Here is a 57,671-nt window from a genome sequence, read left to right on the forward strand (position 1 = left end):
CGCGACGGGAACAACAGGAAGTACGGGAACAACAGGAACCACGGGTATTACTGGCGTGACCGGAGCAGCTGGGGCTACAGGGCTCACAGGTGTATCAGGAGCCACAGGCACAACAGGAATTACGGGTATTGCGGGTGTGACCGGTGCTACAGGAACTACAGGTACAACGGGTGTAACAGGTGCCACCGGAAGTACTGGTTCAACAGGAGTTACAGGTATAACTGGCGCGACCGGAACAACTGGAGAAACAGGAATAACGGGAGCTACAGGACTAACTGGTGTAACTGGGACAACAGGAACTACAGGTGCAACTGGGGTTGCCGGAGTTACGGGAACTACTGGGGTTACAGGCATCACAGGAGCCACCGGCCCGACTGGACCAACTGGGGCTAATGGAATTACGGGGGCAACCGGTGTAACGAGTGCAACCGGAGCTACGGGTGCCACTGGAGCAACAGGCATAACAGGAACTACCGGTGCGACTGGGGCAACGGGGCTGACAGGAGCCACGGGCCCAACCGGCCCCAATTTTGCAACACAAGGGTTCTCGGCATTCCTGGCTACACTTTCGACAGCAACCAGCACTCAGTTAACCAACTGGACGACCACGGCTCCTTATTACGGTAATGCCAACTTCAATGCAACCACAGGAAACTATACCGTCCCGGTAACCGGAAGATACTCCATTGTGGCCACGATCAATTATGCAACGACTGCAGCGATTGCTCTATCTCTGGGTGCTGGGGTTAACCCAGCCTTTCTTGTACAGAGAACATCACCTACGGTAACGACACTTGTCAGTGGTTTGTTGCCCGTCCTAAATGTCGCGATTACGTTACTTACACTGCGGGCAGTGCTGGGAAGTGGTTCGGTGACTTTGGCGGTAGAAGTGGCATTAAATGCGGGAGATGTGATTGGACTGTTCTATGCCGCAAACGGGCTGACGATTACATTGAACCTGGGCAGTGGTGCTACAAATGGCATTGTATGGTCTGTGCATGAGATCACCTAAACACTTCACAACGGATTGCGCCTATGGACAAATTCGTAAAGTTGTAATAAGTTAGTTTGAAGATATTCGAAATATCTTTTGGCAAGTGGACTAACAAGTGAGGTGGATTTCATGATTCCTATTTTGGGACGCATTAACGAATTAAGTCGAAAACAACGCAGTAGCGTCGGTTTGACAAAAGCAGAACAAAGCGAGCAGCAGGAGCTTAGAAAACAATATTTGCAGGCTATTCGAGGTCAGGTACTGACAACCATGCTGGCAGTATCCGTTGTGGACCCACTGGGTCATGATGTGACCCCTGAGAAATTAACCAACGAAAAATTGCAGCGCCGTGAACAAGCCGGCCAATAGCATCCTTTATTAAGACAGACCAAGGTTACATCTTGGTCTGTCTTTTTTTTCTGCAAATGATCCGCTCAGCAGGAACTGTATTAATAATCCAGTTAGGATTTCGTGCGAATTAACAAACATGTTAGATATTTTTAGTGTTGATGACAATAAAGCTACCGCGAACTTCAAATGAACCCCGATAACTCATATAATAACGCTAATATATTTCAGGAACACAAAGAAAAAGCACAATTATCCTCGAAATAACTAACAACAATATCACATCCAATGATCAAAGAAAGAATAGTTCATATATGTATCTCGAAAGGGTTGATGAATCATGAGCCTGGAAGCTTTGAATGAGCGTGTGAAGAATGATCTGGATTTTTTGTCATTTGGCGGCACGAATTGGGTACGTCCAAGAGAACATGCGGATGGTCATGTCTATGATGTCGTCATTGTGGGTGGAGGCCAGAGTGGATTAGGGGCGGCATTTGGACTTCTTCGTGAACGGATCTCCAATATTGTTGTCATTGACGAGAATGCATCGGGGCTTGAAGGACCTTGGGAGACTTATGCGCGTATGGTTACTTTGCGCACACCCAAGCATCTGACTTCCATCGATCTGGGTATCCCCTCGTTAACCTTTCGCTCATGGTGGGAAGCACAGGTAGGGCCCGAAGGTTGGGAAGAGGTAGATAAAATCCCGCGTGGAGACTGGATGAATTATTTACGCTGGTATCGGAAAGTGCTGAATCTGCCTGTGCTTAATGAGGTAGAATTGACGCTGGTTGAGCCTATGGAGAACGGAATACATCGACTTCATGTGAACAAGGCTGGATCTCAGATGGATGTTATACTTGCTCGCAAAGTAGTGTTTGCTACGGGAATACAAGGTGGTGGAGAGTGGCATGTGCCGTCCATGATTGCGGATAGATTACCTCGGGAGCTGTATGCCCATACGTCGGAAGCGATTGATTTTGATCGGTTAAAAGGTAAAAAGGTTGCTGTACTTGGCGGCGGCGCTTCTGCATTCGATAATGCCAGTTATGCTCTTGCCACCGGTGTGGCGGAAGCTCATGTATTTGTACGGCGGGAACAACTGCCTAGTGTTAATCCCATTCGTCAGATGGAACATTCCGGTATGATTGAGCGATACCACGCTCTTCCGGTTGCTGATAAATATGAAGTGATCTCTCATTTCTTTAAATTCAATCAACCGCCCACCAATGATACGTTTAATCGTGCGGCAGCCTGGCCTGGATTCGAACTACATTTGAATTCGCCTTGGCTGAGTGTAGAAGCAACAGACCAAGGCGCGATTGTGCATACCACACAGGGAGCATATGAGTTTGATTTTCTGATTATTAGCACAGGTCTTCTCAGTGATCCGGCACTCCGTCCTGAACTGAAGCTTGTGGAGCCATACATCGCACGTTGGGAGGATTGTTATCAGGCCCCGCAAGAGCATCGTAATGCATTGCTGGACGCACATCCATACTTGAGTTCAGGGTTTGCGATGACCGGAAGAAGTGAGCAAGGTCAGGAGCAGTTGCATGGACTGTTTGTATTCAATTACTCTGCACTAGCCAGCTGTGGTCTGTCCGCATCGGCAATATCGGGGACCAAGAGCGCGGTGCCCAAACTGGTCTCTGCCATAGCAGATCAGTTGTTCCTTGATGATCGGGAGGTTATTTTGCATCAATTCTATGCGTATGAAGAACAGGAATTTACGGCTACGTGGGTGAAAAGTGGTGCCCTCGCTGAGTAATCGCACTCTATAATTTTGTGAACGTGTGGCATCTGATGCTGCACGTTTTTTTGTTTTTCATATGATGAAGGTTACACTTGCCTTTAATTTGTTGTAAAATGTCGGTTGGAACATGTTAAAGGCAGGGATAATAGATGAATGAAATGAACTATGAACAATTTAGAGCCCATTTGAAGAAAGCGTCGCGTAAACGAAATGTACCTTTGATTAAGATCGTAGCATTTCAAGAGAAATACATGAAGATTGAAGAAGTTCAATTTTACGATGTGGAACAAAATCATATGAGTGTTCGGGCCTGCAATACGTTGTGGATGCATCTGGAGAATAAATCTTTCCGTAATATGGTGTCCCAACATTTGCAGTTTTATAGAGATATGGAGAACCTGGGTCGCCATTCCTTTGAGAATCTGATCAAAGAACTATATGATACGTCTGTTCCTGTGCTGCTCGATTACAATCCTGCTCATTATTACACCTCGGGTCAGCTCGCTGAGATTCTGGTCATGGACGAGGAGAGGTTAATTGAACAATTGGAGATGGGCCGCTTCAAGGGTGCTTTTATTAATGAAGATGGCAAATGGCTTAAACCCAAACCGGATGCTATGGTTGTAGAGTCATAAACGTCATGCAGTTCCCATGAACAGAAAAATCCTGCAACGCCGCGCCTCCAGCGCTGGAGGCTGCAGGATTTTTAATGAAGATTTGAAGGGCACGGAATTCCAACTTTAAGAACATGAAGTAAGAAAGGGACAATTGGACAAGAAAATAAGTCGAAAGATGCGGGTTTTTGAAAGTTTTTAAATTATTTTGAATGAAAGTGGTTGTTTTTTGAGTGAATTATGATACTATAGAAGCAGTTGGAGGAATGAATATGCTGACTGAAGAACGATATGCTGCAATTGTAGAGCGCTTACATTTACAGGGAATTGTGAAATTGCAAGAGCTTGTTGATGTGTTGGGTGCTTCTGAATCAACGATTAGGCGTGACTTGATCGATCTGGAGAGTCGTCAGATGCTCAAACGCATCCACGGCGGTGCCGCACTGGTGAATGAAAAAACGCTGGAACCGGGCATGGAAGAAAAAACGTTCAAAAACATCCAACAAAAAACGACGATTGCCCGTTTGGCTGCACAGGAGATCGAAAATGGCGAATGCATTTATCTGGATGCAGGAACGACAACGTTAGCCATGATTCCTTTTATTGAAGCTAAAGACGTAACGGTTGTTACCAATGGACTTTCACATGTTGAGGCTTTGGTAAGCAAGCGTATTCGCAGTTATTTGCTCGGAGGTATGATGAAAATTCATACAAAAGCAGTCATTGGCAGTATCGCATTACAGAACATGGATAATTTCCGTTTTGATAAATGTTTTCTTGGAAGCAACGGAGTTGATCCCGAAATGGGGTATACAACACCGGATCCGGAGGAAGCCTTGATTAAAAGGCGTGCACATCAATTGTCGGGAAAATCTTATGTGCTGGCTGATTCCAGCAAAATAGGGGAAATTACTTTTGCCAAATTGTTTGATTTGGAGGAGGCCGATTTGATTACCGAGCAGATGCCAGAACATTGGCGGCCTGGAATCGCCCAGAAAACTAAAATAATTGAGGGATAACGATGATATATACGATAACACTTAACCCGTCCATTGATTACATCGTGGAAGTGGATGAGCTGAAGCTTGGCGGATTGAATCGAATGAATCGGGATTTGAAGCTCCCTGGCGGCAAAGGCATTAATGTCTCTCGCATACTGAATCAACTTGGAGCAGATAACACGGCTATTGGTTTCCTTGGTGGATTCACGGGACGTTTCATTAATGACAAGTTGCAAGAAGATAACATTCGGACAGACTTTGTTACGATTGCAGACGATACTCGCATTAACATCAAGCTGAAGCATGGAGAAGAGACAGAGATTAATGGTCTTGGACCTGCAATAAGTGCCGAAGAGGCGGAGCAGTTGCTTCACAAATTGTCCTCATTGCAAAAAGGAGATATTGTCATTCTCTCCGGAAGTGTACCTCCTTCACTTGGAACGGATTTTTATGATCGTCTCATTAAAGTGTGCAAGCAAACGGGTGCCGAATTTGTGATTGATACAACTGGCCCTGCGTTAATAGAAGCTCTTGAACATGCACCATTGCTGGTGAAGCCAAATCATCATGAACTGGCCGAACTGTTCGGTGTAACGATTAATACTCGCGAGGAACTGGTGTTATACGGGCGTAAGTTGCTGGAAGCCGGTGCCAAACATGTGTTGATCTCCATGGCAGGCGAGGGTGCATTATTCATTACCAAAGCGGAAGTTCATCATGCGAATGTGCCAAAAGGTACTGTGAAAAACTCGGTTGGTGCCGGTGACTCCATGATTGGCGGATTCGTAGGTACCTATGTACAGAGCGGAAATTTGCTGGAAGCTTTCCGCACAGGGGTTGCATCTGGAAGCGCAACTGCGTTCTCGGATGATCTGGCAACACGTGAATTGATTGATGAATTGCGTAATCAAGTGACCATTACGACAATCTAGTCTAACGGTCTTATAGAAGGTCTTCATTGTAATTGTAATGTAGTGAGGCCTGCCTATGCAGGCCGACTGAACTTAAGGGAGTGTACCAAGATGAGAATAACAGACTTGATGATCCAAGAAACGATGATCATGGACCTGCAAGCCACAACCAAAGATGAGGCTATTGATGAACTAATTGCAAGCCTGAACCGAAGCGGACGAATCAATGATCCGGTCCTGTTCAAGGAAATGATCTATAAAAGAGAAGCTGAATCGAGCACGGGTATCGGTGGCGGAATTGCAATGCCACATGCCAAAACAACAGCGGTGAACGAACCAACAGTTGTATTTGCCAAGAGTAGAAAAGGACTTGATTTTGAAGCGTTGGATGATCAGCCAGCTCATGTGTTCTTCATGATTGCGGCTCCAGAAGGCGCAGGTAATACCCATCTGCGTACGCTTGCAGCTCTTTCCAGGTTGTTGATTGATAGCGATTTCATCTCACAATTGATGAGTACAGATACACCAGCCGAAGTTAGTGCATTGTTTGATGCCAAACAGGCAGAAGCAGCGGAGAAGGAAGCAGCCAAAGAAAAAGCAAAAGCTGAAAAAGAAGCAAATGCCGCCTCCGCTTCTACTACTGGTCAGCAACAGAATACTTCTGGTGTGATTGTAGGTAATGCCAATTCGGAAGATTTTGTTGTTGCGGTTACAGCCTGTCCAACCGGTATAGCTCATACGTTTATGGCTGAAGATGCACTTAAAAAGAAAGCTCAGGAAATGGGCATTAATATTCGCGTAGAGACAAACGGCTCTGAAGGAGCGCAGAATGTTCTCACTGCTGATGAGATCGCTCGTGCTAAAGGGGTTATCGTTGCCGCAGACAAAAATGTGGAGATGGCACGTTTCGATGGCAAACCGGTATTGCAAAGACCGGTGAGTGATGGAATCCGTAAATCCGAAGAGCTGATTCGCAAGGCCGTTAACGGTGATGCACCGATCTATCGCAGCCAAGGCGGAAATGCGAAGGAAGAGGGCGCAAGCACTGGCAAGATTAGTGTAGGTAGCAAAATCTATAAAGATCTGATGAATGGTATCTCGCATATGCTGCCATTCGTTGTAGGTGGCGGTATCCTGCTAGCAATCTCCTTCTTGTTCGAACAGCTTGCTAGCCCTGAGAATCCGATTGTGCAACTGCTTCAAACGATCGGTGGCGGAACAGGTGCGTTCCACTTCCTGATTCCGGTACTTGCCGGATTTATCGCGATGAGTATTGGTGATCGCCCAGCCCTGATGCCTGGTATGGTCGGTGGATTGATGGCGGTTAACTCAAACGCCGGTTTCCTTGGTGGTTTGGCTGCCGGTTTCCTGGCGGGTTATGTAGTTATTGGTCTCCGTAAGTTGTTCAAAGGATTGCCAAAAGCGATTGATGGCTTGAAACCAATCTTGCTGTATCCGGTATTTGGTTTGCTGATCGTAGGTGCCATCAGTTTCTATGTCTTTGATCCAATCTTTGGTTCCCTGAACACCTGGCTTGTAGATGCACTGGGTAATCTGGGTACAGGTAATGCGGTATTGTTGGGCTTGTTGCTTGGTGGTATGATGTCCATCGATATGGGGGGACCGTTCAACAAAGCGGCTTACACATTCGCTATTGGGGTATTCACATCCAGTGGTAACACAGACGGTGCATGGATGGCAGCGGTTATGGCAGGCGGTATGGTACCTCCTCTGGCGATTGCACTTGCAACAACGTTCTTCAAATCCAAATTTACAGAGCAAGAACGCAAATCAGGTTTGACTAACTATGTACTTGGATTCTCTTTCATTACAGAAGGTGCAATTCCATTTGCTGCGGCTGATCCATTGCGTGTATTGACTTCTTGTATTCTGGGTTCCGCTGTTGCTGGCGGATTGACACAACTGTGGCACATTAATGTACCAGCTCCGCATGGCGGGATCTTTGTTGCAGCACTGGCGAACCACGCATTATTGTTCCTGCTTGCTGTTGCGATTGGTTCTGTGATCTCCGGTCTGATTCTGGGCTTGTGGAAGAAGTCACCAAAGCTCGTGAAGTAACAAATATAAGTAACATCTCCTGAGTGAAATTCGCTTGGGGGATGTTTTTTTTATTTCAGCTTTTTCGTTAGGTAGTGGAAAGTTCTCCTTGGATTTGTGTAAAATGCTTATTTAGATTTTACATTCATGTGTGGTAAAATAAATATAATTATATTTTGAAACTATGTTTCGTCTAATGAAACTTATGCAGGAGGAATTGGAATGTCTGATGTAATCAAAAGTCAGGTGCAGAAGCAGTTTGCGAAAAATGCAGGTAAATATGTGACGAGTTCGGGGCATGCCAAAGGTGAGGATCTCGCGTTGCTCGTGGCTTCATCTCAAGCCACTCCGGATATGAACGTGCTGGATATCGCCACTGGAGGAGGGCATGTCGCTAATGCATTGGCTCCACTTGTTCAGCGGGTGACAGCCCTCGATCTAACGGAAGAAATGCTTCAGGTAGCTGAAGCATTTATCCAGGGCAATGGACACCGTAATGTAGATTTTGTTGCCGGGGATGCAGAGAAGCTGCCATTCGATGATGATATCTATGACCTTGTAACCTGCCGAATCGCTGCTCACCATTTTCCGGACGTTTCTTCGTTTGTTCATGAGGCATTACGAGTCATGAAGCCCGGTGGAAGGTTGTTATTCATTGACAACGTGGCACCTGAACGTGATGAGAATGACCAGTTTTACAATGAAGTCGAGAAGTGCCGGGATGCAAGCCATGTTCGAGCATGGCGCAAGACGGAATGGATTCATATGCTGGAGTATGCGGGCTTCCGAATGGAAACGATGGTTTCCTTCCAGAAGCGCTTTAAGTTTGAAGAGTGGTGTAACCGTGCGGCACTGCCGGAACGGGAGAGAAGGGAACTTGAAGCAAGTATGTTGAGTGCACCGTCCATCATCAGAAAATTTTTCAATTTTGAAGTGACAACGAACGGGAAGCTCGAAAGCTTCCAAGGAGAAAGTGTGTATATCCAAGCGACTAAACCGACTCATGTCTGATTAGGTACAGACCATTTAGCTGGCTGAGCAGTTTATGCAACGGTAACAGGATGAATGTCAATAAAATAAAACAAGCAGAGTACCTTGAACAGGTAGTTCTGCTTGTTTTATTTTGCATATTTATAATCAAAGCGATGGTTCAGGGTTTTAGTATAACTTTGGTACATTCGTCTTCATGATCGTTGAAAATGCGGTATGCATCGCTTGCATTCTCCAGTGAAATCCGATGGGAGATGATCTCCGTTGGATCAAATTCACCAGCAGTGATTTTGCGGAACAATTCAGGCATGTAATGTATAACAGGAGCTTGTCCCATTTTAAGATTGATATTGCGTTCAAACAAATTACCTAACGGAAACATGTTGTAGGAAGAGCCATATACACCCGTAAGTTGGAGTGTACCGAATTTGCGGATTGCTTTCATGCCGATTTCAATCGCACTCAGTGAACCGCCATGAAGTTTCAGCTTCTGTCCGATCTCCTCCAGCATGTTCTTTTTACCATCCATACCTACACAGTCGATAACAACGTCGGTTCCGCCTTGTGTAATCTCGCGAATGTGCTCACCCATATCATCGTAATCTTCGAAATTAAAGATCTCTGCATCGTTCAAACGTTTGGCTTTCTCCAGTCGATAGGGCAGGCGATCCACAGCAATAACGCGTTTGGCACCTTTCAGCCAGGCGAACTTCTGCGTCATCAGCCCAATGGGTCCACTACCGAGTACAGTAACCGTATCTCCCGGTTTAACTCCGGCATTCTCCACGCTCCAATATGCGGTTGGAAGAACATCGGACAGGAATAATAAAGCCTCATCTTCCAGTTCACAGGATTCAGGAATCACAAACGGAGTGAAGTTCCCGTAGGGAACACGCAATAATTCTGCCTGACCTCCGGGGTGGTTTCCGTAACGTTCGGTGAATCCAAAATATCCACCTGTATGAATATCCGGATTGCCATTGGAATTATCGCACTGGCTCTCCATGTCATGATTGCAATAGAAGCATTCACCACAAGCGATGTTAAAAGGCAGGACCACACGGTCCCCCTTCTTCACACGTGTCACTTCTGGACCTACTTCTTCTACAATGCCCATCGGTTCATGACCGATAACGTAATCTTTGGCAGCAGGCAAGGCTCCCTGATAAATATGCAGATCCGATCCACATATAGCTGAGGAAGTAATACGAACGATAATGTCATCCTTCTGTTGCAGTTTGGGATCTTCAACCTCTTTGACTTGAATGTCCTTGATTCCCTGAAACGTAACGGCTCTCATCTTTCATATTCCTCCTTATATAGTGGGATTCTCTGACAATTACCCCATTTCAGCTTAAATGATAGATATACATACTAAATTAAACGACAGGCCATTTTACTTTACGCAAGGCATCGAGCAACTCAGACGGCGCATTCAGATTGTCACGGACCAGATCCCGCGGGGTTAACGCCATCCACTGATTCAGCGATACATCCTCGAATCGATCACTTCGGAATATCTCCAAAAACCATAAAGTGTCTGTGCCGGTATTTTGTATATAGTGTCCCATTGCGACAGGAACATATCCGACATCTCCAGCCCGATAGTCAAATGTGCGAGCAATGCCATTGCCTCCAAAGACAGTCATTCTCCCTTGTCCTGTCAGATAGTATTGCCATTCATCTGCATTGGGATGCCAGTGCAGTTCACGCATGGCGCCAGGTCGGATCTCAACGAGTGCGGCTGCAACGGTAGTTGAGATGGGGAAGTTGGTGGAGTCGACAATCCGGACGCTTCCGCCGGGTGTAATGAGTGGTTCCTGGGCCAGCAATCGGTGTTTAAATGTGAGAGGGACGGTGCCGTATGGCGACTGAACTTCCTGGCTCTCGATGGAACCTGGGACAGTATCTTGGAAAATGTAGACCTGTTCCTTCGGCATTGAATGAAAAGCGGATTCGGGCACGCCGAAATTGACAGACAATACCTCTGGTGGGGTATGGGCAAACCAATCGGATATGGATAACGTATTCAGATCGGAGAAGGACCCGTCATCAAACACAAGCAGAAATTCACAACCATCCTCCAGTCCCTGAATGGAATGGGGTAGACCCTTGGGGAAAAACCAGAGATCGCCAGGCCCGACATCCGCAATAAAATTACGTCCGTTCTGATCTACCGAAGTGATTCTTGCCGTTCCCCAGATCATATAGGCCCACTCGGATTGCTGATGCCAGTGCAATTCCCTTACACCTCCCGGTGTCAGGCTCATGTTCACACCTGCCAGTGTAGTGGCAATAGGGAGATCCCGTACGGTGATTTCACGTGACCAACCCCCATGGTTCAATTGCATATGGGTATCGGAAAAAGACATTCTCAGATTGGGCAATAACCCGTTATCGGTTGCCGGAGGTACCAGCATATCGGGGTTTTGTATATCTCTCATGACGTCTCTGGGTCCCAGATCAGGTCCACCAGCGCCATCACTGCGAATGGGTTGCGGGATAATAAATGATTTTTCGTTAGGTTGCTGTCCTTTGGTCATTGAGTGATCCCTCCAGATTCAATAACATGTCACACGCGACATTGTATCGTTATGTTTACACCTATGAATCAGAGCCTGGATAATATGAGGGACAAACGACAAAAAAACGTGACCGCATGCGGTCACGTCTTTATACGGATGTGAGAAAGTCGAACAATCCATGAATCCGGTTATCGAATCAAATGAAGGCAGAATTCCAGATCGGATTGCAGATGCTCTTTCATCAGTCGTTCGGCAGTCTGCCCGTCATGTGCCTTGATCGCTTCACAGATCTGATGATGCTCTTCAATGAGGAAGGGGCGCTGATAATACACAACCGTCTGACGGAATAGATAAATGACGGATTGCATTTTGTCGAAGAGATCAATCATCAATGCGTTATTACTCGCGCGCATGATGATTTCGTGAAACTCTTTATTGGCTTCCATAATCTCTTCTTTGCTTCCGGTATGTCCCACTTGGACGCAATGCTCAAGAGCCGCCACTTCCTGGGCGGATAAGAAGGCAGCTGCAGATTGAGCCGCATGTCCCTCCAGTAACTTCCGTAATTCAAACGTATTTCTTAGATCGGTCTCGGTTAGCTTGACGACCCGTTTGTTCACGACTAATCCTTCCTGTTCCAGGCGGCGGATGGATTCTCGGATCGGAGTCCGGCTGACATTCAGATCGGTCGCCAGCTTCTCTTCCACAAGTTTGGTTCCCGGAGAAAGGGTGCCTTGCAAAATCATGTCCCGCAGAACTTCATAGGCCTGCTGATAAGCTGGACGGGACTTGTCCGTACTTGGTTGCATTGTATTTCACCTCTCCCTTTACTTTAGCGAAAAAGAAGGCAATAAACAACAAGATTAAAAACCGAATTTTAATTTTCGGATACATAAATAATAAAATTGTATACAAAAATTAAAATGTTGTGTACAATAACGAATGTGAACAGGAATGATAGCGATTACAAGAGTGAAAAGCGAAGAATTTAGGCTGGAGGGATTGCAAGATGAAGAAACGAATTGGATTTATTGGACTCGGTATTATGGGACGTCCTATGTCATTGAACCTGATCCGGGCGGGATATGATGTAAGCGTATACGATATTAATCAAACGGCTGTGATGTCATTGGCTGATGCAGGAGCGCGAGGCGCAGCATCTCCGAAAGAGGTGGCTGAGCATAGTGATGTCATCTTCACGATGCTGCCCAACTCAGAGCATGTCCGCACCGTTATAACGGGCGAACAAGGTGTGCTGGCAGGAGCCAATACGGGAAGTATCATTATCGACATGAGCTCAATCTCGCCGGTCGTTTCCAAAGAGCTGGCTCAGCTTGTATCCAAATCAGGCTTGCATATGTTGGATGCGCCCGTAAGTGGTGGGGAACCCAAAGCTATAGATGGTACACTCGCCATCATGGTGGGTGGCAATGAAATGATTTTCGAATCTGTGAAAGAGGTTCTGCAAGTGGTCGGACAGGATGTAACGCGAGTGGGGGATAATGGTTCAGGTGCAACAGCCAAGCTGGCGAATCAGATTATCGTGAACCTGAATATTGCCGCCATGTCCGAAGCGCTTGTATTTGCAGCCAAGGCTGGCATTGATGTAGAGAAGATGTATCAGGCAATCCGTAGTGGCCTTGCTGGAAGTGCGGTACTGGATGCAAAAGTTCCACTCATTCTGGATCGTAACTTTGTCGCTGGGGGACGCATTGATATTAATCTCAAAGACATGACCAATGTGATGGAAACGGCGCATGATATCGGTGTTCCTTTACCGCTCAGCAGTCAGTTGCTGGAGATTTTCCATGCACTGAAGATTGATGGTAAAGCCGCAGATGACCATGGCGGAATCGTTCAGTATTTTGAGAAACTCGCAGGTGTAGAAGTGAATCGGGTCTAATAAAAAATTAAAAAAAGAAAAAAGAATGTTAATAGATATAGATATGAGGTGGAGAGACATGACCTATCAGACGTTATCGGATATCCCCGCAGCTCTTCGGACGGACAACTCTTCTGAAGGAGTGCAAGGACAGATTAGGCAATTGCAGGATGCGAGGGCTCGCAAAATTATCGTGCTGGATGATGACCCAACCGGTGTACAGACGGTTCATGATATTGATGTGTTGACACAGTGGGACAAGCCACTGTTGCAGGAGGCGTTTCGATCCTCTGAATCGTTATTCTATATTCTGACCAATACACGAGGGCTGGATGCAGATACAGCGGAACGTATTAATCGGGAGATTGCCCGCAATGTGCAAGAGGTTGCAGCAGAGGAAGGAACGAGTTTCACCTTTGTGAGTCGTAGTGACTCCATGCTACGTGGTTATTATCCGCTGGAGACGGATGTGCTAGCCGAAGAAGTGGCGCGTGTCAGCGGACGTGCATATGACGGACAACTGATCATTCCGGCCTTTTTCGAGGCAGGACGGGTTACGATAGGCAACACGCATTATATGGTTGAGGGCGAACAGTTGATTCCAGTTCATGAGACGGAATTTGCCAAGGATAAAGTATTTGGGTATGAGCATGGAGATCTGCCATCGTGGGTAGAGGAGAAGACTTCAGGCCGTATTAAGGCTAGTCGCTGTCTTACCATTTCACTGGAGGAAATCCGTCAAGGAGTCGATGTAGTCAAAGTGATTTTGCTGAAAGCCGAAGACAATGTACCGATTATCGTGAATGCGTTCTCTTATGCAGATATGGATGTACTTTCTCTGGCTTTGCTGCAAGCAGAGGATGAGGGGAAAGCTTATATTTTCCGGACGGCGGCCTCCTTTGTCAAATCGTATGCAGGCATCTCGGATCAGGCATTTCTGCCGAAAGAACAGCTGATCGCAAGCGGACAGGAACAACATGGCGGAATCGTTGTTGTTGGTTCCTATGTGCAGAAGACGACTCGTCAACTGGAACAACTGCTTACGTTTCCGGGCATCATCAGTCTGGAGATCGATGTGGAGCGTGTATTAACGCCGGATGGATATACGGAAGAAATTCGACGTGTGATTGGTGAAGCGAACAGACAGCTTGCGGAGGGCAACAATGTTGTTGTATACAGCAGCCGTAAGCTCATCACCGTAGAAGGACATGAGGGCAATTTCAAGATCAGTCAGACGGTATCGTCAGCTTTGGTCGAGATTGTGCAATCCCTTGAAGTCGTACCGAAGTTCATTATTGCCAAAGGTGGCATTACATCCAGTGATGTGGCAACGAAAGGTCTGGCCATACGTAAAGCAAGGGTGCTCGGTCAAGTGGCTGCGGGCATTCCGGTATGGTTGACAGGGGAAGAAGCCAAATTCAGTGGTATCCCTTATATCGTGTTTCCAGGGAATGTTGGCGGGGAACGTGCGCTGTTGGAAACGGTAGAGAAGATCGAAGCTTAAGCTTAATACGAAGGCGCGCGGTGTTCAGGTCGTTTGGGCCAGCGTAATACTGCGTGCTGACACAACATAACAACTTGGGGGAGGCTATTCGGATGTATTCCGTATTCGGTCTTAGTCATGATGCAAGTCTGCTGCTCTACGCACTGATATCCATTCTTGGATTGATTCTGTTAATTGCCAAATTTAAAATGAATCCATTTGTTGCCCTAATCGTGGGCGCTGTCTTTATGGGATTGATCTCGGGTATGCCGTTCACGGATATCGTGAAGTCTTATCAAGAAGGTGTTGCAAGCGTTCTCGGATTCATCGCGATTGTTCTGGGACTTGGAACGATGCTCGGGAAACTCATGGCCGAGTCTGGTGGGGCCGAACGAATAGCCCAGACACTCGTTCGTGTCTTCGGTGAGAAGAATGTACACTGGGCGATGATGGTTGTTGCACTGATCTGTGGTATTCCGGTATTTATCCAGGTTGGGATCGTGCTACTCTTCCCGCTGGTATTTGTTATTGCGAAGCATACAGGGACGTCGCTGATCAAAATCGGACTTTCACTTGTCGCGGGTCTTGCCGTGGTACACAGTCTGATTCCGCCTCATCCGGCGGCGATGCTCGCGGTAGGAATCTTCAATGCCGATGTTGGTAAAACAATATTCCTGGCTCTGATTGTATCCCTTCCAGCCGCAGCAATTGCAGGTCCGCTCTATGGAACATGGATTTCCAAGCGGATCAAAGTCGAGACTTCAAGTGAGCTAATGGAACAGTTCACTGAGACCAAAGATCGGGAACTGCCTGGTTTCGGCATCACCCTCTTTACGATCTTGCTTCCGGTGATTCTGATGTTGCTCGCTACGATTGTGGATCTGATTTTACCAGAGACAAACGGATTCCGTCAGGTCGTTGATTTCATCGGTAGTCCGATTATTGCACTGCTGCTCGCTCTGCTCTTTTCCTTTTATTCTTTTGGATATGCACGTGGTTTCAGCAAACAGCAGATATTGAAATATACAAATGATTGCTTGGGCCCAGTTGCTTCCATTATCTTGCTGATCGGTGCAGGAGGCGGATTCAACCGTATCCTGACAGACAGCGGTGTAGGTGACGCGATAGCGGGTTTTGCCCAAAGTGCGCATCTGTCGCCACTCGTGCTGGCCTTTGTTATTGCCGGATTGATTCGTGCGGCGGTAGGTTCAGCTACGGTGGCTATGACAACAGCGGCGGGCATTGTGGCTCCAATCGCTATGACGATGCCGGGGGTAAGTCCGGAGTTGCTGGTGCTCGCAACGGGAGCAGGTTCGATTATTTTGTCCCATGTGAATGATTCTGGATTCTGGATTGTCAAAGAGTATTTGAATCTGTCTGTGCCGCAGACACTTAAGACATGGACGGTCATGGAGACCATTCTCGGATTTGCCGCCTTTGGCATGGTGTTATTGTTGAGTGTCTTTATCTAACAAGGAAAAAAACCATAAAGCCTATAAACCTAAAAACACGCCGCTAGGGCGTGTTTTTTTGTTATGTTTACTGCTTACGGGCCATCATGATTAAGATGGAGTGATTGTGGTCTTTCCAGACTTCTTTGTACGAAAACGCTGCTCGTAGATCTCGTTTACCCGCTTTAAAACAGCAGGGCCTTGCTCTGTGAAACGAAGCTCTGTCGCTTTATTTTTAACCAGGAACGCACCGGATTCGTGTCTGGCTGGGGATAAGGCCGCATTGTAGAGCAACGAAGCGCCATGGCTTGGATGAGGAAAGAACCATTTCATGATAGGTTTGATATAGAAGGGCAGGCCGGATGTTTTGTTGCCCCTTAGCGTATTATTTCCACCGGGATCTACGCTTAGTAATTGCATGCCATCCGCATTGGGAGACTTGGCAACCTCGCGTGTCCATAGGGATAAGCCGAGCTTCGAGGTGGCATAAGGACCAAACAGCTTTTTGAATTCGGCTGGACGTTCCAGGATGTTCATATCAAATTGTCTGATCATATTGAACGAGGTGGTGGAAGTATTAATAACTGTTTTCATCTGTCCTTTGAGCAATAGCTCAACTAATTCCATGTAGATGATGTAAGGGACTACCGTCTGAAGTTCAAAGTGCAGTTCATGCCCCTGATCAGAGAAACGAAGTTCGGCAGCGCTGCCTCCGGCATTGTTAAACAAGACATCGATCGAATTGGTATCGGATTTAATCTGATCGAGTGCAGTTCTAAGACTGTCGTAGTTGGTCAGATTAGCCTGAACCCAACGGAGCTGGCCTGTACGTAAGGCGTTCTCAATATCGGTATCCTCGGATGGGAAAGCAGAACGGTTGAGACCGATTACCTGCCATCCTTCAGCCAGTAACTTGCGTGTCAGTTCAAGACCAATTCCTGACGTTGACCCTGTGATGAGAGCTGTGCGAAGTTGATTTTGTATATTCATATATACCTCCAGAAGAATGGGATTACAGAACGAATCTGTATGCTGCGCTCATTCTATAACTTGGAGTCGACTCCAAGTCAAGGGGTGTTGGGATTGAACGGATCATGCTTGACTTGGAGTCAGCTCCAAGTTGTAATATGGAGAGAAATGAATGTGGAGGAGGCCCATATGATGAGTGAGAATGAAGTGTTCTCCATTAAAGAAACGTCAGAACAGGCCGGATTATCAGAAGATACAATTCGTTATTATGAGAAGATTGGGCTGCTTCCCCGAGCGGAACGCAAGGCCAATCGCCATCGGGTATATCGCTCGGAGGATATCCATACGATGAAGTTGATCACTTGCCTGAAAAAAACAGGAATGTCTCTGGAGGAAATGAAGCCTTATTTACAAATGTCCATGGATTCCGATCTCGCCGATTTCCCGGATGAACGGGAGATGCTGGTGAATCACCGGAAGAAAGTTGAAGCACAGATTGCTTCGCTACAACAAGTCGTTGATTTTATCGACGAGAAGTTGGAGAAACGAAGTATGTATCCTGATGAATGTCCTATTGCCGGGGAGAACCAGATGTCTGTTTTTGAAAAACAGAACCTATTCTCTTGATGGCGCTGCTGCCTATTTAAATCTGAAAACCCACGTCATGATGACGCGGGTCTTTTTGCTGTTTCTAGTATTTAATATCGAGTGTATGACGAAGTCGTTTGATATTGCTTTTGGGAGGGAGACCATACATGCGGGCATACTCCCGGCTGAATTGAGACGGACTTTCATAGCCAACCTGGAACGCAGCGTCGGAGATATCCGTGTAACCCTTGTATCACCGGGCGTGACGGAATCGGAACTCGCGGATACGATTTCTGATGAAGAAGCACGTGATCTCATGAAAGAGTATCGGCGCATATCGATTCCTGCCTCGGCGATTGCGCAAAGTATCTTGTATGCCATTAGCCAGCCGGCAGAGGTGGACGTAAATGAGATTGTAGTGAGACCGACAGCAAGCATGGCTTAAGTTCGGATCCTCTTTTGGTATATAATAGATTCAATTGATACGAAAAGAGGAATAGTGCAGTGACATTACAACAACTAAAATATGTGATCGAAGTTGCCACGCGCGGTTCCATGAATGAAGCAGCCAAAAGGTTGTTTATCTCGCAACCCAGCCTTTCGAATGCCATTCGGGATCTGGAGCAGGAGTTGCGAATTACTATTTTTGAACGTACCAATAAGGGAATATCTCTGTCTAAAGAAGGCGTTGAGTTTCTGAGTTATGCACGTCAGGTGGTAGAACAAGCTGAATTGCTGGAGAATCGTTATCTGAACGCCAAGCCATCCCCGCAGCACTTCTCTGTATCGACGCAGCATTATGCGTTTGCAGTGAATGCCTTTGTTCGTCTGGTACAGCAGTATGGTCAGGATGAATACGAGTTGGCGCTTCGGGAGACAAAGACCTACGAGATTATTCAGGACGTGAAAAGCCTGCGCAGTGAAATTGGCATCCTGTATTTGAATGAGTTCAATGCCAAGGTGATTAACAAATTGTTAAAAGATGCGGGATTGGTTTTCACGAGTTTGTTCACAGCCAAGCCCCATATCTTTATCAGTGTGAAGAACCCGCTGGCGAAGCAGGAGTCGGTTGCAATCGAGCAACTGCAGGATTATCCGTACTTGTCATTTGATCAGGGAGAGTATAATTCCTTTCACTTTTCCGAAGAGATCCTGAGTACGTTATCTCACCCCAAAAGCATACAGGTCAATGACCGCGCAACATTGTTTAACCTGTTGATTGGTCTGAATGGTTATACGATTTCTACAGGTGTACTTAGCGCTGATCTGAACGGAGACGAGATCATTCCTGTACCGCTGGAATGTGAGGAATCCATTAATGTAGGGTGGATAAGCCACAAGAGCACTTCTCTCTCTAATCTGGGTGTAGCATATGTCCAGGCTCTGCATGAGGCCATAGGGTCTTAGAAATGTTAAATGGTTCATCAAAAGGCCGTTTCCGAATGAGTCGGAACGGTTTTTTGTTGTACTATGATCTTTAAAGTATAGGGTGGTATGTTGTCATCCCGTGTAATAGAATGAAGGTATATGTCGAATGTGTGCAAGAGATCGAAGGGAGAACGGTTAGTGAGAGTTCTGTATCGGAATAAAAGTGAACAGCATGAGCTGACGGTATATGATACCAAAAAGCTTTATGGAGAGAAGGGCCAGTTTCGTGTATTAGAATTCTCCAATGCAGCTGTGCAGGGAGCCATGGATCTGGATGAGCCTAACCGGATGGTGTTGGAGTATCCGAGAGCGATGGTGCATCTAATGGAACGGAATGATCCTGAGTTTGATACCGTATTTGTGGTGGGACATGGTATTGGCACATTGCCAACCTACTTGTCTGATCGTCAGGTAAAGGTGGCTGAGCTTGACGCAGAGGTCGTGGAGTTGAGCCAGACCTTTTTTGGCTATGAGGGAAGCCCTGTGCTCATTGGGGATGGTCGTGAATTATTAGGCCAGGAATCCGCTGCGACATATGATTATATTATTATTGATGCCTTTACGGCAACGGGTACACCGGAGCAGTTTATATCCAGTGATTTTTTTGCCATGGTCAAGGACAAGCTGGACTCGGACGGAGCTGTCATCCTTAATGTGTTTGGGCGTGCGGGCAACGATCGGCTTGTCAATGCGATCTATACGACACTTCAGGCACAGTTTGCCTATTCACGTGCATTCGCATTACCTACAGAAACAGCGGATGAAGTTCAGAATCGCATTTTAATGGGTAGTCATCACCCGATCGAATTTCAGGTTCGTCAGATGGCAGGGTTTGTTGAACAAGAGCCAGAAGAAGGATATATCATTGTCGATTAGGGCGATCCTGAACAGTGATTCTTCCAGGGAAAGTAAAATGTCATTAAATCGTCAATCTTACGATGTAATTGTTAAGATTTCTCAGTCTCTTTATTTGATCTTAACAACTTTCGTATAAGATAGAAGGAATATGCTTTTTCATGAAAATCCGGGGGAAGTAAACGATGATTGCACAGATCAAGAGATCTAGAAGATTACGAAGAAAAATAAAAAACATCAAGAAGATCAGCCTCACGGCTTTACTCGGCGGGTTGGTCACTATTTCAGTTATAATGACATTGACCCTCATGGTCATCTCATCTTATACATCTCAGAAACAGTCACTCATTGATAACACCCTGTCCCTAAACTATGCAAGCGCTGTGCAAATGAGCCAAACGCTGGATTCGCTTTTTTATTCCATGCAGGAGAGCTTGAAATATGCAGCCACATATTTCACGGATATGGATCACTCTAATACAAAAGAGTTGAATTCCACATTGGATTTGGTTCGCAATAGCAGTAATTTTTTCAATTCCGTTTCTTTGGTAGATAAAGCGGGAGTAGTTAGGTCTACCTCACCTTACTCACAGGCTAGCGTAGGCCACCATGTTAGTTCCAATGCTGCAAAAGAAGCGGTTAGCTTGAGGACTTCGTATATCTCCGAAGCGTACCAGACACCCAGAACCAAACGCAGAATTGTATTTGTCAGTGAACCGATCTTTGATTCGGCAGGGGATTACCAAGGAACGATTGGTGGAAATATCTTTTTACAGGAAAATAATATATTGAGTCTGTCTTTTGGCAGTCAGCTCAAAACAAGTAATGGGTCCTACTTTTTTATTGTGGATAAGAAGGGCACTTTGTTATTTCACCCAAACACCAACCGAATTGGTGAAAATGTCAGTAAAAATGAAGTGGTGCAAAAGCTGCTAGTAAACAAGAACGGTAAAGAACAATACAAAAACCTGGCAGGTGTGGATTCGCTTGCAGGTTATTACAAAGTTCCATCAACAGGTTGGGGCGTCGTAATCGTGTCTCCAACCCAAACGGTGTACGATCAGTTGAATCATCATATCCGTATGTTGTTGCTGTACACCTCAGTGCCTTTCCTGATCCTGACCCTTATTGTGGTTCGGGTTGCACGCAAGCTGGCCAGTCCTTTTGCTATGCTGGCTGATTTGGTGAATCAGGTCGATAAGGGACAAGTAGAACTGCCTGTGATGAAACCTCACTGGAATAGAGAGGCAGACCTTCTAACAAGAGCAGTTGTTGGCGCATTAGCGAACTTTAGGAAACAGACAAACCAGCTTGTCTATGATGCCAGAACAGATGTTTTAACAGGCATGAACAATCGCAGAACCTTCGAAGAAGTCATTCAGGAATGGATTCAGGATGAGGCGCCATTCTCCATTATTGTTCTGGATATCGACCGCTTCAAGTCCATTAATGATACATTCGGGCATCATGCTGGGGATGAAGTATTAAAACACATTGCCAATATCATTCAATTGTCTGTTCGACCAGAAGATGTATGCGCCAGGTTTGGTGGAGAGGAATTTGTAGTCTTGTTAAGAAATTCCGAGTCTAACGTCGCTTTTGAGATTGCTGAACGTATCCGAATAACGGTCGAAGAAAGCATATTGCCTATAGATCGTTCCGTCACCATCTCGGCTGGAATTGCTGAATATCCCAAGCACTCCACAACATCCACAGAACTGTTTCACCTGGCGGATAATGCATTGTATCAAGCGAAGGAAGAGGGACGTAACCGTACGGTTACGATCCAATCGGTTATTAAATAAGCAAGCAAAGAAGCTGTTCCCTAAAACTAGGGACAGCTTCTTTTGTGTACTATACCTCTTGTGAGGATCTGGCCAGAACCTCATTTGTATACGTTTCTCCCCAATCTCGCATGCTGAAGATAATCGGCCGTAACGTTTCACCAAATGGTGTGAGGGAATACTCCACTTTAGGTGGGATCTGGGGGTATATTTCACGATGAACAATTCCGCTACTTTCCAACTCTCGAAGTTGCAGGGTGAGCATACGCTGGGTAATGTCAGGAAACAATTTTCGGATCTCGTTAAATCTCAAAGGACCAGAGAATAAATGATACAAAATGGCACCTTTCCATTTGCCTCCGATCACACTGAGGGTAACTTCCACGGAACAGCCGTAGGGCGCGGGACATAGCTTGGTTGCGTCCTTTTTCATTATAAGTACACCTCCACTTTACGGTGATTTTCTATAGTATCTATTTGGGTGGTTATATTACATAACGTACGTATAGTTCATGAAAGAGCATATCACTTATGATGCAGATTATAAACCCTAACTCTAGCCGAAGGCAGATGTGCTGATGTCTAGAATATAAAAAAGAGCCCGGGTTTCAGGCTCTTCGCTGGATGTATAAAATATGATGATGAGCGTATATACGCTACTTCAGTGACGATAGAATGGAGTCACATAGAGCCATCGTTGCAATATTATCCTTGGCGCTGGAATGTGGGACAGTCTGATTCTGGCAACACGCGATGAAGTGCACCATTTCACCAACAAACCCGCGTAGATAAAGGTCACGATAAGCTCCTGACATGGGAGATCCGGAAGGTGTATATACAGTATCTTGTTCCTCGAGAGATTTCCAGGGAAGGCTGGTCGAACTTCGGGATTGATGAACAGTAAGTGTGTTGATCTCTTCAGCTGACGCAAATCCGTTGTCAAAGGTGACGAGTACACTTTCACTTTCCCGTGACCAAGCACTCATGCCGGTAAAATAAGCGCTGCCTACTACGTTATTCTCAAATACAAGGGAAATGCTTTGATTAATGTGTTCCCCATCCTTCACGGTTGTGCCTGTAACTCGTATTACTTCTCCGAATAAGTAACGCATCAGATCGACCATATGAATGGCAGCGAGCTTTATGAACTGTTCCTCATCCTTGCAAAATGGGGTACTGTCTACAGCGAATTTCATCTGGAATGAACGTACCTTACCTAGCGAACCACTATCAATTAGCTCCTTCAGCTTCATGTATATGGGGGCATAACGTTTCATAAAACCAACCATGACAACGACGCCAGCCTGCTCGGCAGCTTCTGCTACAGTGGCGGCTTCCGCTGCGTTCCATCCGAGCGGCTTATCCACGTATACATTCTTGCCAGCCCCAATGCATTCGAGAACAAGAGCGGTCTGATCTACAGGCTGGGCGACCACAACGACACCGTCACAAGTTTCCTGCTGTAACATAAGCTGAGCGTTATCATACGCTTGTCCGTTGCTGCCAAATCGCAGCAGAGCTGCTTCAGAGCGTTCCATACTGCGTGTGGCAATGGCCTGGATCTGCGCTCCGGCTTCAACAACAGAAGGGTAAATATTCGTGGATGCATGAAGCCCTGCACCGATAAAGCACAGATGGGTTGTTTTCAAGGTGGATCTCTCCTTCATTTTTGCATTCGTATGGATGGTATATTTGTTGATTAATGCTACGATAGGGTGTTTGAAGTTGAGAAAAAAGGACATATGTCCTATTCTTGAATGAGTAAAAAAAGAAGTTGCATTTTTATTTTGGAGCATGTATACTCTGAATTACGGTAAAACAAGGAATTGTTTCACCGGAACGCTTTTCATCGATGGATGAGGAGATACATATTATGCGGTCGTGGCGGAATTGGCAGACGCGCACGGTTCAGGTCCGTGTGGGCTAACCCCCGTGGAGGTTCGAGTCCTCTCGACCGCATCTAACAAAAAAAGGTTCGTGAGTTGCTCTAGGGCAATTCACGAACCTTTTTTTATTTTGTGGATCATTCGTGTGAAGCCTACATTTTGCTACCAGCATGCTAATGCTAATGTTGCCGCTGGCGCAGAATGACTGCCGTGATGATCCCGGCAATGGCTCCTGCAATACCAAATAGCGTTACACTGGCAACCACTTCAACCGACTGGAGACGAAACAAAAAAGCGATACCGCTGCCAAAAGTGGTTCCAGCGAGAAATCCGAGCGAAATTCCTAATTCTTTCGTTAATTTCATTGCTTCACCTACTTGGAAATGTGAGATATGGATTTGCAAATATTGGGTACAGGCAGTAAAGTGTGATCAGGAAAATCATCACATTTTATTTCCTTTTTTATCTTGTGGTTTTAACCCGTTAATTATGCATGATATCTCATATGGGAGGGTAAGAGCGAATGAATATGAACGAACGAATTGCAGCATGGAATGAGGAAGCACAGCAGTGTGCTTGCGGTCATCAACACCGAGTGGTGGATATGCTGATACATCTGGAAGCTGGGGCCATTCAGAGGTTACCGGGTTATTTGTCTGAGCAAGGATATCGTCAGGTGACGGTTGTTTATGATCGACATACGTTTCGGGCCGCCGGATCTGATGTGCTGAGTAGTATTCGCGAAGCGGGAATGCATGTGGATGAGATCGCTCTTCCGGAGAATCGCACGGGGGATATCATTGCGGATGAAGCAGCTATTGTGCAGGTTATGTTGGGTGTGAGACTCGAAAGTCAGGCTGTAATTGCGGTGGGTTCAGGTACCATTCATGATCTGGTGAGATTTGTTTGTTCCAAAATGAATAAGCCCTTTCTGTCGATACCGACAGCGGTTTCAGTAGATGGCTTTACCTCTGCGGGTGCACCCTTAATTGTAAGCGGAATCAAACAGACATTTCAGGCTGTTCCGCCTGAAGCCATTTTTGCCGATATGAATATCCTGGAGCAAGCTCCCCAAGTGATGACGGCTGCCGGATTCGGAGATATGCTTGGCAAATATACTTCCCTTGCAGATTGGATTGTTTCTCGTGATCTGGGCGGGGAACCGTTCTGTCCGGTTGCTTATCGGATGACAGAAGAAGCGCTGAATACCTGCATAGATCATGTACAAGCGATTGCGGAGGGGCGAGCAGAGGGAGTAGCTGTATTAATGGACGCACTAATTGTTTCCGGTATCTCCATGCTGATCATTGACCATTCCCGTCCGGCATCCGGAGGTGAGCATCATCTGTCCCATATTTTGGAGATGGATCTGATGCAAGCGGGAGAAAGGCCGGTTCTGCATGGTGCCAAAGTTGGCGTAGCTTGTGCATTGCTTACGGTGAAATATAAAGAACTTGCACAGACATCGGGTGAACCGGTGTTTGGGATATATGACCAATTGCCGGAGGCTACTCAGCTCATCGCATGGTTGGAACAAGTAGGTGGACCTGTGACTACTGAGCAACTTGGTGTAACCCCGGAGATGGTGGAACATGCATTCAACACAGCGCATACGCTTCGTCCTCGATATACCGGATTGAGATATATCAATGAAGTGTTAAACACGAGTTTAGGATGACCTTTTAGAGAGAATGATCATGATGAAATGCATTAACTTCACTTGTAGCGGGCTGTGATGGCTCTCCTTGGGAGCAAAAGACGAAAAAGGGTAGGTTATCTGACATTTCTGCTGGAATAGCCAGAACAGTGCTTCAAGTCCGAGAGAGAAGGCATGCATTTATTTTAAAAAAGGCTCTGGCCTCCCTATGGGGAGATCAGAGCCTTTTGGCTGTTCGCTTATTTAGTTGTTGCGACGATCTTTCAAGATGACATCTGCGAACAAAATAGTTTTCGGGATACGGAAAAATTGCTCCGCTTGTTCCTGAAATGCAGCAGAAGGCAGTGTTCCCTGATGCAGCCATTTGCGGAAAGTGCCGGGATGAACCCCGATCCAGTGGCTGACATCTGTCACCGACAGATCATGGACCATACACAAGCCTGTCAAAATACGGTTACTAACCGGAGAACGGGTCACCGTACGCTTCATGAAGCGAGATGACTCGGGTTGACATATGACAGGGCTATTACGCACAACTTCTTCATTGAAGAGAATATGACGCGGGTAGCCGAGTAATTGGCAAGTCTTGTCCAAATTGGTACTGCCGGGTATCCGTCCTTCATATACCCACGCACTGACACTGCGTGAAGAGATGGAGAGGTCTTCAGCAAGCTGGGACAACTTGATATCATTGGCCATCAGCACGGCAAGAAGAACACGATTGCGGATTTGACAGCGTGTCGGTTTTCGGAATCGTTTAACACGGACGCCTTTTCCCAAGTATTTACGGTTGATCAGAGACCACGCCTGGATGGAATGTTGTTCTGGTTGATTAGGCATATTTCCTCCGATTTTTTTTAACCAAATACTACAATAAACAACGGGGTACTTTCAAGTGCCGGGATTACCGGTTACAAATGCGTCAATGCGTCAATTCACGATAAAGAGGGAACTACGAACTAGACCATGCGCAATTCACATCCTAGTATATTCCTAGATTACAATGTTTCACTAAAAATGAGGGGAGAAATTGGACAGGAATAAAAATAATATAGTTCCAATTACTTATTACTAGGTCTAAAGAACTTTTATCTGTTTTTTGTTGATATGATGCGGTTTATTTCCCTGAATTCCCCAAAAGCATGTGATTTTCGTTCCACTGTTGCGAAGAGGATGTGCACAAATCTGAAATGATAAATCCGCATGTTCAGCATGACATGTGACCTGTCAAATCTCTTACTTTTACATATATTGTATGATACTCAAGTGTAAAGGAGAGGTGAGGAACGTGCATCTATCTGTGAATACCTTTGCTGTCATCTCGGGAGCATTTGTTACGTTTGCTTTTGGCGGATGGGATCAATTGCTGAGCCTGCTCGCGGTCGCGATGGCTGTGGATTATATAACAGGTTTGGCAGCGGCGGTAAGAACAGGTACCGGCTTGAATAGCAACATTGGATTCTGGGGGATTGCTCGCAAAGGGCTCATGCTGACGGTTGTTTTGCTTGCTCATCGAATTGATCTGATCATGGGAACCGATTTTATCAAAGGCGGAGCTATTTATTTCTATCTGGTGAATGAACTCATTTCGATTACCGAGAATTATGCCAAAATCGGTCTTCCATTGCCTGCAAAGCTCAGACAGGCCATTGCAGTGTTGAAGAAACAGGAGGATCAGGAATATCTGACGAATCGTGAATGGTCCAAACCGCAGCAAACCCCGGACGACATCAAGCAGCAGGCTGAAACAGGACAAACTTTGCAGGATGACTCCGCGAAACAGACGGAGGATGGATCGCAAAAGAAATCCGAATCGAAAGGAAACGGTTCGGATTAGTTTTTCTTAATCAAGAGAACGTTTCCAGGTATCCTTTCGTAATAGAGAACGTTATGATATATTTTGGATACATGAAAATTCATTCATTTCTACTATTATATTAAACGAGGTGTTTGCCCAGATGATAAAACATATTGTCCTGTTCAAAATGAAAGATCGCTCAGCAGAAAGTATTGAAGCTGCAGCCCAGGTGCTTCGCAATCTGGAAGGTAAAATTGATGTCCTGGTTTCACTTGAAATCGGGATTGATGTGCTTCGCTCGGAGAGATCGTTCGACATCTCACTCACAGCGGAGTTTGCGTCACTGGAGGATCTCCAGGCGTATCAGGTACACCCGCTTCATCAGGAAGTTATCAAGTACATGAACGAAGTCAGAGAACAGTCAATTGCAGTGGACTACGAAATCTGATCTTTCATTCAAACTACGTTGAGATAAAGGGGACTCTGCATGAGCGATTTAAGAGACGTTATGGAATTTCTATATATTTTTGTTGTGTTTCTAATCGCTTGTCCTGTGATGATATTCTGGCTTAAGCGAAGAGGGAAACGGAACCGATAACTCACTGAACGGGAAGTGAACGAATGTATTATGTGAACAGAGAACAGATTGCCCGCCGGCTTGCTGCTGTACCGGAAGTAGCTGAAGGGCTTCGCGGGGCAGCAGAAGCTTGGGATGGCAGTCTCATGCTGGGTATGGTACAGGAACGTTGTCTTCACCTGGCGATCGAGATTGTTACCGATGTGGGAAGTTATCTGATAGACGGCTTCATCATGAGAGATGCAAGCAGCTATGATGATATTATTCAGATTAATTATGAAGAAAAGGTTTTTGATAATCCGACCTATGAGACATTGCGTCAGCTTGTCACGTTACGCAAGCCACTGGTGCAGGATTATTACACTTGGGAGCGGTCTGAGCTCCATCCACTTAGCGTAGAGTTGCCGAGTATACTTGAACATTTTACTACTCAGGTTAGCGCCTACGTGGAAAAAGAACTTGGTCCTTTCAATACGGCACAAGCCGAGGGACAGCGTAAGGAATGAGGGAAATCGCATGACAAATGAATCAAAAGAATTCAATGAAGTAAATACTGAAAGTAACGAAACAAATGAAACACCTTCCGGATTCCATCCGGTGTATATGGTTGAACTTTTGTTCCGGGAACGTCCAGAGGTGGATCGCCTGCGTTTGCAGGAAGCTATGATCCGTCATACAGGACAAGTCCGACTGGATGTGAAACAAGAGAGCGGAGGGCAAAAGCATGAGATGCTTGTCTTCTATCATCTGGACCACAAGGTATCCTTCCAGGAAGGGGATATCCCTGCTCAGACTTGCATGCTTCCTGTGAATGAAATCGCAGATCGTGCTCGCTTTGGCGGTGCTCTGCAACAAGCATGGCATTGGCCGGATGCAGGACAAGCTGTGGAAGCTGCGCGTTACTCCATTCGGATACATGATATGTTCACGGCTGCGATGCCTCGTAAACAGCGCCTGGAGCTGTTTCAGAAGACTGTACTGGCAATCATGGAGAGTGTGACCTGTGATGCGCTGTATTGGTATGGCAGTGATAAGCTGGTTGAACCGGAAGCATATACGCAAGCTCAGGAACGTGAGGAACATCTGTATGCAGCCATGAACGTTCGAATGTATCAAGCCGGAGGTACAGAGGAACAGCGCGGGTTGGTCATGGATACCGTGGGATTATCTGCGCTGGGTGTACCTGATGTCCAGTGTCACTTCGTCGGTCTTGATCCGGATACGGTGGCTCAGACCTTACTGGGTGCAGCGTATTACATATTTGATCAGGGGGATGTTCTGCAAGATGGACAGACGCTGGGTTCTTCAGGTGGACGTCGCTGGCGTTGTGAACATCAGGCAGCATTGATTGCACCTGGACGATATGTGATTGATTTGGACCCGGGGGATGAGCATGCCGCGGCTGATCTCGAGCCGGCTCGTCAGAACTGAGTTTAAGCCAAGTCATTTGCATCCATTCAAAAAGGGCGTTCAGATTATTTTTAACATCTGGAGTGTCAAGTCAAGCCTGTGCTGCTTATAATGCATCAACAGAGTAGGCATTCGCCCGGATGGCTGAGCGACAGACCGTTGCTTCTAGTCCGGTACTTAAACAATAGTAAAGGGAGAGATGTGACGTGAAGGATTCTAACAAAAGTTTGTTGTGGGGAGCTCTTATTGGCTCCGTGGTTGGTTCAGTAACGGCATTATTGCTGGCACCAAAATCGGGACGTGAACTTCGTCAGGATATTACAGAAGGTGCTCGTCAGGTATCGGAGAAAGGTCAGGAACTGGCTGGTATCGTGGGAGAACAAAGTTCGCAGATCGTATCCAAAGTTAAAGAGACCGCAGATGTTGTGATTCAGGATATTCAATCCTGGCGTAATTGCGCTGAAGGGAAAGAAATTCGCATCTCGGCAGCCATTGTGGATAACGATATCGATAAAATAGTGGATGAACCGGGAATTGACATCGTAGCGAAGCTTCCTGCGGATGAGTCCAAGGACGACAACTAAGCAAAGCTTGATAAGCAGGCTTTCCTCTAATTAGAGGAGAGCCTGCTTTGTTGCGTGTCCACACATAGATGACGTAGCACGTGGATTTAATTTGAACCCTGCGATGAAATCGGGTAAGATGTAGGTACCTTTTTGCCGGAATGTTCATACGGTAGGAAGAAAGCTCTGAGAAACAATCGTTTTGAGAACCAATTCAATGAAGAAGGAAGCGGTGTGTTCGTGCAGCAAGCAATCGCTATATTAGACTCCGGTGTGGGGGGATTGACCGTCGCCAAGGAAGTGATGCGTCAGCTCCCGCGGGAAAAGATCATTTATTTTGGGGATACTGCCCGGACACCGTACGGACCCCGTTCGTCCGAACAAGTAAAACAATTTACGGAACAAATCGTTGATTTCTTGATCCAATTCGATCCGAAGGTTATCGTTATCGCCTGTAACACAGCAACAGCAGCCGCGTTGGAGTATATCCGTGGCAAGGTGAATATGCCTGTCATTGGTGTTATACATCCGGGTGCGCGGGCCGCAATCACAGCGACACGTACAGGACGTATTGGTGTGATTGGTACCACGGGTACAATAGGTAGTGGGGCTTATACATCGGCACTCAAGCAGTTGTCCCCCTATATTGATGTGGTCAGTCAGGCTTGTCCGGCGCTGGTGCCGTTGGTGGAACAAGGTGAATTTCGTTCCGAGCACACGACACATACGGTGGAACAATCATTGGGCGAGATCAAACAACAGCCAATCGATTGTCTTATTCTGGGTTGTACGCATTATCCCTTTCTCATGGACACAATTCAGGAAGTTATGGGACAGGAAGTGAAGTTAATCAGTTCAGCAGATGAAACGGCACGTGAAATCAGTACGATTTTATATGATAAACGAAAGCTGGCCAGTGGGGATGAGACTCCGGTGCATCAATTTTTCTGCACGGGTGACCCGAGAATGTTCCAGAATATCACCCGTCGATGGTTGGGGGAGCAGATCTCCAAGACTCCTGTTGTCTGGCAAGTTACGCAATTATCATAGTTATACTCAAATTATGCATGAATAAGACTTTTAATTAATGTAATTTGGTTGTGGACTATCCCGGAACTGTGAAGTTCCGGGATTTTTTGTCGTCATTATGCATTAACCGAAGATAAACATGATTCTTGTCACATGACGGACAACCTGACCTGCATACATATGTTACAGACACGAAATTGGTCAGAACTGGACAGGAGACCTGTCTTTTCCTGTGGAAAGGAGAACAACATGGATCTGCAGTGGATTATCGTTCAGCGGGGAGATACATTGCCGCGAATTGCGTCAGCACACCATATGACCAAAGAGTTACTTGCTGCACTAAACCCGGAAGTGGCTTCCCAGCCATACTTGCTGGCAGGTCAGATGCTGCGAATTGTCCCCGGGACAGGTCGCAGATACGCTGCACCACCTGGAGAAAGTGTAGGGGAAATTGCAGAGAGATTTGGTCTGGACGAAGAGGTGTTGCGCCAGGCCAATCCCGAAATCACCAATATAACCGACTGGGTTGGTCGCTGTATTCATATTCCGGCTTCGAATGGAAAAACTATTGTAAAGATTCAGGGAGAGTATGGTTATCGAGAATTAATCAGGGATATAGACAAGCTGGAGAATCAATACCCGTTTATTGAAACGGGGTCCATTGGAACAAGTGTCATGGGCAAGTCGCTGCCTTATTTGCGTATTGGGCAAGGGTCGAGACATATCCATGTTAATGCTTCCGTTCATGCGAATGAGTGGTTGACAACAGCAGTTCTGATGAAGTTTATCGAAGAGTATGCCGAGGCGTATAGTTCGCATAGGACATGGCATCAATACCAGACAGAACGCTGGATGCAAGAGACGACACTCTGGGCCGTGCCGATGGTTAATCCGGACGGGGTCGAACTGGTTCAGGAAGGTGTGGTCAATCAGCATCCACATGCACAGCAGTTGTTGGCCTGGAATGCCGACAGATCACATTTCACCCATTGGAAGGCCAACATCAGAGGGGTGGATCTGAATGATCAATTTCCAGCCCATTGGGATGAAGAGGCAGCGAGAAGAGGTATGACCTCACCTGGCCCCAGGGATTATGCGGGGACAGCGCCATTGACAGAACCGGAGGCACAGGCGCTTGCGCAGTGGACGCGGCAACACACATTTGATACGGTTGTATCCCTGCATAGTCAGGGACAGGAGATCTATTGGAACTACCGTGATCTGGAACCCAGAGAGAGTGGACCGCTGTCGCGTAGACTCGCCAAAGCTTCCGGTTACAAGGCGGTGAAGCTCGGTGGCAGTGATGCCGGATACAAGGACTGGTTTATTCAAGATTTCGGTAGACCGGGCTTCACGGTAGAAGTTGGATTGGGTGTTAATCCGCTTCCCGTAGAACAGTTTGATGATATTTGTATAGAAGTGGGAATGTTGCTGGCTGAACTGTTATCCAATGGACAATAAGGCAAGACCCCGAATTACGAAGGTGTGAAACTTAACAGTAGATCATTCGTATAACAGGAACGGACGCTATGAGCGACGTTCCGTTTTTATTATTTTTTATAATGGCATGTTACGTCATTCGTTCTGAATGGTTTTCGAACGGGTAATGATGGATGTGCCGTTTCGGCGACATATATAATTATACGGAGGGATTCAAATGAAGTGGAGAAGACTACTGTCGTTCAAACGATGGACACAAGTTTTCAAAAGGCTCCCCCGGCTGCTCCGGGCTCCGCAGATTCCTTTGGGAGAAAAGCTGTTGTTTATTATTCCAGCGCTGTTGTACTGGGTACTTCCTGACGTAATGCCGTTTATGCCCATCGATGATATCGGGGTCACTTTGATTCTGATGAACTGGTTTGTAAGCCGGGCAGAACGTAAATATCCTGTGCTTCAGGAGGGGGCACCTTCTTAATTTGCGGCCCAATGGATCATATTGACATTGAATTCGCATCAATGTTATTGCGAAGAGCGGTAACTTTCTTTACAATAGATGCTGTAGTTTAAGAATGCTGAAATTGTTGAAACCTGCAATTACAATATAGGAGATGAAGAGAATGAACTGCAAAATTACGCGTAATGCTGCTAAAGTATTGAAGCTTGAATTGGACAAGCCGGAGAACGAAGGAAAAAAACTGCGCGTTGTCATCACCCATGCACATGGTGACCATGCTCACTACGGCCTGGATATCGACACACCAAAAGAAAATGATACAGTTGTATCTACCGATAAAGAGATTGATGTCATTCTCGCGAATGATCAGCCTTTGTTAAACGGTGTTAAAATTGACTACCTCTACTTCCCGGAAGAGGGATTTGTTATTACGAATCCGTCCCAGGGTAATCACGGCGACCACTAAGGGCGCGAAGAAGGGGAACTCATGGCTAACGATATCCGCGTATGCGAAAAGTGTAATCATGTCCGACTGAAATCGATTGTGCCCAAGTTGCAGAAAATGGCTCCAGACACGGAGATCAAGATTGGGTGCAAATCCTATTGCGGTCCTTGCGCGAAACGTGCGTTTGTCTTTATCAACGGTCGGTACATCAGTGCGCCGACAGAAGAAGAAGTGCTCGTCAAAGTCGCAAAGTTCGTGAAGTAATAGGATGTAACAAGGTGAGTGGAGAAAACTGTCCGCACATCAGAAAGGAGGGGCTGCGTGCCTCTCCTTTTTTGCGTTTGGGTAGCAGTGAAAGGATGTGTTACTCCATAGCACCTTTGACCATTTCATAAATTTCGAAGGCATCTTCTCTAATTTCAATAGCAATGACCGTAGTATCCTTTTTCAGAAAATGTACATGCCCCATTCGTTCTTCCTCCAATTCGACCCAACCTGTATCCGCTAACTTCTGAAAATAATCCATTGGCGGGTAAAGTCCTTGCTCACCCCCAATATGTTTCAATTCATACATCACGCCTTCTTTAATGTTTCGATTGCCTGAATCAGTTATGATTTTAATGAGCTTTGCATTGCTTGGGACAGGGATGTCTGGGTTCATGGATGACGCTGTATATCCTTCTATCTCGTATGTTGCAGGAGCGCAGCCCTGTACCCAAATGAGCAAGGGCAACATGCAAAGTGTCAGTAATATTTTCTTCAAATAAATTCCTCCCGACTCACATGATTATCTAATAAACGTAGCGTGATCAACTAAAGTTACGATAAAAACACAAAAGAAGAATAAGGAAGGCTTGTGTTATCCATCCTAAAGGGGTAACAGGAACATGATAATCCCAAGGAGGAATACTCATGCCGAAGCGTTATGATTCCAGTTTGCAAGCCGATACCACCGTATCTCAGGCGCAAAATGCGGTGAACAAGCTTCATTATGCTGTATCTCAGGCCATGTCTCATCCGACGGCACAGACCATTGTACAGGCGGAACGACGTCTGGCACACACGGAGCAGGCGATGCGACAAGCAGAGCTTTCACTCGGAGGGCAAGGTGTTGAGTTGGCAGAGGAAATGTTCATCGAGGAGAAGAGAAGATTGAATTCAATCCAGAGTCAGCACGGTCAAGGGGATTTATAACGTTCCTGTCACATCAGAACCCGCAGGGCAGCAATGCTTTGCGGGTTTTTCATATCTTTTGCAAAGACCCTCGATCCATGGGTTTACTCCGACAGTATGTCGAATGGTCGCTTAAAATTCTGTGAGAAGGTTAATAGAACAAGAGCAGGCAAAATTCCATACGGGAGGTACAGAATGACAAAACATATTACAGATTGTACGATTCTGAACAACGGAGTAACGATGCCATGGCTAGGATTTGGAACATATAAAGCAAAAGGTAAGGAAGTACAACAGGCGGTTGAGACCGCTTTGGAGGTTGGATATCGTAGTATTGATACCGCGTCCATCTATGGCAATGAGGAAGAAGTGGGACAAGCTATTGCAAGCAGTGGTGTTGCCCGTAACGAACTGTTTGTGACGACCAAGCTCTGGAATGAGGATCAGGGGTTTGATTCAACGTTGAGAGCATTTGAAGCCAGTCAGAAGGCACTTGGACTGAATGTGATTGATCTTTATTTAATTCACTGGCCTGGCAGAGATCAGTACAAGGAGACGTGGAGAGCATTCGAACGTCTATATAGCGAAGGAAGCATCCGTGCGATTGGTGTGAGTAATTTTCAAGTACATCATTTGCAAGATATCATAGATGAGGGTGGAACGGTACCTGCGGTTAATCAGGTAGAGCTGCATCCGGGTCTGATCCAGCAGGAACTGCAGGATTTCTGTGGGGCTCAGGGAATTCAACTGGAGGCATGGAGTCCTATTATGAAAGGCAAGCTGAACCAAGAGTCCACCCTCAAAGCGCTGGCCCAGAAATATGGGAAAACGCCTGCTCAGATCATTCTGCGCTGGGACATTCAGAATCAGATTGTGACGATTCCGAAGTCGGTTACCCCGGAGCGTATTCGTGAGAATGCGGACATCTTTAACTTTGAATTGACACCGGATGAGTTGAGACAGATTGATGCACTGGATTCCGATAAGCGGACGGGTCCACATCCGGATCAACTGTTCTGGGATTAAGTGGGTAGACGCTAATTGAATATAAGTGTTTGATGAACTACTTGTGGTTGTTCCGGTTACGGAATCGTTCTTTTGATCGCTGTTGTCTCCAAATTTTTTTGATTCCTCTTTTCAGAGGATAAAATTTGGATACAAAGGCGCACGCTTCGCTTCTTCAGAATCGATTCCGTCCCCTCCACAGTAACTGTCCATCAAACACAAAAATATACAATGAGCTAGAATGGTGTGTAGTATATAAAAAAAGCAGCCGGATCGGGAAATATCCCTGATCCGGCTGCTTTTTGTGTGTGAATTGGCTTAATTTTTTTTCGGGACTTCGCATCCGTCATCTGTGCAGATGCCACTGCCGTCTGTTTCTGTTGTGTTGGATTCAACCATGGTGAATGGGGAACGCTCGTCCCATGCTTTTTGAATGGCATCCAGGAACACCTCGTCAGGCTGAGCGCCCGATACGGCGAACTTGCGGTCGAATACAAAGAATGGTACACCGCGGATGCCAAGTTGCTCTCCTTCTGCTTGGTCAGCACGGACATTGTCGGTGAATTGATCACTGGACAGCACTGCCGTAGCTGCATCTCGATCCAAGCCGACTTCTTCTGCTAACTGAGCCAACACTTCAGTGTCGCCGGAGTGTTTACCTTCAATAAACACAGCTTGGAAGATTCGTTCACTCAGTTCAAGCGCTTTGCCTTGTGTATCTGCCCAGTGTGTCAAGCGGTGAGCTGAGAAGGAGTTTGTAGGGATCATGGCATCGATATTGTATTCCAGTCCTGCCGTACGAGCATTGGCATTCATCTGGGCATTCATACCTTTGGCTTGTTCCACGCTCATATTATATTTGGCAGCCAAATATTCCGAATTGGTTTTGCCTGGGTTCAATGCAGCGTTTGGATCAAGCTCGAAGCTTTTGAATTGCAGCTTCACTTCATCACGGTGTGGGAACTGTTCCAGTACATTCTCCAGGCGGCGTTTACCGATATAACAGAAAGGGCACAGAAAATCAGACCATATCTCAATATTCATTTTATTAAAACCTCCATCATCCTTTTAGTTGAAACTAATATGGTTACAATTATAAAGCCACTTTCTATAATTCGCAAGGAGATTACTTTTTATCCCGATATGCCTTGGACCAATGGTAAGGTTGAATCTCATCCAGTCTCTTGAAGACCAGTTGACCAGAAGGATCGTATACGGCAGCTTTGACTTCTTCGCCCCAGTAAAATAATCGTTCCTGGCATACGCCGCAAGGTGTAAGAACCTTGAATTCTGAATGCTCGTCATTACGAGCGATACAGAGAGAGTGGGTGACGCGTTCGTTCAATTTGTGGGCTTCCAGATAAGCTCCTGTTTCCATACACAGATGCGTGGCATCGTTGATGACCTCTGGAGCTACGCTAATCAGCAGGGAGCCAGCTTCGGTATAGACGGCACCCGCACCGCCCCATCCCTGAGGATAACGTTGCTTCACAAATTTTGCGGCTGCATCGAACAATTGCTGTTCAATATTGAGTGGTTCAGTGTGTGATGTCATGTAATGCAAGTTCTCCTTTTTAAATCCAATTCAATTCATTTCGTGTATTTGTTTAGCTTGTCAGTACGATATCGCTCATTGTGATGTTGCTGCTCCACTGTCTTCCTCTCGAAAGTGCTGAATCAAATCATAAGTAATGACCGTGTCCGAGACATGCAATCGTTTGGTTGCTTCATCATGACCGGGGCGGCAAGCATTGATGTCCGTTTTGTCGCGTGTAGACAGGTCGTAACAAGCACCGCTCTCATAGATATAATCATCCGATGGAATATAGAATACAGAACCATCCGAGAATGTGCCATTACGTAGCACAACCGTACGCCCAGACCCGTCATATACGTCGTTACCCATATGATAATAGGACTGGTCGGATAAGCCTAGCAAATGCAGTACGGAAGGCGTGATGTCCAGTTGTCCCGAAGGTTCGTTGATGGTTCCGGCAGCTGCTCCATCCGGTAAATGCACGAGCAGGGGGACCTCGTTCATGATCTGTGCCATATCCAGTTCGTTCAGTGAACGTCCCAGGAACTGTTCGTATTGTGATTGTTCCTTAATCGAGTTGTCGTGATCCCCGTAGAACATAAAGATGGTATTTTCCCATAAGCCCCGATTTTTCAGATCCTCGACCATCTTACCCAGTGCCGAATCCACGTAATGAACGGACTGCAGATAGTTACCAAACATGGTTCCCTGGAACTCGCCTACATCCAGTTGCTGTTTCTCTTTTGGCAAGGCATACGGATGGTGACTGGTAAGAGTGATTAGGAAGGAATAGAATGGTTCGGTCACCTCACTACTCATTTTCTCAACGGATTGCCGGAAAAAGGATTCATCAGACAGGGACCAGCCAAGCGGGTCATCCTGTGCAAAATCATTTTTACTATAAAACTTGTCGTACTTCATGTTCTGATACATCGTATACCGATTCCAGAAGCCACTCTCATAAGCGTGAAATACGTTGGTGCTGTAACCGTTATCCTTCAGGATGGAAGGAAGGGAATCATACGTATGGTCTGCATAACGTACAAACGCTGATCCAACCGGAAGTGGATGTAGGGAAATGTTTGCACCAAAATCGGCATCTGACGTTCTGCCCTGACCGGTCTGGTGGTAAAAGTGACTATAATACTGACTTTCCTTCATCAGTTCATTAAAATGCGGTGTGATCTCCTGACCGCCAATGCTCTGACCAATCATGAAGTTCATAAAAGCCTCACCCTGAACAATGATGACATTGCTGTCTTTATATTTGCCAAACAAGGCATCATTCTGCGGGGCAGTTCCTTGCCTTTCGGCGAAAAACGCCTTTGCTTGTTCAACATCAGCGGGATCAGCCTGCGGCCCGGAGCCGATGTGGTCTTTGGCATAGTTGTACAGATCATAACCGTGAAAAGCGAGCAGTCCGGTCACATTATACATGGATACATTCCACCAGTTGTTATCAAACAGGCCTTTGGCCCATGTTTTGCTGTAGAAATAAATCGGGCCGACCGCGAGGCCAAGTCCCAGCACAAGGGCAATGCTGCCAGCCGTGAGACGGCGGCGCAACCGTGCCTTGCCATCGTTGTACGAATAACTCCCATAGCCATGAACAGACGGACTGGTGTGCTTCGAACGGTAACGTCTGTTGAATAGTACGATAGCTGCGAATGGAATGACGACAAGCCAATCGGCAAAGAGCCATAGATCGCTTGTGTAGATCAATGTAGCGATGCTGTCACCCAATGCGTCAACTTGTCTCGCCTGCAACAATACCGGGATGGTCAAGAAATCCTGGAAATAGCGATAATACACCATATCGGCGTAGATTAGTGCGGTAAGCAGCAGGTTAAGCACCACGAGAGACACGATCATTCCTCTACGTGGCAGCAACCAGGTCCAGAAGGACAAGAGTAGTAAAGATCCAATAGCAATGACTTTATCCAGCAGTCCCATCGTAATGTTATAAGCGTGAAGATTGTGATGGAGCCACATGAGTTTGAGCAGCATGAGCACAAGAAAAATAAGATATAACGTTAATGGATGATTTAGAAGCCCGCGTGGCATGGAGCTGCGCGTAGGCCGAGTGACAACCATATGTATGTCCCCCTTGCTTTTGTTGTTTTGTAATCGGAATGTAAAATAGGGCTCCATCCATTATAGCGTGGCCTCATGTGTTTTCAACTATGCCTCAGGGAGAATTGATTTCTGCGGAAGCGAAGACCGAAGTCGGTGAATTCATATGACCAGAAAAGCGCACAAAAAAAGCGCCCCGGCCATGGATGGCAGGAGCACTTTAGATTCGTTACAATTATGAAGATTGTGGTGTTTTATTTCGTGGGGGCAGTGGGCCCAAATACTGATAGTACTGGGTTTCAATTCGTCCGTTGAACAACTTGCGACGTTTGTCTGCCTTATGACCGAAATACTCCTCGAAAGCTTTGGTTGATGTGATTGCAAAAAAGGACCATGTTGGCATGTCGAGGTAACTGCGCCCTAATGAGCGGAGCAACTTCTGAACTTCTTTTTCTTCACTCAAACGTTCACCATATGGGGGATTGGTAATGATGACACCATATTCACCCTGTGGTCTAGCGCGATGAGCGGGCAGGACGCTGACTTCAATATCTTTGGCGAACCCAGCACTTTTGATCGCTGCCATAGCAACTTCAATCGCTTCAGGATCAATATCGCTACCTGAAATCTGTAACGGGACATCGTCACGTACAGCATCAAATGCTTCTTCGCGCGCCTGTTCCCACAATTCTTCAGGAATGACAGCCCAGTCCTCAGAGTTGAAGGTCCGACGAAGTCCTGGTGCAATGTTCCAGCCGATCATAGCGGCTTCGATCAGCATTGTGCCTGATCCACAGCATGGGTCATAGAATGGACGGGATACATTCCAGCGACTGAGCTGAATAAGAGCTGCAGCAAGTGTTTCTTTGAGTGGCGCTTCGGTAACGAGTTTACGATAACCCCGTTTATGCAGACCTGGTCCCGTCGTATCTAAAGTAAGCAGGGCGCGATCGTTTAGCAGAATGACCTCAATCACATAACGAGACCCATCCTCTGGGAACCACTCTGTGTCATAAGTCAGCTTCAGTTTCTCTACGATTGCTTTTTTCACGATCCCTTGTGATGCAGGCACACTGCTTAACTGGGATTTTTGAGAACGACCCTCTACAGGGAATTCGCCATCGGCTGGAATCCACTCTTCCCAAGGCAACGCTTTGGTGCCTTCAAACAATTCGTCGAAAGTCGTGGCAGGGAATTCACCCATTTTCACCAATACGCGATCCGAACTTCTCAGCCACAGGTTACAACGGCAAATATCAATATAATCTCCTGTGAAGAAAACCCGGCCATTGTCGATCGTAACATCTTCATACCCCAGTTGCTTCAGTTCCCGGGCAACAACAGCCTCGAGTCCCATCGCCGAGGTTGCAATCAATTGCAATTGAGCCATGTGATTCATTTCAACTCCATTTCAAGCTGGAGAAGGGAGATCCTTCTCTCTGCTGTATAGTAACGGTGCGGCCTTGCCGCTTTCCGTGAAAAAACTTACAATGAGAAATGCGGTGAACGTATGCACGCCTCTTCGAAGTGATGCATCAGTCAACCGCCTGTGTTGATAACAAACATTTATTATAGAACATTGGCATCCATATGGAAAGCAGTCCAAGTGTCCAAGGAGGATTTTAGTGGTGAATCTGACCCCTGATGAATATGTAAATCAATTATTTCAAGAGGATGAGCTTTTGCTGAAAGTGAAAGAGGCCATCCGTTCGAACGGTATGCCGGAAGTTTCGGTTGCGGCGGCATATGGACGATTGCTCACGTTTCTAGCGAAGACATCCAAAGCAGAAGCTGCGCTCGAAATCGGCGTGCTGGGCGGTTACAGTGGGATCTGCATTGCGCGTGGTTTGCGTGAGAATGGAACCCTGACTTCGCTGGAACTGAAAGAGGAATATGCGGCAATGGCGCGTGGTCATCTGGAGGAAGGCGGTTTTGGCGAAAAGGTAGAGTACCGTATTGGCCCGGCGGCAGACAGCCTGGAGCAATTGGAGCAGGAAGGTCGCACATTTGATTTCTTCTTTATTGATGCAGATAAGGAGAATTATCCGGTATATCTCGATTATGCCATCAAGCTGGCTCGGCCAGGTGCTGTTATTGTTGGTGATAACTGTTTCCTGCGTGGTCGTACACTGAATCCGGACAAGCAGGGCCCGGCCGTGCTTGCTGTTCGTCGTTTCAATGAACAGATGGCAAGTGACCCGCGCCTGGTGACGACCATGTTGCCGGATTACGATGGGCTGGTACTTGCCTGGGTGAAGTAAAAGTGGATATTTCCTAAAGATAATACTCCGATGAAACACGATCTCACGCTTTTATGCTTGTGAGGTGGATCGTGATTCATCGGAGTTTTCTGAAAACACACAAAGAAGAGACGACACACCTTGAATCACAGGGAGTATCGTCTCTTTCTTTGTATTTACAGATATCGTTGTAGTAGTTCTATTTATACTTCAGGTGTTCCGTACGTTTCAAACCATTTTTTGATGGTGTCAAAATCATCACTGAAGGACAGGCCCAGCATCAATAATACACGAGCTTGTTGTGGACTCAGGTTGTCGCCTGCAATGATACCTTTGCCGCCGCCGTACACACTTCCTGAACCCGTCCGAGTGGTGGTCACAAAGATGACACCTTCTTCAATGGCTTTGGTACGAGCTTGTCCCATAGCTCTGGAGATACCGCCAGCTCCGGTACCGGAAGTCACGATTCCTTTGGCACCGCTGCTCACGAATCCTTCAATGGCTCCGCCGCCAGCTTCTTGATACGAGATCGCAATTTCTACTTTGGCCAGATCTGCCTTTGTGATTTTACTTAGATCAAATACAGGCTTTGCTGTGCCTTCAGGTTTCAAGGCACGTGCAGGAGCACGGTAGATTCGAATGTTCTCTTCATCAATATATCCTACAGCGCCGAGCATCGGCGTTTCAAACGTATCTGTCCGATAATCATTTGTCTTGGTTACACCGCGAGCAAGCTGGATTGTGTCATTCAACATGAGTACTGTGCCAAATGAAGTGGTACGACCACTGCCTGCAAGTTTGATGGCGTTGTACAGATTGGCTTGAGCGTCAGAACCGATGACGGTCCATGGACGCATGGAGCCTGTGATCACGACAGGTTTGTCACTCTGAACCGTCATATCGAGGAAATAAGCGATTTCTTCCATTGTATCTGTACCCGTGGTAACGACAACACTGTCATACGTTGCCAGAGCTTTGTCTACCGTCTGCGACAAGTCATAGAGGTCAGTCATGCTATAGGAACCTGAACCTGAGTTTCCGAATTGGAGCGTGCTAACATCAGCGATCTTCTGTTTATCCGGTAAGGCGTCTACCATCTCTCCAATCGGAAGTGTACCTGCCTTGTAATTCTGGAAGCTGGTGGCGTCCTCGGATTGACCGGCAATCGTTCCGCCAGTTCCGATCACCAATACATTAGGAAGTGCAGATTGTTTGGAAGAGTCAGGTATTGCAGGGATGGAAGTATTGCGAGCTGGGGTAGTGGTTGCTGTCTGAACAGCACCTGTTGTGCCTTTCACCTCTACCGTAGCTGCGTGCGCGGCGTAGGTCCCGATGGGGGACAACGAGATGGTCAATGCTGTTAAAGCTGCGGTACTCCATACGGCCCAGGGACGAAGATTGGATGTTTTACTCATGAATAGCACTCTCCTTCAAGTAAGTGTGATGTTAAGTTTGTTAAGAAGAATATGTATACCATTTCAAATTGATTGTATTTCATGTTAAGTAATATGACAAACTTAGATAATGGTAGAGTAATCGATTACATTCGTAGATAATGAGAGTAAAATGATTATTTATGAGGAATTACGAAAGAATATTCATTCTGCTAGAGATATATAAGAGCTGGTTTTAGAAGTTTTGAAGAGAGAAACGTCTTTATAATGTTAGTTAATATTACATAATGAGTCTTTTGTCCTGATAAAATGAAGCATTTTAATAAAAGAATGTCGAATTGGGACTCATATCAGAAGTAGGTAACAGAATGAGAGGATGATAGTAACGCATATTAGGTAATGGGGCTCAATTACGGTCTAAAGAGTGGTTTCGTTATAGAGTTATGTTTATAATAGGGGTGATCAACATATGTAAATAAATATATAATATTGATTGGAGGAGAAACGATGAAACAGGCACCGAGAAAGTATGCAAATTACATTCCGATTCGGGAACTGGAGACTTTGGAAGAGAGGTTATCTCCCTTCAAGGTGTATGCAGAACTTCGTGATAACACTCCAGTCCGCTATGATGAGCATCGAGAATGTTGGGATGTTTTTGGTTATGAAGATGTGAAGTACGTTCTGAAAAATCCGAAACTATTCTCTTCTGCACGTGATCGTGCCAATACGAGCATGTTGACGACAGACCCTCCCAAACACAAACAGCTGCGTGATCTGGTGAATCAGGCGTTTACACCCAAGGCAATTGAAGCATTGGCTCCGCGTATTCAGGAAATCACAGATGAGTTAATTGCTCCACACCTGTCAGAAGGACATATGGAACTTATTGATGACCTTGCAACACCACTGCCCGTCATTGTCATTGCGGAATTGATCGGAGTCCCTGCGGCGGATCGTCAAAAGTTCAAAGACTGGTCTGATGTGTTGGTGAAAGGCGCGCGTGACGATAGTGATCAGGCTTTCCAGGAGTTATTGGAGGAGAAAAAAAGAAATATGCAGGAGTTGCATATCTATTTCACTGGCATTATGGAAGAACGTCGGTTGCAGCCAAAGGATGATCTGATCTCATTACTGCTTGCTGCGGAGATTGATGGTCAGAAATTGACTTCAGATGAAGTGGTAGGCTTCTGTATTCTCTTGCTTGCTGCCGGTAATGAAACAACAACCAACCTGATTACCAATGCGGTTCGTATTCTGTCTGAACAGCCCGAGCTACAACAGGAGTTGCGCGAACATCCTGAGCGGATTACTTCTGCGATTGAAGAGACGCTGAGATATTATCCGCCAATTGTCGCGATTGGGCGGGTCGCCAAGGAAACTGTAAAGTTGAATGGTCAGATGATTCAAGCTGGAGAGCAGGTAATTTCCTGGGTTGGAGCAGCCAATCGGGACAGTACCCAATTTGAACACCCGGAAGATTTCATCTCTGATCGCAAGCCGAACAGGCATATGGGCTTTGGTTTTGGCATTCATTTTTGTCTAGGGGCACCACTCGCTCGTTTGGAGGCAAGGGTAGTTCTTCATACATTGCTTCAGCACATGGGAAACATTCAACTTGTGTCTGGAACGGCTCTGCAACCGATACAAAGTGCTTTTGTATTTGGTGTGAAACATTATCCGATAGAATTCAATCTAATAAATAAATGATGAATGGCGCATGAATGACAAAAGCCGCTCTCAGGCCAATTAGGCGCTGGAAGCGGCTTTTTCAAATGAAAAATTAAGATGGACTATTTAAGAAATGGATAGGGAATCAGGATTCCTGAATAGAAGCAGGTTTGTTATACAATTTGAATCGGACCCAAACCATATTAAGCAGCAGCAGTCCGCCAGAGACGATAAACAGACCTTCGATCCCGATGAATCCTGCCATAAATCCTCCAATGATCGCTCCAAGCATGTTGCCCAGCGCCAGAGTACTCGTATTAAAACTGAATGCACGGCTGATCATGCTATCGGATGTATAGGAACGGATCAGGGCATTAACGCTCGGAAGCAAGCCACCCATGAACACACCCATCATGAAACGAACAAGAATGAGCTGCCACACGGTCTGAACAAATGCCTGCGGAATAAGCATGAGTCCTGTTCCTATGAGAGAGAACGTCAGCACCTTGTGAGGACCAATCCGGTCACTCAGCTTCCCGAGAATCGGAGACATGGCCATATTGGATAGTCCCGTAACTGCACCGACAAGTCCTGCCCAGAAGGCCACATTTACATCCGAAGCATGCAATTTTTGCACATACAGCGGCAAGAGTGACATGGGGCTGATCATTGCAAACTGCAACAGAAACGTTACAGCGAACAGTGCGGGCAGTTGAGGTGACTTGTTCAATTCCTTCAGACCGGACAATACGGATTGTGCCGGCAGTTTGGCTGCTTCTTGACGGTCGAACTTCTCTCTCACCAGGAACATGGCGAGCATGGAAGCAACAAAGATCAGTCCACCTGTAATGTAGAAAATGGGGCGGAAGCCTACCGCATCCGCTAACAAGCCACCAATGAGTGGACCCAGGATGGTGCCGGCAACCTGCCCGGACTGACTGATTCCCATGGCAAAACCCATGCGGTCTTTCGGTGTGGTACCCGATATCAACGCAACAGCTGCAGGATTGAAACCGGAGATGGTACCATTAAGCAAACGCAATAAGAGAAGCTGCCAAGGATTCTGTGCCAGACCCATAAGGGCAATTACGATGGCCATCCCGAATCCCGACCGCAGCAGCATAACTTTACGGCCATACTTGTCCGATAACTTGCCCCAGAGCGGTTGGAACAAAAATGAGGTGAGGAAATTGGCTGCAAAAATAAAGCCCGCCCAAATGCCAATTTCATGTTCGCCAACAACACCCAGATCTCTTGCGAGATAAAGAGACAAAAATGGGGTAATCATGGTCATGCCCGAATTGACCAAAAATTGTCCGAACCAAAGCACAATGAGGTTTACTTTCCACGTTTTCAAAGTGCTTTCACTTCCTTTCAAAGATATTTCTGTAATTCTCAAAAAAACACCATTCTTTCATTATAACATAATTGGCATATGAGGGATGGGTGTAAGGAATGTCATAGTATTGTCACGTAGAACGCATCTGCATGTGGTTGTTACGGCTGTTTAAAAAGGGCATAATGGTAATTATGAGTCCAAAAACTATTGGAGGCTTCTTACATGAGCTATAATGATCGACTGATTCGGGCAAGTTTCAAACAACAGGTAGACCGTGTCCCGGTATGGTACATGCGTCAAGCTGGACGTTACGATCCTGAATATCGCAAAATTAAAGAAAAGTACTCCTTGCTAGAAATCTGCAAACAACCCGAGCTGGCGGCTGAAGTTACACTCATGCCGGTACGCAAACTTGGTGTAGATGCGGCTATTTTGTATTCCGACATTATGAATCCGGTTGCCTCTCTGGGCATTGATTTTGACATTGTAAAAAATATTGGTCCAGTTATCGATAATCCTATTCGGTCCGCTGCAGATGTGGATCGGCTGCGTCCCATCGACGTAGAAGGAGATCTGTCACATATTCTGGAAACCATTCGAATTCTGGATAAGGAGCTTGATGTGCCTCTTATTACGTTTGCGGGCGCACCATTCACGATTGCGAGTTATCTGATTGAAGGACGACCTTCGAAAGGGTATATCCGCACCAAAACGATGATGTACAGCGAGCCTGAGGTGTGGCACAAGCTGATGCAGAAGCTTGGTGATATGGTTATTACATATGTCCGTGCGCATATTGCGAATGGCGGTAAGGCATTCCAGTTGTTTGACAGCTGGGTTGGAGCACTTTCTCCCAAAGACTTCAGAACATATGTGTTGCCTACGATTACCCGTATCTTTACCGAATTATCGGATTTGAATGTACCGAAGATTTATTTCCCTGGTGTTGCATCCGGTGAGTTGTTGCCAGCACTGCATAATTTGCAAGCCGATGTGATTGGACTGGACTGGAGAGTATCCATTTCGGAAGGGCGTCAACGTCTTGGCGGCAAATTTGCAGTACAGGGTAACCTGGACCCATATTTGCTGACTGCCCCGATGGAACTGATTAAAGAGCAAGCCAAAGTGATTATTGACGAAGGAATCAAGGAGCCGGGTTATATATTCAACCTCGGACACGGATTATTTCCTGAAGCATCGCTAGAAAAGCTCAGAGAACTAACGGCGTATATTCATGAATATTCTGCCGAAGCAATGAAGAGTGGGGTGACGGTAACCAATGACTAATACTGTAGGTGTACTGGTGATGTCGTATGGCACACCGGAAAATATGGAGAGTGTTGAAGCGTATTACACACATATCCGCAGAGGACGTCCGCCTGAACCAGAGCAATTGAAAGAACTGACGGATCGTTATGAAGCCATTGTTGGCGGTGTTTTCCCACTTCGGGAGAACACAGACAATCAGGTCAAGGCCCTTCAAGAGACATTAAACCGCGATGAGCGTGGCACTGAGGTGGAATTCCGTTGTTATCAAGGACTGAAGCATGCCTATCCGTTTATTGAGGATGGCGTGGAGCAGATGGCGAAGGATGGAATTCAGACAGCGATTGGTATTGTACTGGCTCCTCATTTTTCCACGATGAGTGTAGGCAGTTATATCAAACGTGCGCGTGAAAAAGCAGAAGAGCTGGGCGTTCATATGTCCTTTATTGAGAGTTATCATCTGCATCCGAAGTTAATTCAGGCGTTGTCCACACGTGTCAGTGCCAAGTTGGATGCGTTCGAAGAAGCTGGAGCAAAACGCGGAGATGTGAAGGTGTTGTTTAGTGCGCACAGTCTGCCGGCGCGTATTGTGGAGATGGGTGATCCATACCCGCAACAATTGCTGGAGACTTCGGAAGTGATTGCATCACGTGTAGGCATAACCAATTGGCAATTTACGTGGCAGAGTGCCGGACGAACAGCTGAGCCTTGGCTTGGACCGGATATTCTGGATACGTTACAGGAGCTTTCTCGTGAACAGGTAGAGGATGTGCTTGTGGCACCAATCGGGTTTGTCTCGGATCATCTCGAAGTGCTCTATGATCTTGATATTGAGGCCAGATCGATTGCCAAAGAGATCGATATGCGCCTGATGCGTATTGATTCTCTCAATAGCGATCCTCTATACATGGAGACGTTAAGCGACGTTATTATAAGCCAATGGCAGCAAGGGTCGGATGAGTAATGGGTGATAAGAAACGCCGTGTTGTTGTTGTCGGCGGTGGCCTTACCGGCCTCAGCGCGGCATTTTATATCCGCAAGCATTACCGGGAAGCAGGAGTTGAGCCCGTGATTACTTTGGTCGAGAAAAGCTCGTCCATGGGAGGCATGATTGAGACACTGCACCGGGATGGATTTGTGATTGAAAAAGGGCCCGATTCTTTCCTGGCTCGCAAAACAGCAATGATTGATCTTGCCAAAGAATTGGAGATTGATCATGAATTGGTCAGTCAGAATCCGGAGTCGAAGAAAACGTATATCATGCAGCGTGGCAAGCTCCATCCTATGCCAGCAGGACTTGTTCTCGGTATTCCGACAGAACTAAGACCATTCTTGAGAAGTGGTCTGGTCTCTCCGGCAGGCAAACTGCGGGCGTTGATGGATTTTGTCATCCCGCCGCGTCGTACAACAGAGGATGAATCGCTCGGTTATATGATTGAACGTCGTCTTGGAGCAGAAGTGCTGGAGAACTTGACGGAACCACTGCTCGCAGGAATCTATGCAGGTGATATGCGGCGATTGAGCCTCCAGGCTACTTTCCCGCAGTTCGGAGAAGTAGAGCGCGATTACGGCAGCTTGATCCGGGGCATGATGACGGGTCGCAAACCGGCTGAGACGCATACCGGAACAAAACGAAGTGCCTTTCTGAACTTTCGCCAGGGGTTGCAGAGCCTTGTTCACGCCCTAGTACATGAACTGCAGGATGTGGACCAACGTCTGAACACTGCGGTGAAGTCGCTACAACGCCTTGATGGAGCGCAGACCAGATACCGTGTTGAACTTGGTAATGGCGAAATGCTTGAAGCCGATGATGTAGTGGTTACTGTGCCAACATATGTTGCGTCGGAGCTGCTGAAGCCTCACGTCGATACAGCGGCACTGGATGCGATTAACTATGTGTCTGTAGCCAATGTGGTGCTCGCTTTTGAGAAAAAAGAGGTGGAGCATGTATTCGACGGATCGGGTTTCCTCGTTCCGCGGAAAGAGGGCCGTAATATTACGGCTTGCACGTGGACATCGACGAAATGGCTGCATACGAGCCCGGATGATAAGGTGCTGCTTCGCTGTTATGTTGGTCGCTCCGGTGACGAACAGAACGTAGAGCTTCCGGATGAAGCGCTGACGAATCTCGTTCTCAAGGATCTGAGAGAGACGATGGGTATTGAAGCAGTGCCGATCTTCTCCGAGATTACAAGGCTACGTAAATCCATGCCACAGTATCCGGTGGGACACCTCCAACATATTGCCGCCCTCCGTGAGGAGCTTGGCAGCAAATTACCGGGTGTGTACATTGCAGGTGCAGGTTATGAGGGCGTAGGTTTGCCTGATTGCATCAGACAAGCGAAGGAAATGTCTGTTCAGGCTACACAAGAGCTTGCAGCAGATTAAGTACAGCAAGAGAGCTGTCTCAAACGTAGAATTATCTACTGGAGAGATGGCTTTTTTTTATGTGAAGATCTGGAAGCTAACTGAGTTCATACCCTTTCAATCGATACAGTTCCAAGGAATGATGGAAATCCAGAATATGCCTGATATAATGGTATGTATGGCTGTGAAGAAGAAGAGGAGTTGCTTATGTATCCCCCAAGATCAGAGCGAAGTGTAAAGAAGAAAAAAGGTAGTAAACGCACCCGCAATACAATCACAATCATCTGGACAGTTAATATTGTATTGATCATTGCAATTGGTCTGGTGGGCATTTTTTATGTCATTAATACACGTCAGCAACAGGCAGACCAGCCGGTGAAACAAGAAATCGTCGATCAGGATCAGCCTTCCATTGGAGACGATGCCAAAGGCGGCGATCAAGTAACTTCTCCAGACTCGGAATCCGATGAGACTTCGGAAGAAGAACCCGAAGCTACGGATGAAGAGACAACAGCGGATGCAGATAAGACATCTGGAGTAGCGACACCTGACACTTCAGGCAATACCAATAGTGAGAAAGCAGAATCCGGAACGAAAAAACCTACGGCAGATTCGACACCGTCCGGCACCAAGGGAAATGCAGGTGTGGATCAGCAATCAGGGACGTCGAAACCTTCCAATTCAGCGAAGGATGTCACGATTAACTTTGTTGGTGATATTCAATTTTCGGGCAAAGTTGCTGAACTGCTGGATAAAAACGGTTATGATTATCCCTTTGCCAAACTCGGCAGAGTATTCAAGGATGATGATCTTACCATCGGTAATCTGGAGACACCAATAACTCATGGTGGTACCAGTGCAGCCGATAAAACCTATGTCTACAAATCATCGCCCAAAGCATTGGCGGCAATGGCCTCTGCGGGTTTTGATGCTGTCAATTTGGCTAACAATCATATTTTGGATCAGGGCGTAGAGGGCTTGGTGGATACGTTAACTTATCTCAAGGAATATGGCATAGCTCACACCGGGGCAGGTATGAACAGGGATGAGGCCTATGCACCAGCATATCTGGAACGCAAAGGCATGAAAATTGCATTGCTTGGGTTCTCCCGAGTTGTACCGGAAACGAGTTGGAAGGCGGAAGGCAATCGGGCTGGCGTGGCTGAAGCCTATGATTCCACAGGAGCAGTCAAAGCGATCCAGGAGGCCCGTAAGAAGGCAGATCTGGTGATCGTGGTTGCACATTGGGGAGAAGAACGTGTAAGTACTCCGAATAGTGACCAGACCCGATTGGCTCATGAGTTTGTAGATGCTGGCGCTGATCTGGTCATAGGTGGTCATCCTCATGTGTTACAAGGGTTGGAGTACTATAAGGGGAAGTGGATTGCATACAGTACGGGAAATTTCATTTTCTCCAGATCAACAACCGAAGAGACTTGGAAAACGGCGGTATTTCAGGCTCGCTGTAGTCAAGATGCAGCTTGCAGCATGAAAGTTATCCCTTATGAGGCCGGGCTAGGTCAGGCCATTCCAATGATTGATGAGGCGAACAAACTGCTGTTGGAACAGATGGCAAAGCTCTCCCCGGGTATTCGATATGATGGGAATGGAGTCGCTTCGCCTAATTAAAAACCTTTTTGAGGAGGGAATCGAATGAACAACCTTTGTGTAGCACACCGTGGATTTTCTTCTATTGCACCAGAGAATACGATGGCTGCATTCCTGATGGCCATGGAGCGGCCTGAAGTTCAGTGGATGGAGCTGGATGTGCAGTTGTCGCGTGATGGTGTACCAGTGGTCATTCATGATTTTACAGTGGATCGCACGACGAATGGCAAGGGTCTGGTTCGGGAAACTGATTGGGCTGATCTGCAACGTCTGGATGCCGGAGCATGGAAAAACAAGTCTTACAAAGGCGAACGGATTCCGGCGCTAAGTGAATTGTTAGATCGCTCGTGCGGCAGAGTACGTTTGAACATTGAACTGAAAACGCAGGGAGACATGTACCCGGGTCTGCCTGCGGCTGTTATACATGAAGTGAGAAAAAGACATATGCAAAATGATGTTGTGATCACCTCATTTGAACCAGCCGCTCTGATCGAAGTGAAGAAACTTGCACCGGAGATCCAGACGGGGCTAATTATCGATGCACGACCAGGTGATCTGTTAACCGCGTTGCGGCAGATGAATTGTACATTCCTATCGATTGGATACACCAATGTAGACAAATCCTTAATGAACGAGATGCGGAGTGCAGGTATTCGGGTGATGGCTTGGACAGTGGATGACAAGACCATTATGAAGAAACTGGCGGCAGTTGATCCAGAACTCATGTTATGTACGAACCGTCCTGACGTATGGGAGCTGGCATTTCAGGAGACGAGCAGCCGATTTTTCAGACCTTAACTTTACTATATGCACTAATGAATCCGATAAAGGTGGTAATATACCCATGTTGACTAACATTCGCAATGTATACTGTGTAGGACGCAATTATAAACTTCATGCGGAAGAATTGGGTAACGCGGTTCCGGATGAGCCAATGATCTTTATGAAACCTTCCCATGCAGTCGTGCCCTTGAATGGTGAAACCCTTGGATTGCCTGCTACCAAGGGTGAAGTTCACTATGAAGCTGAATTGGTCGTGCAAATCGGCCGGAGTTATGAGCCAGGTATGGCGGTAGATGAGCTGGTGGATGCGTATGCATTTGGTATTGATTTTACGTTACGTGACGTACAGACCGTGATTAAGAAAAAAGGCCACCCGTGGACAGCGGCCAAAGGGTTCAAAAATTCCGCTCCGGTTACTGCATTTCAGGCATTCCCGGGTGCGGCAGCATTACTGGAGAAAGACTTTACATTGACCAAAAATGGTGAGGAAGTCCAGCGTGGTAATATTCGTAACATGATCTTTAGTTTACAGGATATTGTGGATTATGTAGGTCATCATTACGGCTTGGGGCCGGGCGATGTCATTTTTACAGGAACACCGGAAGGTGTTGGACCAACACAAGCAGGAGATGTGCTCGAACTGGCATGGGACGGCGAATCCTTGGGTGCCTGCACGATTGGGGCAGTGCAATAAGGATTACACATCATACCTGCTTGAAATGAATAGGTTACAAGAAAGGGGCGTGTATACGCTCCTTTTTGTCGTGCTATCGTGGATATATGTTTATACCTTCATCGTACGGATACGCTACTAATTTACGCCAAGCTGTATGCTGTATTTGCGCTCTGTGTGACCAACTCTTCCAGTTCAGCTTGTTGTGCAGCATGTTGCTCCGAGCTGATACTTCCATTTGCGAGCCGTTCATCCAACTGCTCTCTGAGCTGTCTTACTTGTATAGCAATGACCTCATCCAAATTCCCGTTATTTTCTTCCGTAATTGTCCTCAGTGATTTGCTGCTGTACAGTTCCTGATACAGATCCGCTTCTGAAACCTGATTCAGAGCGTCGAGCAGCTCATCACTGTTTCCCTCACGAGTGTCCAAGTCAACGATGGACCATTTAGCAGTAGGTATGGGAGAGATGGCGGATTGGCCCCATGCTGTTCCGGCGAAGGACATGGTGACAATCATTGTGCCTATAATAATGACTCTTTTCATATTCATATGGATAATCCTCATTTCTGTAGTTGAGTACGAACTGAATCGTAGCTTGTCGTTGATGTAGTTGTAGATGTTTCGATCTGAGAATAGTGTAAACGGGAAACCTGAAGTGAAACTTAAAACAGGATAAGTAATTTCAACCTAGCGGAGAACGACCGCAACAAGAAAAGATCACTAATAAAATTCACACTTGACAGGTTGGGTTAGTTGGTTATATGATAATCTCAATTATTTTAATACTCATTAAATGAACAGTGAACTAATTTGAACTGAAAACTGCAGTGAGCTGATTGGACCACCAAAGGCTCCCGGGACTACTCCTCTAAGGAATGTCCTCGGGGGCCTTTTTTCGTATCTTTATTGAAGCTTCAAACGATCAGGGAGGTTATGAAATGAGTGATAGAGACTGGGAAGCGTTGGAGCGGACGGATTGGTTATTTCGCAAAATGGTCAGACGATTTGTCAAAGAGCGGGATCGCATCTCTGTAGAAGGTATCAGCCTGCCAGGCATGCTTATCCTGCACAAAATCATTCGTGAGGGAGAACAGCGGCTTGGAGATCTGGCAGAACAGTTGGACTTTACATCCGGTGCCATTACTGCTCTAACCGATAAGTTGGAGAAAAAGGGACTCACCATCCGCAGACGAAAGGAAGACGATCGCCGGACGGTTTTACTGGACATCACATCCAGCGGGCGGGAGATGTATGCGAGAAACAGCAACATCGGTGCCCGATGTATCACGCTTCTGTTTGAGGGTTTTACGAGTGAGGAACTGGAGCAGCAAAGTCAATTCTACGAGCGGGTAGTAGCGAATCTGGAGGGATTCTCGGACACGGTGCTGGAATTGGCGGAGAGCAACGGGATACAAGAACATAATCGGTCCTCCACAAGTGACCTTGAGCAGAAGCAGCGGGACAATGCCGGGAAGAGGAACTATCTCAGTTATTGAGGTTGGGTCAATGTAACGACATTTGATATACCACAAACATTCTAGGGAGAGATGAGCAATGGGACACTCAACAATATATCCAACTGGAGCGACGTTATACAATCCGGATAAGGCTTGGGGCGGTTATACCGTTTATCAGGCAGGTGAAGAAGGCGTAGTATTGATCGATATGAATGGCAAGGAGGTTCACCTGTGGAAAGGATTGTTAGGTTTTCCGGCCAAAATATTACCTGGCGGCTACGTGCTGGGCAGCACGGGTCGGAGAGATCCGAAGTTCGGTATTCAGGACAATGTCGATCTGGTCCAAGTGGATTGGGACGGCAACATTGTATGGAAATACAATAGCTACGAACACATCGAAGATCCGGGGTATGAGCCGCTATGGTATGCCCGCCAGCATCATGATTATCAGCGTGAGGGGAATCCGGTAGGTTATTATGCACCTGGCCTTGCGCCAAAGACGAAGAGTGGTAAAACACTTATTCTGGCACACAAAAATGTGAGTAACCCGCAAATTTCAGATAAGCCATTGCTTGATGATGCCATTATCGAAGTCGATTGGGAGGGGAAGGTACTCTGGGAGTGGCTGCCAAACGAACATTTTGAAGAATTAGGTTTTGATGAAGCTGCTCGAAATGTCCTGTTCCGTGATCCGAATACACGTTCTTTCGGTCATCTGGGTGGTGGTGTTGGTGACTGGTTACATATTAATTCTGCTTCTTATGTCGGACCCAACCGTTTCTATGAAGAAGGAGACGAACGGTTCCACCCCGACAATATTATCTGGGATGCCAGAGAGGCCAACATAATCGCCATTACAGACAGACAGAGTGGAAAGATCGTGTGGAGATTAGGGCCAGACTATACTTCACATGAAGCGAAACACATCGGCACAATTATCGGGCAGCATCATGCACATATCATTCCCCAAGGTCTACCGGGTGAAGGGAATTTGCTCGTATTCGACAATGGCGGCTGGGCAGGTTACGGCCTCCCAAATCCGGCTTCTCCATTTGGATTGAAACATGCGATTCGGGATCACTCGCGTGTACTGGAGATTAACCCGGTCACTCTGGAGATTGTCTGGCAGTATACCTCGGCAGAAGCAGGTTTCTCGGTTCCGACGGATTCTTATAAATTTTATAGCCCATACATCAGTTCCGCCCAGCGTTTACCTAACGGAAACACCCTAATAACAGAAGGTTCCAATGGCAGATTGTTCGAAGTGACAGCGGAGCATGAGCTGGTCTGGGAGTATGTCTCCCCGTACACAGATGGGCGGAATACCAATATGGTCTATCGCTCATATCGAGTTCCTTATCAGTGGGTTCCACAGTTGGAGAAACCGCAGGAAGTTGCGATCGAAGCCATTGATGTCTCCACCTACAGGGTCCCGGGAGCAGCACCCAAAGGTTCTGCATCCATCGTGAGCGTAGAGACAACTCTTCCATTTGTGGAGGGTGCAGCCTGTGTGGCAACGTCGGATGAAGGCAAGTCAGGCGGCTAGGCGTCAAGAATCATGACTAGATCGAATGGGGTGTATATTGTGAGAAAACCATCCATAGTAACCGGCGTATTGATATTATTCCTGGCAACGGCACTCCTATTATCCGGATGCAGTTCAAACGCAGCAGGATCTGGAGCAAAAGACGCTACCGGTAAAAATACCGATAATGTAAAAATTCGAATCGCAGATACAAGTACCAACCCAACGTTCAGGGTAGCCATTGCCAAAGGTTTTTTTGAAAACAGGGGCATTGATGCAGAGAGTATTACGTTTGGCTCACCGGCTGAAGGTGTAAATGCACTATTTATCAAACAGGTAGATATTGCGTACGGGGCGGACTTCCCTGTATTAAATGCTTTGTCTAAAGGGGAATATTCAGTCATCGCTTCTGCAGGCCAGACTACGGATGAAGCGGCAGCCGCCTGGAAGCTGTATGCAAAGGAGGATATTCAGAGTGGAGCGGATTTGAAGGGCAAGAAAGTGAGTTTCATTCGAGGCACATTTATTCCATATCTATGGGATGAATATTTGAAAGATCAGGGGGTGGCGCTGAGTGATGTGACGCAAATTGGTCAGGGGGCTTTTGATGAGGCCTACATCGCACTGAAACAGGGAGACCTTGATGCCGCTTGGGTCATAGGTTCCGCGTTAACCGATAAATTCGATGCACTCGAAGGAGTACACCAGCTGACGGATATGTCTCAGACGCCTATACGCCTTGGTATGGGACTGGTATCAAGTAATGAATTCATCCAGGCAAATCCTGAAAAGATCAGTGACTTCCTTGCGGCGCTGGATGAAGCTTCCACGTATGCTCAAGCGCATCCTGAAGAGGTTGCAGATCTGATGTATCAAGAGACCAAACAGCCTAAAGATGCCACATTAAAAGACCTTCCGATCAATCCATGGGAAGTTGGATTTACGCAGGCTGCTTATGATAGTTTGGCAGGTCAGAAGCAATATATGGTGGACACCGGAATCATCGAACAGGATTTTGATCTCAACACCAAACTCGATCTGACTTCTCTCCAGCAGGCTCTGCCGGATAAAGTGACATATAGTAAATAATTCTTATTGAAATGGGAGGTGTCCGTTATGTCCTTACCTGCAACTCAGCATACCATTCATATTGAACAGCTACGGAAAACGTATCATGCCCCGACCAATGGGGATGTGCATTATATCATTAAGGATGTCGATCTGGTTATCAAGGGAGGAGAGTTCTTTGTCCTGCTTGGTCCCAGTGGGTGTGGGAAGTCAACGCTGCTGAACATGATCGCGGGTTTTATCTCCAAGTCGGGTGGACAGCTCAAGGTAGACAACAAGGAGATCGACAGACCGGGCAGGGATCGGGCAATGGTATTCCAGCAGGCGGATTCGTCTCTCTTTCCATGGTTAACTGTGAGGGAAAATGTTGAATTCGGACTTCGAATGTCCAAGGTGCCTAAGACAAAACGACGTGAGATCTCTGATCGATACATCCAGCTTGTGGGACTGAGTGCTCATGAGGGGAAATTTCCGAAAGAACTCTCGGGTGGCATGAAGCAGCGGGTTCAATTGGCCCGGGTACTTGCGAATGACTCGGCGATCTTGCTGATGGATGAGCCATTCGGTGCGCTGGACGCCATGACGAGACGCACCATGCAGAAAGAACTGGTGAATATCTGGAAAGAAACACATAAAACCGTTATCTTTGTCACACACGATATTCAGGAGGCGTTATTGCTTGGTGAGCGCATAGGCATTATGTCTGTAGGTCCATCTTCGAATATAACGGATATTTACCACAACAACTTACCTTACCCGAGGAACATCGCCTCGTCTGAGTTCAACACCCTGTATGACCGAATTCAAGGCCACTTTGAAGAATAACTGAGGTGATATGTAAGATGAAATGGTTGGAGAAAAAATGGGTGTCTATCCCGCTTCTATGGGTAACGGTCATCTTAATCTGGCAGCTCGGTGCCCTCATCTATGGGCCTGACGTAATCCCTGGTCCGTGGCACACGATCCTGGGAGCACGTGAACTGATTGCTGACGGTACGCTGATGGAGTATATCGGAATCAGCTTCACTCGTGTACTGGCGGGCTGGGTACTCGGAAGCATCATTGCTATTCCGATAGGGCTAATTATTGGTAAAGTTCATCTCATCCGGCTGTTCGCGGAACCGTTCCTTAACTTTATACGTTTTATCCCGCCGATCGCCTTTATTACCTTATTTCTGGTGTGGTTCGGAATTGGAGAGCAATCCAAGATCGCGCTTATTATGTACGCAACTTTCTTCATTGTTGTATTGAATACACTGACAGGTGTGCTCTCCGTTGAAGAAGATAAAATCCGGTCGGCCCGCAGTATGGGAGCCAATGAACGGCAGATTCTGCTGCATGTGATTGTTCCGGCGACAACCCCGTATATCTTTACAGGTGTGCGACTGGCGATGGGAACCTCGTATATGGCCATAATCGGTGCTGAGATGATTGCCTCGAATGAGGGGGTGGGTTACTTAATCTGGAATTCCAGACTCTTTTTCCGAACAGATTGGATCTTTGTCGGACTGATTTCCCTGGGTTTTATGGGATTCCTGACGGATCGATTGTTCAACTGGTTTGGTCGCAGAGTACTCTACCGATATGGGGTCAT

At 46.6% G+C, this 57,671-nt stretch carries 56 protein-coding genes, 1 tRNA gene and 3 pseudogenes (2 of these 60 only partly in view); 43 read left to right on the top strand and 17 right to left on the bottom strand.

Features of this window, described 5'->3' with window-relative positions; translation table 11 throughout:
• The 8 genes from MHI55_RS10650 to MHI55_RS10685 all read left to right on the top strand — a co-directional run.
• Window positions 1-1,012 carry the 3' end of a hypothetical protein gene (locus MHI55_RS10650; RefSeq protein ID WP_340389936.1) on the top strand. The gene continues 7,361 nt to the left of window position 1, outside the view, so the window shows 1,012 of its 8,373 coding nt (coding positions 7,362-8,373); its start codon lies beyond the left edge, outside the window; it ends in the stop codon at window positions 1,010-1,012.
• Between the two features lie 111 nt (window positions 1,013-1,123).
• Window positions 1,124-1,363 (top strand): DUF896 domain-containing protein, encoded by a 240-nt coding sequence (locus MHI55_RS10655; RefSeq protein WP_017689452.1) that lies wholly within the window; start codon window positions 1,124-1,126, stop codon window positions 1,361-1,363.
• Between the two features lie 319 nt (window positions 1,364-1,682).
• The gene (locus MHI55_RS10660; protein WP_340389938.1) at window positions 1,683-3,113 is read left to right on the top strand and encodes an NAD(P)-binding domain-containing protein; all 1,431 of its coding nucleotides are present in this window, start codon (window positions 1,683-1,685) and stop codon (window positions 3,111-3,113) included.
• A gap of 134 nt (window positions 3,114-3,247) precedes the next feature.
• On the top strand, window positions 3,248-3,733 hold the full coding sequence (locus MHI55_RS10665) for a hypothetical protein (RefSeq protein ID WP_036609765.1): 486 nt from the start codon (window positions 3,248-3,250) through the stop codon (window positions 3,731-3,733).
• A gap of 251 nt (window positions 3,734-3,984) precedes the next feature.
• The gene (locus tag MHI55_RS10670; RefSeq protein ID WP_101313376.1) at window positions 3,985-4,731 is read left to right on the top strand and encodes a DeoR/GlpR family DNA-binding transcription regulator; all 747 of its coding nucleotides are present in this window, start codon (window positions 3,985-3,987) and stop codon (window positions 4,729-4,731) included.
• 2 nt (window positions 4,732-4,733) lie between these two features.
• Window positions 4,734-5,645 carry a 1-phosphofructokinase gene (gene pfkB, locus MHI55_RS10675; protein ID WP_101313377.1) on the top strand — a complete coding sequence of 304 codons (912 nt, stop codon included), beginning with the start codon at window positions 4,734-4,736 and terminating at the stop codon, window positions 5,643-5,645.
• 90 nt (window positions 5,646-5,735) lie between these two features.
• Window positions 5,736-7,703, top strand: coding sequence for a PTS fructose transporter subunit IIABC (locus MHI55_RS10680; RefSeq protein WP_101313378.1), 1,968 nt, complete (start codon window positions 5,736-5,738; stop codon window positions 7,701-7,703).
• 201 nt (window positions 7,704-7,904) lie between these two features.
• The gene (locus MHI55_RS10685) at window positions 7,905-8,693 is read left to right on the top strand and encodes a class I SAM-dependent methyltransferase (protein WP_101313379.1); all 789 of its coding nucleotides are present in this window, start codon (window positions 7,905-7,907) and stop codon (window positions 8,691-8,693) included.
• A 139-nt stretch (window positions 8,694-8,832) separates the two neighbouring features.
• On the opposite strand, the gene MHI55_RS10690 is transcribed toward MHI55_RS10685, so the two are convergent.
• The 3 genes from MHI55_RS10690 to MHI55_RS10700 all read right to left on the bottom strand — a co-directional run bounded on the left by MHI55_RS10690 (window position 8,833) and on the right by MHI55_RS10700 (window position 12,006).
• Window positions 8,833-9,972 (bottom strand): zinc-dependent alcohol dehydrogenase, encoded by a 1,140-nt coding sequence (locus tag MHI55_RS10690; RefSeq protein ID WP_340389940.1) that lies wholly within the window; start codon window positions 9,970-9,972, stop codon window positions 8,833-8,835.
• 79 nt (window positions 9,973-10,051) lie between these two features.
• Entirely contained in the window at window positions 10,052-11,215 is a 1,164-nt protein-coding gene (locus tag MHI55_RS10695; RefSeq protein WP_340389942.1) for an oxalate decarboxylase family bicupin, read from the bottom strand.
• Between the two features lie 170 nt (window positions 11,216-11,385).
• The gene (locus MHI55_RS10700; protein ID WP_036670058.1) at window positions 11,386-12,006 is read right to left on the bottom strand and encodes a GntR family transcriptional regulator; all 621 of its coding nucleotides are present in this window, start codon (window positions 12,004-12,006) and stop codon (window positions 11,386-11,388) included.
• 200 nt (window positions 12,007-12,206) lie between these two features.
• On the opposite strand from MHI55_RS10700, the gene garR reads away from it, so the two are divergent.
• From garR to MHI55_RS10715, 3 genes are all read left to right on the top strand, one after another.
• Window positions 12,207-13,100: a 2-hydroxy-3-oxopropionate reductase gene (garR, locus tag MHI55_RS10705; RefSeq protein WP_036670060.1), complete on the top strand. Its 894-nt coding sequence runs from the start codon at window positions 12,207-12,209 to the stop codon at window positions 13,098-13,100.
• A 58-nt stretch (window positions 13,101-13,158) separates the two neighbouring features.
• Window positions 13,159-14,583 carry a four-carbon acid sugar kinase family protein gene (locus tag MHI55_RS10710; protein ID WP_340389944.1) on the top strand — a complete coding sequence of 475 codons (1,425 nt, stop codon included), beginning with the start codon at window positions 13,159-13,161 and terminating at the stop codon, window positions 14,581-14,583.
• Window positions 14,584-14,675: 92 nt separating this feature from the next.
• Complete coding sequence (locus tag MHI55_RS10715) at window positions 14,676-16,034, top strand: GntP family permease (RefSeq protein WP_036609749.1); 1,359 nt, start codon at window positions 14,676-14,678, stop codon at window positions 16,032-16,034.
• A 90-nt stretch (window positions 16,035-16,124) separates the two neighbouring features.
• Here MHI55_RS10715 and MHI55_RS10720 read toward each other — a convergent pair whose 3' ends face one another.
• Window positions 16,125-17,003 (bottom strand): SDR family NAD(P)-dependent oxidoreductase, encoded by an 879-nt coding sequence (locus tag MHI55_RS10720; RefSeq protein WP_340389946.1) that lies wholly within the window; start codon window positions 17,001-17,003, stop codon window positions 16,125-16,127.
• A gap of 171 nt (window positions 17,004-17,174) precedes the next feature.
• On the opposite strand from MHI55_RS10720, the gene MHI55_RS10725 reads away from it, so the two are divergent.
• The gene (locus tag MHI55_RS10725) at window positions 17,175-17,609 is read left to right on the top strand and encodes a MerR family transcriptional regulator (RefSeq protein WP_340390588.1); all 435 of its coding nucleotides are present in this window, start codon (window positions 17,175-17,177) and stop codon (window positions 17,607-17,609) included.
• 64 nt (window positions 17,610-17,673) lie between these two features.
• On the opposite strand, the pseudogene MHI55_RS10730 reads toward MHI55_RS10725, so the two are convergent.
• Window positions 17,674-17,811: pseudogene (locus MHI55_RS10730) on the bottom strand (AraC family transcriptional regulator); the annotation flags it as partial.
• Here MHI55_RS10730 and MHI55_RS10735 point away from each other — a divergent pair.
• From MHI55_RS10735 to MHI55_RS10750, 4 genes and pseudogenes are all read left to right on the top strand, one after another.
• Window positions 17,797-18,015, top strand: a pseudogene (locus tag MHI55_RS10735) (oxidoreductase); the annotation flags it as partial. The pseudogenes MHI55_RS10730 and MHI55_RS10735 overlap by 15 nt on opposite strands.
• A gap of 59 nt (window positions 18,016-18,074) precedes the next feature.
• Window positions 18,075-18,977, top strand: coding sequence for a LysR family transcriptional regulator (locus MHI55_RS10740; RefSeq protein ID WP_017689438.1), 903 nt, complete (start codon window positions 18,075-18,077; stop codon window positions 18,975-18,977).
• A gap of 159 nt (window positions 18,978-19,136) precedes the next feature.
• Window positions 19,137-19,874, top strand: coding sequence for a fused MFS/spermidine synthase (locus MHI55_RS10745; protein WP_340389948.1), 738 nt, complete (start codon window positions 19,137-19,139; stop codon window positions 19,872-19,874).
• A gap of 272 nt (window positions 19,875-20,146) precedes the next feature.
• Window positions 20,147-21,658 (top strand): sensor domain-containing diguanylate cyclase, encoded by a 1,512-nt coding sequence (locus MHI55_RS10750; protein WP_340389950.1) that lies wholly within the window; start codon window positions 20,147-20,149, stop codon window positions 21,656-21,658.
• Between the two features lie 49 nt (window positions 21,659-21,707).
• Here the strand turns inward: MHI55_RS10750 and MHI55_RS10755 are convergent, their stop codons facing one another.
• Together MHI55_RS10755 and MHI55_RS10760 are read right to left on the bottom strand one after the other, a co-directional pair.
• Complete coding sequence (locus MHI55_RS10755) at window positions 21,708-22,070, bottom strand: helix-turn-helix domain-containing protein (RefSeq protein WP_036609739.1); 363 nt, start codon at window positions 22,068-22,070, stop codon at window positions 21,708-21,710.
• Window positions 22,071-22,293: 223 nt separating this feature from the next.
• On the bottom strand, window positions 22,294-23,286 hold the full coding sequence (locus tag MHI55_RS10760) for a Gfo/Idh/MocA family oxidoreductase (protein WP_340389952.1): 993 nt from the start codon (window positions 23,284-23,286) through the stop codon (window positions 22,294-22,296).
• A 226-nt stretch (window positions 23,287-23,512) separates the two neighbouring features.
• On the opposite strand from MHI55_RS10760, the gene MHI55_RS10765 reads away from it, so the two are divergent.
• Window positions 23,513-23,596, top strand: a tRNA-Leu gene (locus MHI55_RS10765).
• 106 nt (window positions 23,597-23,702) lie between these two features.
• Here the strand turns inward: MHI55_RS10765 and MHI55_RS10770 are convergent.
• Window positions 23,703-23,888 (bottom strand): hypothetical protein, encoded by a 186-nt coding sequence (locus tag MHI55_RS10770; RefSeq protein WP_036609735.1) that lies wholly within the window; start codon window positions 23,886-23,888, stop codon window positions 23,703-23,705.
• A gap of 158 nt (window positions 23,889-24,046) precedes the next feature.
• Here MHI55_RS10770 and MHI55_RS10775 point away from each other — a divergent pair, with 158 nt between their 5' ends.
• Window positions 24,047-25,201, top strand: a complete 1,155-nt coding sequence (locus MHI55_RS10775) for a sn-glycerol-1-phosphate dehydrogenase (protein WP_340389954.1) — start codon at window positions 24,047-24,049, stop codon at window positions 25,199-25,201.
• A 222-nt stretch (window positions 25,202-25,423) separates the two neighbouring features.
• On the opposite strand, the gene MHI55_RS10780 is transcribed toward MHI55_RS10775, so the two are convergent.
• Window positions 25,424-26,020 (bottom strand): helix-turn-helix transcriptional regulator, encoded by a 597-nt coding sequence (locus MHI55_RS10780; RefSeq protein ID WP_017689431.1) that lies wholly within the window; start codon window positions 26,018-26,020, stop codon window positions 25,424-25,426.
• 448 nt (window positions 26,021-26,468) lie between these two features.
• Between MHI55_RS10780 and MHI55_RS10785 the strand changes: the two are divergent.
• The 10 genes and pseudogenes from MHI55_RS10785 to MHI55_RS10830 form a co-directional block, all read left to right on the top strand.
• A pseudogene (locus MHI55_RS10785) lies at window positions 26,469-26,852 on the top strand (phage holin family protein); the annotation flags it as partial.
• Window positions 26,853-27,138: 286 nt separating this feature from the next.
• On the top strand, window positions 27,139-27,426 hold the full coding sequence (locus tag MHI55_RS10790) for a Dabb family protein (RefSeq protein WP_017689429.1): 288 nt from the start codon (window positions 27,139-27,141) through the stop codon (window positions 27,424-27,426).
• A gap of 173 nt (window positions 27,427-27,599) precedes the next feature.
• Window positions 27,600-28,061, top strand: a complete 462-nt coding sequence (locus MHI55_RS10795; protein ID WP_340389957.1) for a HepT-like ribonuclease domain-containing protein — start codon at window positions 27,600-27,602, stop codon at window positions 28,059-28,061.
• A 10-nt stretch (window positions 28,062-28,071) separates the two neighbouring features.
• Window positions 28,072-28,986 carry a DUF4261 domain-containing protein gene (locus MHI55_RS10800; RefSeq protein ID WP_076249925.1) on the top strand — a complete coding sequence of 305 codons (915 nt, stop codon included), beginning with the start codon at window positions 28,072-28,074 and terminating at the stop codon, window positions 28,984-28,986.
• A gap of 185 nt (window positions 28,987-29,171) precedes the next feature.
• Window positions 29,172-29,549: a YtxH domain-containing protein gene (locus MHI55_RS10805; protein ID WP_340389959.1), complete on the top strand. Its 378-nt coding sequence runs from the start codon at window positions 29,172-29,174 to the stop codon at window positions 29,547-29,549.
• Between the two features lie 219 nt (window positions 29,550-29,768).
• Window positions 29,769-30,578, top strand: a complete 810-nt coding sequence (gene racE / locus MHI55_RS10810; RefSeq protein WP_076249991.1) for a glutamate racemase — start codon at window positions 29,769-29,771, stop codon at window positions 30,576-30,578.
• A gap of 234 nt (window positions 30,579-30,812) precedes the next feature.
• Window positions 30,813-32,018, top strand: coding sequence for a M14 family metallopeptidase (locus MHI55_RS10815; RefSeq protein WP_340390589.1), 1,206 nt, complete (start codon window positions 30,813-30,815; stop codon window positions 32,016-32,018).
• Window positions 32,019-32,214: 196 nt separating this feature from the next.
• Entirely contained in the window at window positions 32,215-32,472 is a 258-nt protein-coding gene (locus MHI55_RS10820; protein WP_017689423.1) for a hypothetical protein, read from the top strand.
• A 142-nt stretch (window positions 32,473-32,614) separates the two neighbouring features.
• Window positions 32,615-32,917, top strand: a complete 303-nt coding sequence (locus tag MHI55_RS10825) for a heme biosynthesis protein HemY (protein WP_036609727.1) — start codon at window positions 32,615-32,617, stop codon at window positions 32,915-32,917.
• A 21-nt stretch (window positions 32,918-32,938) separates the two neighbouring features.
• Window positions 32,939-33,160 (top strand): DUF1450 domain-containing protein, encoded by a 222-nt coding sequence (locus MHI55_RS10830; RefSeq protein WP_091032287.1) that lies wholly within the window; start codon window positions 32,939-32,941, stop codon window positions 33,158-33,160.
• Between the two features lie 100 nt (window positions 33,161-33,260).
• On the opposite strand, the gene MHI55_RS10835 is transcribed toward MHI55_RS10830, so the two are convergent.
• Window positions 33,261-33,659, bottom strand: coding sequence for a hypothetical protein (locus MHI55_RS10835; protein WP_340389961.1), 399 nt, complete (start codon window positions 33,657-33,659; stop codon window positions 33,261-33,263).
• Window positions 33,660-33,808: 149 nt separating this feature from the next.
• On the opposite strand from MHI55_RS10835, the gene MHI55_RS10840 reads away from it, so the two are divergent.
• The gene (locus MHI55_RS10840) at window positions 33,809-34,090 is read left to right on the top strand and encodes a hypothetical protein (protein WP_036609724.1); all 282 of its coding nucleotides are present in this window, start codon (window positions 33,809-33,811) and stop codon (window positions 34,088-34,090) included.
• 174 nt (window positions 34,091-34,264) lie between these two features.
• Entirely contained in the window at window positions 34,265-35,095 is an 831-nt protein-coding gene (locus MHI55_RS10845; protein WP_036609722.1) for an aldo/keto reductase, read from the top strand.
• A gap of 297 nt (window positions 35,096-35,392) precedes the next feature.
• Here the strand turns inward: MHI55_RS10845 and MHI55_RS10850 are convergent, their stop codons facing one another.
• From MHI55_RS10850 to MHI55_RS10865, 4 genes are all read right to left on the bottom strand, one after another.
• Entirely contained in the window at window positions 35,393-36,118 is a 726-nt protein-coding gene (locus MHI55_RS10850) for a DsbA family oxidoreductase (RefSeq protein WP_340019935.1), read from the bottom strand.
• 82 nt (window positions 36,119-36,200) lie between these two features.
• On the bottom strand, window positions 36,201-36,629 hold the full coding sequence (locus MHI55_RS10855; RefSeq protein ID WP_340389963.1) for a cytidine deaminase: 429 nt from the start codon (window positions 36,627-36,629) through the stop codon (window positions 36,201-36,203).
• 75 nt (window positions 36,630-36,704) lie between these two features.
• Window positions 36,705-38,705, bottom strand: coding sequence for an LTA synthase family protein (locus MHI55_RS10860; protein ID WP_340389965.1), 2,001 nt, complete (start codon window positions 38,703-38,705; stop codon window positions 36,705-36,707).
• A gap of 214 nt (window positions 38,706-38,919) precedes the next feature.
• Window positions 38,920-40,074, bottom strand: coding sequence for a class I SAM-dependent RNA methyltransferase (locus MHI55_RS10865; protein WP_036609715.1), 1,155 nt, complete (start codon window positions 40,072-40,074; stop codon window positions 38,920-38,922).
• A gap of 238 nt (window positions 40,075-40,312) precedes the next feature.
• Between MHI55_RS10865 and MHI55_RS10870 the strand changes: the two genes are divergently transcribed.
• Window positions 40,313-40,945: an O-methyltransferase gene (locus tag MHI55_RS10870; RefSeq protein ID WP_036670998.1), complete on the top strand. Its 633-nt coding sequence runs from the start codon at window positions 40,313-40,315 to the stop codon at window positions 40,943-40,945.
• A gap of 182 nt (window positions 40,946-41,127) precedes the next feature.
• Here MHI55_RS10870 and MHI55_RS10875 read toward each other — a convergent pair whose 3' ends face one another.
• A complete protein-coding gene (locus MHI55_RS10875; protein ID WP_047842361.1) occupies window positions 41,128-42,339 on the bottom strand; it encodes an asparaginase in 1,212 nt (403 codons plus the stop codon).
• A gap of 486 nt (window positions 42,340-42,825) precedes the next feature.
• Between MHI55_RS10875 and MHI55_RS10880 the strand changes: the two genes are divergently transcribed.
• The gene (locus MHI55_RS10880) at window positions 42,826-44,028 is read left to right on the top strand and encodes a cytochrome P450 (RefSeq protein WP_340389967.1); all 1,203 of its coding nucleotides are present in this window, start codon (window positions 42,826-42,828) and stop codon (window positions 44,026-44,028) included.
• A 106-nt stretch (window positions 44,029-44,134) separates the two neighbouring features.
• Here MHI55_RS10880 and MHI55_RS10885 read toward each other — a convergent pair whose 3' ends face one another.
• Window positions 44,135-45,346, bottom strand: coding sequence for an MFS transporter (locus MHI55_RS10885; protein ID WP_076249916.1), 1,212 nt, complete (start codon window positions 45,344-45,346; stop codon window positions 44,135-44,137).
• A 204-nt stretch (window positions 45,347-45,550) separates the two neighbouring features.
• On the opposite strand from MHI55_RS10885, the gene hemE reads away from it, so the two are divergent.
• From hemE to MHI55_RS10915, 6 genes are all read left to right on the top strand, one after another.
• Window positions 45,551-46,615, top strand: coding sequence for a uroporphyrinogen decarboxylase (gene hemE / locus MHI55_RS10890; RefSeq protein WP_036609707.1), 1,065 nt, complete (start codon window positions 45,551-45,553; stop codon window positions 46,613-46,615).
• Complete coding sequence (gene hemH, locus MHI55_RS10895; protein WP_340389969.1) at window positions 46,608-47,558, top strand: ferrochelatase; 951 nt, start codon at window positions 46,608-46,610, stop codon at window positions 47,556-47,558. Before hemE ends, hemH begins: the two co-directional genes overlap by 8 nt.
• Window positions 47,558-48,982, top strand: a complete 1,425-nt coding sequence (gene hemY, locus MHI55_RS10900; protein WP_047842365.1) for a protoporphyrinogen oxidase — start codon at window positions 47,558-47,560, stop codon at window positions 48,980-48,982. The genes hemH and hemY overlap by 1 nt, the downstream gene beginning before the upstream one ends.
• A gap of 186 nt (window positions 48,983-49,168) precedes the next feature.
• Window positions 49,169-50,590 carry a CapA family protein gene (locus MHI55_RS10905; protein WP_340389971.1) on the top strand — a complete coding sequence of 474 codons (1,422 nt, stop codon included), beginning with the start codon at window positions 49,169-49,171 and terminating at the stop codon, window positions 50,588-50,590.
• 24 nt (window positions 50,591-50,614) lie between these two features.
• Entirely contained in the window at window positions 50,615-51,367 is a 753-nt protein-coding gene (locus MHI55_RS10910; RefSeq protein WP_047842367.1) for a glycerophosphodiester phosphodiesterase family protein, read from the top strand.
• 46 nt (window positions 51,368-51,413) lie between these two features.
• A complete protein-coding gene (locus MHI55_RS10915; RefSeq protein WP_076249914.1) occupies window positions 51,414-52,046 on the top strand; it encodes a fumarylacetoacetate hydrolase family protein in 633 nt (210 codons plus the stop codon).
• Between the two features lie 122 nt (window positions 52,047-52,168).
• Here MHI55_RS10915 and MHI55_RS10920 read toward each other — a convergent pair whose 3' ends face one another.
• A complete protein-coding gene (locus MHI55_RS10920; protein WP_340389973.1) occupies window positions 52,169-52,576 on the bottom strand; it encodes a hypothetical protein in 408 nt (135 codons plus the stop codon).
• 389 nt (window positions 52,577-52,965) lie between these two features.
• Here MHI55_RS10920 and MHI55_RS10925 point away from each other — a divergent pair, with 389 nt between their 5' ends.
• The 5 genes in view from MHI55_RS10925 to MHI55_RS10945 are tightly spaced (at most 58 nt apart) and all read left to right on the top strand, a layout consistent with a single transcriptional unit that may run on beyond the window.
• Window positions 52,966-53,523 (top strand): MarR family transcriptional regulator, encoded by a 558-nt coding sequence (locus MHI55_RS10925; RefSeq protein WP_036670114.1) that lies wholly within the window; start codon window positions 52,966-52,968, stop codon window positions 53,521-53,523.
• A gap of 58 nt (window positions 53,524-53,581) precedes the next feature.
• Window positions 53,582-55,030 (top strand): aryl-sulfate sulfotransferase, encoded by a 1,449-nt coding sequence (locus MHI55_RS10930; RefSeq protein ID WP_340389975.1) that lies wholly within the window; start codon window positions 53,582-53,584, stop codon window positions 55,028-55,030.
• Window positions 55,031-55,042: 12 nt separating this feature from the next.
• Window positions 55,043-56,098, top strand: coding sequence for an ABC transporter substrate-binding protein (locus MHI55_RS10935; RefSeq protein WP_340389977.1), 1,056 nt, complete (start codon window positions 55,043-55,045; stop codon window positions 56,096-56,098).
• A 27-nt stretch (window positions 56,099-56,125) separates the two neighbouring features.
• Window positions 56,126-56,902 (top strand): ABC transporter ATP-binding protein, encoded by a 777-nt coding sequence (locus tag MHI55_RS10940; protein WP_340389979.1) that lies wholly within the window; start codon window positions 56,126-56,128, stop codon window positions 56,900-56,902.
• A 17-nt stretch (window positions 56,903-56,919) separates the two neighbouring features.
• Window positions 56,920-57,671, top strand: the 5' portion of a protein-coding gene (locus MHI55_RS10945; protein WP_340389981.1) for an ABC transporter permease. The gene runs 22 nt beyond the window's last position; 752 of the gene's 774 nt are visible here — the first part of the coding sequence; it begins with the start codon at window positions 56,920-56,922; the stop codon falls past the right edge of the window.

This window comes from Paenibacillus sp. FSL E2-0151 (genome assembly GCF_037993015.1).
Lineage (GTDB): Bacteria > Bacillota > Bacilli > Paenibacillales > Paenibacillaceae > Paenibacillus > Paenibacillus amylolyticus.

Coding starts and splice junctions, on each gene's coding strand:
- MHI55_RS10690 (WP_340389940.1), bottom strand. CDS start 9,972: ATGAGAGCCGTTACGTTTCAGGGAATCAAGGACATTCAAGTCAAAGAG.
- MHI55_RS10825 (WP_036609727.1), top strand. CDS start 32,615: ATGAACTGCAAAATTACGCGTAATGCTGCTAAAGTATTGAAGCTTGAA.
- MHI55_RS10655 (WP_017689452.1), top strand. CDS start 1,124: ATGATTCCTATTTTGGGACGCATTAACGAATTAAGTCGAAAACAACGC.
- MHI55_RS10930 (WP_340389975.1), top strand. CDS start 53,582: ATGGGACACTCAACAATATATCCAACTGGAGCGACGTTATACAATCCG.
- MHI55_RS10725 (WP_340390588.1), top strand. CDS start 17,175: ATGAGTGAGAATGAAGTGTTCTCCATTAAAGAAACGTCAGAACAGGCC.
- MHI55_RS10925 (WP_036670114.1), top strand. CDS start 52,966: ATGAGTGATAGAGACTGGGAAGCGTTGGAGCGGACGGATTGGTTATTT.
- MHI55_RS10710 (WP_340389944.1), top strand. CDS start 13,159: ATGACCTATCAGACGTTATCGGATATCCCCGCAGCTCTTCGGACGGAC.
- MHI55_RS10790 (WP_017689429.1), top strand. CDS start 27,139: ATGATAAAACATATTGTCCTGTTCAAAATGAAAGATCGCTCAGCAGAA.
- MHI55_RS10660 (WP_340389938.1), top strand. CDS start 1,683: ATGAGCCTGGAAGCTTTGAATGAGCGTGTGAAGAATGATCTGGATTTT.
- MHI55_RS10770 (WP_036609735.1), bottom strand. CDS start 23,888: ATGAAATTAACGAAAGAATTAGGAATTTCGCTCGGATTTCTCGCTGGA.
- MHI55_RS10855 (WP_340389963.1), bottom strand. CDS start 36,629: ATGACATCACACACTGAACCACTCAATATTGAACAGCAATTGTTCGAT.
- MHI55_RS10830 (WP_091032287.1), top strand. CDS start 32,939: ATGGCTAACGATATCCGCGTATGCGAAAAGTGTAATCATGTCCGACTG.
- MHI55_RS10905 (WP_340389971.1), top strand. CDS start 49,169: ATGTATCCCCCAAGATCAGAGCGAAGTGTAAAGAAGAAAAAAGGTAGT.
- MHI55_RS10820 (WP_017689423.1), top strand. CDS start 32,215: ATGAAGTGGAGAAGACTACTGTCGTTCAAACGATGGACACAAGTTTTC.
- MHI55_RS10840 (WP_036609724.1), top strand. CDS start 33,809: ATGCCGAAGCGTTATGATTCCAGTTTGCAAGCCGATACCACCGTATCT.
- MHI55_RS10940 (WP_340389979.1), top strand. CDS start 56,126: ATGTCCTTACCTGCAACTCAGCATACCATTCATATTGAACAGCTACGG.
- hemH (WP_340389969.1), top strand. CDS start 46,608: ATGACTAATACTGTAGGTGTACTGGTGATGTCGTATGGCACACCGGAA.
- MHI55_RS10715 (WP_036609749.1), top strand. CDS start 14,676: ATGTATTCCGTATTCGGTCTTAGTCATGATGCAAGTCTGCTGCTCTAC.
- MHI55_RS10685 (WP_101313379.1), top strand. CDS start 7,905: ATGTCTGATGTAATCAAAAGTCAGGTGCAGAAGCAGTTTGCGAAAAAT.
- MHI55_RS10880 (WP_340389967.1), top strand. CDS start 42,826: ATGAAACAGGCACCGAGAAAGTATGCAAATTACATTCCGATTCGGGAA.
- MHI55_RS10755 (WP_036609739.1), bottom strand. CDS start 22,070: ATGAAAAAGGACGCAACCAAGCTATGTCCCGCGCCCTACGGCTGTTCC.
- MHI55_RS10800 (WP_076249925.1), top strand. CDS start 28,072: ATGACAAATGAATCAAAAGAATTCAATGAAGTAAATACTGAAAGTAAC.
- pfkB (WP_101313377.1), top strand. CDS start 4,734: ATGATATATACGATAACACTTAACCCGTCCATTGATTACATCGTGGAA.
- MHI55_RS10695 (WP_340389942.1), bottom strand. CDS start 11,215: ATGACCAAAGGACAGCAACCTAACGAAAAATCATTTATTATCCCGCAA.
- MHI55_RS10720 (WP_340389946.1), bottom strand. CDS start 17,003: ATGAATATACAAAATCAACTTCGCACAGCTCTCATCACAGGGTCAACG.
- hemE (WP_036609707.1), top strand. CDS start 45,551: ATGAGCTATAATGATCGACTGATTCGGGCAAGTTTCAAACAACAGGTA.
- MHI55_RS10665 (WP_036609765.1), top strand. CDS start 3,248: ATGAATGAAATGAACTATGAACAATTTAGAGCCCATTTGAAGAAAGCG.
- MHI55_RS10910 (WP_047842367.1), top strand. CDS start 50,615: ATGAACAACCTTTGTGTAGCACACCGTGGATTTTCTTCTATTGCACCA.
- MHI55_RS10700 (WP_036670058.1), bottom strand. CDS start 12,006: ATGCAACCAAGTACGGACAAGTCCCGTCCAGCTTATCAGCAGGCCTAT.
- MHI55_RS10850 (WP_340019935.1), bottom strand. CDS start 36,118: ATGAATATTGAGATATGGTCTGATTTTCTGTGCCCTTTCTGTTATATC.
- MHI55_RS10680 (WP_101313378.1), top strand. CDS start 5,736: ATGAGAATAACAGACTTGATGATCCAAGAAACGATGATCATGGACCTG.
- MHI55_RS10750 (WP_340389950.1), top strand. CDS start 20,147: ATGACATTGACCCTCATGGTCATCTCATCTTATACATCTCAGAAACAG.
- MHI55_RS10780 (WP_017689431.1), bottom strand. CDS start 26,020: ATGCCTAATCAACCAGAACAACATTCCATCCAGGCGTGGTCTCTGATC.
- MHI55_RS10915 (WP_076249914.1), top strand. CDS start 51,414: ATGTTGACTAACATTCGCAATGTATACTGTGTAGGACGCAATTATAAA.
- MHI55_RS10865 (WP_036609715.1), bottom strand. CDS start 40,074: ATGGCTCAATTGCAATTGATTGCAACCTCGGCGATGGGACTCGAGGCT.
- MHI55_RS10670 (WP_101313376.1), top strand. CDS start 3,985: ATGCTGACTGAAGAACGATATGCTGCAATTGTAGAGCGCTTACATTTA.
- MHI55_RS10935 (WP_340389977.1), top strand. CDS start 55,043: ATGACTAGATCGAATGGGGTGTATATTGTGAGAAAACCATCCATAGTA.
- MHI55_RS10875 (WP_047842361.1), bottom strand. CDS start 42,339: ATGAGTAAAACATCCAATCTTCGTCCCTGGGCCGTATGGAGTACCGCA.
- MHI55_RS10775 (WP_340389954.1), top strand. CDS start 24,047: ATGAATATGAACGAACGAATTGCAGCATGGAATGAGGAAGCACAGCAG.
- MHI55_RS10845 (WP_036609722.1), top strand. CDS start 34,265: ATGACAAAACATATTACAGATTGTACGATTCTGAACAACGGAGTAACG.
- MHI55_RS10920 (WP_340389973.1), bottom strand. CDS start 52,576: ATGAATATGAAAAGAGTCATTATTATAGGCACAATGATTGTCACCATG.
- MHI55_RS10860 (WP_340389965.1), bottom strand. CDS start 38,705: ATGGTTGTCACTCGGCCTACGCGCAGCTCCATGCCACGCGGGCTTCTA.
- MHI55_RS10795 (WP_340389957.1), top strand. CDS start 27,600: ATGTATTATGTGAACAGAGAACAGATTGCCCGCCGGCTTGCTGCTGTA.
- hemY (WP_047842365.1), top strand. CDS start 47,558: ATGGGTGATAAGAAACGCCGTGTTGTTGTTGTCGGCGGTGGCCTTACC.
- garR (WP_036670060.1), top strand. CDS start 12,207: ATGAAGAAACGAATTGGATTTATTGGACTCGGTATTATGGGACGTCCT.